This window comes from Thiobacter sp. AK1 (genome assembly GCF_039822265.1).
Lineage (GTDB): Bacteria > Pseudomonadota > Gammaproteobacteria > Burkholderiales > Thiobacteraceae > Thiobacter > Thiobacter aerophilum.
In genome coordinates this window covers 111,242-164,419 of record NZ_JBAJEX010000005.1, presented here as the reverse complement: position 1 = coordinate 164,419, position 53,178 = coordinate 111,242, and the positions used below count along the sequence as shown (strand labels likewise).

The following is a 53,178-nucleotide window of genomic DNA, read 5'->3' as shown; positions in this document are numbered from 1 at the left end:
CGCCCGCGTCGGAGATGAGGTCTGGGTTTCGGGCACCTTGGGCGATGCAGCCTTGGCGCTCGCGGCGCTCAACCGGGCCGTGCCCCTATCGCCGGGGGAGCTGGCGCAACTTTTGCCGCGCCTACATCGCCCCGTGCCGCGCCTGGCTTTGGGGCGTCGGCTGGTGGGGGTTGCCCATGCCGCTATCGACATCTCGGATGGCCTGCTCGCCGATCTGGGCCATGTGCTGGAAGCCTCCGGCGTGGGCGCCGAGATCCAGCTCACCGCCTTGCCGGTGTCACCGGTGCTGGCGGCCTGGCAGACGCACGCGGTGGCCCGGCGCGCCCTGTTGGCAGGGGGGGACGACTACGAGTTGTGTTTCACCGCCCCGCGTTCGGCGCATGAGGCCATTGTCCGGCTCGGCCGCCGCCTGGGCGTGCCGGTCACGGCCATTGGCTGCATCACCCGCGCCCCCGGCCTGGTTGTGCTGGATGGCCAGGGCCGGCCCGTTGACTGCGAGGAAAAAGGCTTTGACCACTTCGCCTGATCTACGCTACGTGCTGGGCCATCCTTTGCGCTTCATTGCCTTCGGCTTTGGCAGCGGTTTGTCCCCCGTTGCGCCCGGGACCGTGGGGACCCTGGTGGGCTTTCCCCTGTTCTGGCTGATTCTGCAGGCAAGCCCCACGCCGCCGGTTTTCTTTGGGCTGCTGGCGAGTTTGTTCCTGCTGGGGGTCGTGGCCTGCGCGCGGGTGGGGCGGGAGGTAGGCGTGGCCGACTACGGCGGCATCGTCTGGGACGAGGTGATCGCTTTTCTCCTCATCCTGTGGTTTACGCCCTTCAGCGTGGCCGGCTGGACCATCGCCTTCTTCGTCTTTCGCGTCTTCGACGTGTGGAAGCCTTTCCCCATTCGCTACTTCGATCAACGGTTCAAGAACGGCTTCGGCGTGATGTTCGACGATCTCTTGGCAGCGATCTACAGTGTGATCACGATCAAGGTGTTGTTCGGGGTGCTTTATGGATGAGCTGGAAACCATGGCCGCCTGCCTGGGGGCGGCGCTCAAGGCGCGCGGTTGGTGGCTGGTGACGGCCGAGTCCTGCACCGGCGGCTGGGTGGGTCAGGTGGTGACCTCGGTGCCGGGCAGCTCCCAGTGGTACGACCGGGGCTTCATCACCTACACCAACGTTTCCAAGCAAGAGATGCTGGGCGTGGCGGCAGAGACCTTGGCGCACCATGGCGCCGTCTCGGAGGCCACGGTGAGGGAAATGGCCGAAGGGGCGCTGGCGCGCAGCCGCGCGGATGTGGGGGTGGCGATCAGCGGCATCGCCGGGCCGGGCGGCGCGACGCCGGGCAAACCTGTGGGTACCGTTTGCATGGCGTGGACCACCCGCTCAGGCGCGTGCGAGGTACGTACCTTCCATTTCGCCGGCGACCGCGCCGCGGTGCGTCGGCAGGCCGTGGCGGCGGCCCTGGAGGGTGTGCTGGCACTTGCCAGCGCTCCCGCGTCTGCCTGATTCCGGCGTGGGCTTTCCCGTGGGCTCAACCCAGCGCCCAGGCGGCGAAGGGTTCCACTTCCTCGCGATTTTCCAGCATGAGCTGATACTGCCGCGGATTGCCCGAGTGATCGCGGCTGGTGTCCACCATCAGGCGTTGCAACAGATAGCCCACCAGGGCGCGCCGCACAGTGAGCTCGATGACGCCATCGCGCGCGCCGTAGTCTAGCGCCAGGGCCTGCCGCCGGGGCTCGTCCAGTCCCTGGTGGGGGGCCAGCCGTAGGGTCAGGGTTTCCACCCAGTCCTCGTCGTGCTCCGGGTCCGACTCCGCTGCTTGGTCGAGACATTCCGCCCAAGCGAAGCGGGAGAGCACGAAATCCCGGAACTCGTAACGGTCTGCGCTATAGGCGCGCACGTGCCAGCGCAGGCCGGTATCCACCAAGGCATGGGGTTCCAGGATGCGCAGGGCGCCGGTGTCGTTGCCTGTGAGTGAGTGATAACGGGCGGCGAGTTTGCGGCGGCTGCGCATGGCGCGGGTGATCTGGGCCAGGACTGCCGCCGACGGCAAACGCCCCGGTAGCGGGAGACGTTCGCTGGTGAGACCGTACAGAGGCTGATCCCCGTAGGGGCCGCCCGCTCCTGCCAGATTGGCCGCCAGCAGGGGCAGCACCGCCGCGGGGGAGAGGTCGGCGAACACGGGCCGGAAACCGGGGGCGGGAACGAAGCCGAACACCGCCTGGGTGTAGATCAGGTTACCCGGCGCCAGCTCGCCGTAGAGTTTGAGATCCTTGGTGGCGGCGGGATCGGAGATGCCGAAAGCCCGGGCCACGTCGCTGCGGGTGACGATACCGGTGTAGTAGGCCATGACTTCGATGAAACGCAGGCGCTGGCGCGTGGACCATTTCAGGTCCAGGGGTAGTTTGTCTTTGTTTGTCATGGGCTTATACACGCGATGGGGAGCAGGCGACAGGGGGCTTGCTCGGGCAACAAGGCAATTATAGCCCGTCTTGGCTCATGGTGATAAAAACGATGAGATCATACAAATAGTCGATATGATAAAAACTATTGACACCGACGGAAGTATGAACTAGAGTGGGGCATGCCGTGATGCTGCGGCGCTATTTCCCGAACCCGAACCGAAAGGAGACCACCATGGCCACCGCACCTGCAGACGACAAGATGAAAGCGCTCGCCGCCGCCCTGAGCCAAATCGAGAAGCAGTTTGGCAAGGGGTCGGTGATGCGTCTCGGCGATCATGTGGAAGCCCAGGACTTGCAGGTGGTGTCCACCGGCTCTCTGGGGCTGGACATTGCCCTGGGCGTGGGGGGGCTGCCCCGGGGGCGTATCATCGAGATCTACGGGCCGGAATCTTCTGGCAAGACCACTCTTACGCTGCAAGTCATCGCGGAGATGCAGAAGTTGGGCGGCACTGCCGCTTTCATCGACGCCGAACATGCCCTCGATCCCACCTATGCCGCCAAGCTGGGGGTGAATGTCAACGATCTTTTGGTCTCCCAACCGGACACCGGCGAGCAGGCGTTGGAAATCGCCGACATGCTGGTGCGCTCGGGTTCGGTGGACGTGGTGGTGATCGACTCGGTCGCGGCTCTCACGCCCAAGGCGGAGATCGAGGGCGAAATGGGCGATGCCCACATGGGGCTGCAGGCGCGCCTGATGAGCCAGGCGCTGCGCAAGCTCACCGCCAACATCAAGCGCTCCAACACACTGGTGATCTTCATCAACCAGATCCGCATGAAGATCGGCGTGATGTTTGGCAATCCAGAAACGACCACCGGCGGCAATGCCCTCAAGTTCTATGCCTCGGTGCGGCTGGACATTCGGCGCGTGGGCTCCATCAAGAAGGGCGAGGAGGTGATCGGCTCCGAGACCAAGGTCAAGGTGGTGAAGAACAAGGTTGCGCCCCCCTTCAAGCAGGCCAGCTTCGACATCCTCTATGGCGAGGGCATTTCCCGCGAGGGCGAAATCATCGAGCTGGGCGTGGCGCATCGCATCATCGACAAATCCGGCGCCTGGTATGCCTACAACGGCGAGAAGATTGGTCAGGGCAAGGACAACGCGCGCGAATACTTGAAGGAGCATCCGGAGGTCGCCCGCGAGATCGAGGCCAAGATCCGCGCTGCCGTGGGTGTGGGCGGCGGTGCGGTGGCCCAGTTCGATCCGGAAGAGGCGCTCGAGGAAGTCTGAGCGAAGCCTTCACGGCGAGGTCTCGCCCATGGCAACCCCACCCAGTTTGCGCGAGCGGGCACTCGCCTGCCTGGCCCGGCGCGAGTACAGTCGCGCGGAACTCGCGCGCAAGCTAGCGCCCCATGCCGCCCACGGCGACGAGCTTGATGCGCTGCTTGATGAGCTCGCACGCCGCGGCTGGTTGTCCGATGCGCGCTTCGCCGAGGTGCTGGTGCATGACCGGCAGACGCGTTTTGGCAGCGTGCGGCTCGCCCACGAGCTGCGGCGGCGGGGCGTGCCCGAGTCGTTGATCCAACAACAGCTGCATTTGCTGCGTGGAACTGAACTGGAACGCGCGCGCCGGGTGTGGCAACAGAAGTTCGGCTGCCCACCCAGTGATGCCCGGGAACGGGCGCGGCAGATGCGCTTCCTCAAGCAGCGGGGATTCCCCTTGGCCGTCATCCAGCGCGTCCTAGAAGAGGAGGCGTGACTGCCAGCGGCGCGAGGTTTCGCGCTACCATTATGCCTTTGCAAAAATTCCGCCGAGATCCCCCATGAAATCCAGCGAAATTCGCCGCCGCTTCCTCGAGTTTTTCGAATCCAAAGGGCACACCATCGTGCCTTCCAGCTCCTTGATTCCGGGCAACGATCCCACCCTGTTGTTCACCAATGCCGGCATGGTGCAGTTCAAGGACGTGTTCCTGGGGCGTGAGACGCGCCCCTACGTGCGCGCGGCTTCCAGCCAGCGTTGCCTGCGCGCGGGCGGCAAGCACAACGACTTGGAAAACGTGGGTTACACCGCCCGCCACCACACCTTTTTCGAGATGCTGGGCAACTTCAGCTTTGGCGACTACTTCAAGCGCAACGCCATCCAATTCGCGTGGGAGTTCCTCACCCAGGAGCTGGGTATTCCCGAAAGCAAGCTGTGGGTCACGGTGTACGAGGAGGACGACGAAGCCGCCGACATCTGGCTCAACGAGATTGGCGTGCCGCCAGAACGCCTGGCGCGCATCGGTGACAAGCCCGGCGCCGGCAAGTATCACTCGGACAATTTCTGGTCCATGGGCGACACGGGCCCTTGTGGTCCCTGCACGGAAATCTTCTACGACCACGGCCCCGATGTGCCCGGAGGGCCGCCCGGCACACGGGACGCCGATGGCGACCGCTACATCGAGATCTGGAATCTGGTCTTCATGCAATTCAATCGGGACGAGCATGGCGTGCTGCATTCCTTGCCCAAGCCCTCGGTGGACACTGGCATGGGCTTAGAGCGCATCAGCGCGGTCATGCAGGGGGTGCATTCCAACTACGACATCGACTTGTTCCGTGACCTCATCGCCGCGGCCGCGCGGGAGACCTCGGCCGCCGATCTCGCCAGCAATTCGCTCAAGGTCATTGCCGACCACATCCGCGCCTGTTCCTTTCTCATCGTGGATGGCGTGATCCCCAGCAACGAAGGACGGGGCTATGTGCTGCGCCGCATCATTCGTCGCGCCATCCGCCATGGTTACAAGCTCGGGCAGAAACAGCCTTTCTTCCACCGGCTGGTGCCGGATCTGGCGCGGGTGATGGGTGAGGCCTACCCGGAACTCGTTGCCGCCCAGGAACGCGTGATGGGGGTGCTACGCCAGGAAGAGGAAAAATTCGCCGAGACCCTGGAACATGGCATGGGCGTGCTGGAGGCGGCCATGCATGGCACCGGCTGCGACCGCATCCTCGACGGCGAGACCGTGTTCCGGCTCTACGACACCTTTGGCTTCCCCCTGGATCTCACTGCCGACATCGCCCGCGAGCGGGGCTTCACCGTGGACTTCGCGGGCTTCGAACACGCCATGGCGCTGCAGCGGGAGCGGGCCCGCGCGGCCTCGCGCTTCCACATGGGACAGGTGGTCAAGTTCGAAGGCCAGCCCACGGAATTCCACGGCTACGAGACCCTCAGCCTGCAGGCGCAGGTCCTCGCCCTGTACAAGGAGGGCACCCAGGTATCCAGCATCCAGGCGGGCGACGAGGCGGTGGTGGTGCTGGATCGCACGCCCTTCTACGCCGAGTCGGGCGGCCAGGTGGGCGATCGCGGCCAGCTGCTCGGCGCCAACGGCACCTTTCTGGTGGAGGACACCCAAAAGATCCAGGCTGAGGTGTTCGGTCACAAGGGTCGGCTCACTCTGGGTACCCTTGCCGTGGGCGACACGGTCGATGCCCAGGTGGATACCGTGGCACGTCAGCGTGCGGCTTGGAACCATTCCGCCACGCATTTGCTCCATGCGGCTCTGCGCAAGGTGCTCGGCAGCCACGTCACCCAGAAGGGCTCGCTTGTGGATGCCCAACGCACGCGCTTCGATTTTTCCCATCCCCGTCCCCTCACCCAGGAGGAGATCCAACGCGTGGAGAACCTGGTCAACGAGGTCATCCGAGCCAACTACCCGGTCCAGGTGCGCCTCATGAAATACGACGAGGCCATCAAGCAAGGCGCCATGGCCTTGTTCGGCGAGAAATACGGTGACGACGTGCGTGTGGTGGGCATGGGCGACTTTTCCACCGAGCTGTGCGGTGGCACCCACGTCAAGCGCTCAGGCGACATCGGGCTGTTCAAGATCGTTGCCGAATCCGGCGTGGCGGCGGGCATACGCCGCATCGAGGCGGTGACTGGCGACGTGGCGCTGGCATATGTGCAGCAGGAAGAGGCGCGCCTCATGGAGGCGGCGTCCACCCTGAAGACCCCGCCCCAGGAAGTGGGGCAGAAGATCGCCCAGATCCTGGACAACGTGAAACACCTGGAGAAGGAACTGGCGCGCCTCAAATCCAAGCTCGCCGCCGCTCAGGGCGATGAGCTCGCGAATAGCGCGGTGGAGGTCAAGGGCGTCAAGGTGCTCGCCGCGGAAATCGAAGGAGCCGACGCCAAGGCGCTGCGCGACACCCTGGACAAGCTCAAGGACAAGCTCAAGTCCGCCGCCATCGTGCTGGCCAGCCGAGCTGGCGGCAAGGTCACGCTGATAGCCGGTGTCACGCCCCAGCTCACCGATCGCCTCAAGGCCGGGGAATTGGTCAACCACGTGGCCACCCAGGTGGGCGGCAAGGGCGGCGGACGTCCCGATATGGCCCAGGCGGGCGGCAGCGAGCCTGAGCATCTGCCCCAGGCGCTTGCCTCGGTGGCGGACTGGGTGGCCGCCAAGCTGTGAGTGGGGCTGCCGCGGGCGGTCGCCGAGGGTGAGCGTCGGCGATGATCGAATGGCGGCATGGCGCACCCTTCTCGCCCCGCTTCGGCGATGTGTATTTCTCCGCCGAGGCCGGTCCAGAAGAGACTGAGCACGTCTTCCTCGCCGGCAATGACCTGGCCAGCCGCTTCGCGCGGCTTGCGCCGGGGCAGACTTTCACCCTGGGTGAGACGGGCTTTGGCACCGGTCTCAATTTCCTTGCCACCTGGCAGCTATTCCAAATCGCTGCGCCGCCCGGGGCCCAGCTTGATTATTTCAGCGTCGAGGGCTATCCCCTGGCGGACGAGGAACTTGCGGCGGTGACGGCGGCTTGGCCTGCGTTCGCGTCGTTTGGGAAGCAGCTCGCGGCACGCTGGCGGCGCCGCGTGCCCGGCTGGAACCGCTGGCACTTCGCGGCGGGCCGGGTGCGCCTCACCTTGGCCTGGGAAGACGTGGCCGCAGCCCTTCCGGGCTTGCCCGATGCCAGCGTGGATGCCTGGTTTCTCGACGGTTTCGCCCCGGCGAAGAACCCAGACATGTGGAATGCCACCGTCTGCCGCGAGCTGGCCCGCGCCACCCGTCCGGGCGGCAGCTTCGCCACCTACACCGCTGCCGGCTGGGTCCGGCGCAATCTCGCCGAGGCCGGCTTCCATGTGGAAAAGCGCCGCGGTTTCGGGCGCAAGCGGGAGATGCTGCGTGGCGTGAAGCCGGGCGTCTGGCAGCCTGTTCCGCCGGCTGCCGGGCGGGTGGTGGTCATCGGTGGCGGGCTGGCCGGCACGGCGGCGGGCTGGGCCCTGGCGCGGCGGGGGCTGTCCGTCCAACTGGTGGAAGCTGCGCCGGTGCTCGCGGTGGGGGCATCGGGCAATCCGGTGGGCGTAATGCACCTGCGCCTCGCGGCGGGCATGGGGCCCCTGCAGCGGCTACTACTCGCCGCTTGGGGACATGCGCTGGCGTATTTGGACGAAGTGCTGCCGGTGGATGGCGAACAGCGTGCCGAGTGTGGCCTCTTGCAGCTGGCGGTCTCGGCCGAGGAGAGGCGCCGCATCGAACGTCTGTCCGCGCTTGCCTGGCCGGCTCATCTGTTGGTGCCGGTAACGGGGCAAGAAGCCGCGGCCCACGCCGGCTTGTCTGTCGGCTTGGCGGGACTTTGGTTTCCCCAGGGCGGTTGGGTCGCACCGGGCGCGCTATGCGGGCAGCTCGCCCAGGGCCTTGGGTTGAATCTTGCGCAACCGGTGACGGCGCTTGCGCCTACGCTAGACGGCTGGCGCGTGGAGACAGGGGTGGACCTCTTAAACGCCAGCCACGTGGTGGTGGCCAGTGGGCACACCGCGCGCCGTTTTTCCCCTCTCGCCCACTTGCCCCTGCAACCGGTGCGCGGCCAGATCACCGAAGTCGCCGCCACTGTCGCAAGCCGTCAGCAGCGCTGCGTGCTGTGCGGCGAGGTGTATCTGACACCGGCGCGCGGGGACCGGCACCTCCTGGGCGCGACCACCCGCTTCGACGATTGCGGCACCGATGTGCGCCTGCCGGAGCAGGAGGAGAATCTTGCCCGTTTCGCGCGCCAGTTTCCCACCGTTTACCAGGCGCTGGGCGGCGCGGCGGCCACCCTCGTCGGCGGACGGGCGGCGGTGCGCTGCTCCGCCCCCGGGGCCATGCCCGTCATCGGCGAGGTCGCGCCCGGCCTTTTCGTGAGCCTGGCCCATGGCACGCGCGGCTTGCTGACCACTGGCTTGGCGGCGGAGTGTATCGCCGCGCGCCTCACCGGTACCTTGCCGCCGCTACCCTCGACTCTTGTCGCGGCGGTGACGCCGCAACGCTTTGCCCGCCTTGACATGCCTCAAGGCGTCCCTGCCGTCCACCCGAGAGAATCGATGCCATGAGTGTGATCCAGATTTCCGCGCCCGGCGCGCGGCCCCATCCCTTCGCTCTCTTCCGTCTGGGCTTTCGGCCCTTCTTCCTGCTGGCAGCGTTGTTTTCACTGCTATCCATCCTGGCGTGGGTGGGCACCCAGGTGTATGGCTGGCCGTTGCCGCCGCGGCTGCCGGTCGCGCCCATGGCCTGGCACGGGCACGAGATGGTGTTTGGCTATGCCATGGCGGTGGTGGCGGGGTTTCTGCTCACCGCCGTGCGCAATTGGACCAACCTGCCCACGCTTCGCGGCGCGCCCCTGGCGGGGTTAGCGGCAATCTGGCTGGCGGCACGGTTGGTGATGGGGTTTTCGCCCCAGGCGCTCGTTCTGGCGGCGTTGTTGGATCTTGGCTTTGGGCTCGCTTTGATCATGGCCATAGCCCATCCCCTCGCGCGCACGGGGCAGTGGCGCCAGTTTGGCATCGTGGCCAAGATCGCCCTGCTCGTCACCGCCAATGCTGCGTTCTATGCCGGCGCCCTTGGCTGGCTGGAGGCGGGCGTGCCCTGGGGACTCTACTCGGGCCTGTATCTCGTCCTCTCGCTCATCTTCGTGATGGCGCGGCGGGTGGTGCCCTTCTTCATCGAACGCGGCGTAGGCTACGCCGTCACTGTGCGCAACCGGACTTGGGTGGATCGATCAAGCCTCGTGCTGATGTTGGCCTTTTGGCTGGCGGACGTGTTCATGGCTGCGCCGGTGCTGGTGGCATGCCTCGCCCTGGCGCTGTTTGGCGTGCACACGGTGCGCCTGGTGGATTGGGCCACACCCGGCATCTGGCGCAAGCCCTTGTTGTGGGTGCTCTACTTAGGCTATGGCGCCGCGGTAATGGGGTTCCCCCTCAAGGCCGCCGCGGTCTGGCTGGGCGTGTCGCCGTACCTTGCCGTGCATGCCTTTGCCGCGGGCGGCATCGGCCTGATGACGGTGGGCATGATGGCGCGGGTGACCCTAGGCCACACCGGGCGCGGCGTGCAGACACCCCCACGCGCGGTGGCTGCGGTGTTCGCCCTGATGGTTGCGGCTTTCCTGGCGCGGGTGGTGGCACCCCTTTTCTGGCCCGCTTCCTACGCTAAGTGGCTGGCGCTCGCGCAGGCGTGCTGGGTGCTGGCTTTCGCCCTGTTCTTGGTGATCTACGCACCGATGTTGGTGCGTCCCCGCATCGACGGCCAGCCGGGCTGAGCGCAGGCTCAGGGCGCGGCTTCGCCCAGGCTCCCCACCCAGCGCGCGGCAGCGAGCTGGGCTTTCACCAGATCGTTGGCATGAAGCGCCGGCATTCCCTGCAGGATCGCCGCTCGGGTAGCGAAATCGGCCTGTTCCAGGGCTTCGCACAGGGCGAGACTGACGTTAACGAAGCCCAGTGCTCTGACCTCCAATAGCGGCCGCAGACCCATCTCGCCCAACAGATGGGTGAGCACCTGGGCGGTCGCCGCCAGATCGTTCACCAACGGGGCTGTTCCGGTGTGGGGCGAAACAGCAGCGCGTGGGTAAATAGGCTCTGCTCGGGATCGATGATGGGTTGGCGCGGGCAAGATTTGATCGCCCATGGCATGTGCTTGGGGTGAGAGCTGGGTCGTGGGCGGTCTGCCTTGCCTCATCGGGAGGGCGGGGGCAGCCCACGGGCGGCGGCCCGGTTGAAGCGGTCGATGCACTCGCGCACCACGGTGTGCACATCGTCATCGCTGGCTAGCAGGCATTCGCCGGTCACCGGTGGCCGGCTCGCAGCGGCAGGTGGGGTGGCTTGGGTCGGCGCGCTTCGGGCAGGGACCTTCGGGTCCGGCACGGCGTGCCCACTGGTGGCTTGGGCGGAGAGGGGACCGGGTGCGAGCTGGGGCGCGGCAATGATTCGTGGCAAGTCGCGTAATGCCTGGTTTTCCCTTTCCAGGGCCGCCTGGCGCGCCTCTAGCTTATTAAGCAGAGCTTGGGTGTGCCGGCTTTCTAGCACCAGGGCCGAGGCCAGCGCCCCGGCGCCGGCCAGAATGATGCCACCGAGGACGAGCCACAGCGCCTTGGCGTAGAGAAGGCTGGCGGGCCTGACACTGGCCTGTGGCGGGCTATCCGCGGGCGGGCGGCCATCCGGTAGGGCCTGCGCAGGTGGAGACGGTTCTTCGGCGGGTGGGCTGTCGGCGGCTGCTTGCTGCGCCTGCGCGGCACCGGCATTGGCCGGCGTTGGCCGGAAAAAACGCGACAGACGCTTACAGAGAGACGCAGCACGTGACATCGACCTGGGATCCCGGTGGCGGGGCCAGCGCCCCTGTTGCACTTATCGACCGGCCGGACCTGGACTTGATGCCAGCAGTGTTATTGAGCATTACGTAAGTAGGTCACACCGTTGTGTCGTCCCCGCGCAAGCGGGGACCCAGGAACATGGCGAGGAATACCCTGGATTCCCGCTTTCGCGGGAATGACGTTTGACTTGCGCAGCCTGTCAACGACTTACGTAACGCTCAATAGGTGCGCGGCTGGGCCGCGGCGAAGTCCAGCATGCGCTGAATGGGCACCACCGCCCGGCGGCGCACGGTCTCGTCGATCACCACTTCGCTGTCGCCTCGGCTGAGCACCCGTTCCAAGGCATCCAGGCTATTCATCGCCATCCACGGGCAATGGGCGCAGCTTGCGCAGGTGGCGCCGACACCGCCGCTGGGGGCCTCGATGAAGACCTTGCCCGGCGCGGCCTCGCGCATCTTGTGGAAGATGCCGTTGTCGGTGGCGACGATGAACTCTGCATGGGGTAACTCGCGGGCAGCGCGGATGAGGGTGGTGGTGGAGCCCACTACATCGGCTAGGCTCACCACGCCCGCCGGCGCTTCCGGATGCACCAACACCGCTGCCGCCGGGTGGCGCTGTTTCATGTCGGCAAGCAGCTCGGCCTTGAAACGCTCGTGTACCACGCAGCTTCCTTGCCACAGCAGCATGTCGGCGCCGGTGACGCGCTGCACGTAACTGCCCAGATGTTTGTCGGGCGCCCAGAGGATTTTCTTGCCTTGTCGATGCAGATGTTCCACCACCTTGACCGCGATGGCGGAGGTTACCACCCAGTCGGCACGCGCCTTGACCGCCGCGCTGGTGTTGGCATAGACCACCACGGTGCGGTCAGGATGGGCGTCGCAGAAGGCGCCGAAGGCTTCCGGCGGGCAAGCGTCGTCCAGGGAGCAGGTGGCGTCCTTTTCCACCAACAGCACCCGCTTTTCCGGGTTGAGGATCTTGGCGGTCTCGCCCATGAAGCGCACGCCGGCGACCACCAGGGTGCGCGCGGGGTGCGCATGGCCGAAGCGCGCCATTTCCAGGGAATCGGCGACATGGCCCCCAGTTTCGTCTGCGAGGGTCTGGAGCGCGCCATCCGTGTAGTAGTGCGCCACCAGCACCGCGTCCTGTTCCACCAGCATGCGCTTGATGCGGTCAATCTGGGCCGTACGATCGGTCAAGGCAGCGAAGGGAAGGGCTGGTTCCATGAACTTTCCTGGCTTGGGTGGGGCACTAGCGGATGATCTCGACGCGGCCCGGGTACTTGGTGCGAAACAGTTTAGCGGGACGATGACTGCCATTGCGACGCTGGGCACCGGTTTCCTCGATCAAGTTGCGGGCGAGGACCCATTTGCGGAAATTGCGCTTGTCGAGGGGTTCCGAGCGGATGATCTCATAGACCTCCTGCAGCTCGCTCAGCGTGAACTGGGCGGGCAGGAACTGGAAGGCGATGGTGGAGTATTCCAGCTTGGCCACCAGGCGCTCATGGGCCTTGTCCACGATTTCGCGATGATCGAAGGCGAGGGGAGGCAGCGCGCCATAGGGAAACCAGGCTGTCTGCTTGGCATCGGAACCTGCCTTGAGGGTGAGGCGGTCGGCGGGGGCGAGGCCATAGTAGGTCACGGAGATGACCCGCCCCCGGGGATCCCGGTCGGGGCGACCGAAGGTGTAGAGCTGCTCCAGATAGACGTCGGTGATGCCCGTCTCCTCGGCCAGCTCACGTAGGGCGCAGGTGATGAGATCCTCCGCGGGATCCAAAAACCCCCCGGGCAGGGCCCACTGGCCGGCAAACGGGGCATTGCGCCGGCGCACGAGCAGCACCTGCAGCGTCTCCTCTCGGATGGTGAACAGCACCACGTCGGTGGTGACCGCGGGATGGGGATGGGAATAGCAGTACGGAGCCACGGCTTCGTTTCGTGTCATCGAGACACCAAGATTAGTGTCTCTATTACACTATGTCAAGGCGCGGGGAAAAGTTTGCGGGCGATGGGCGCGAGCTCAGCGGTACTTGCGTACCAGCCCCACCACCACGCCGTAAATTTCCAGGCTGCCCGCCGGGCGGATGGGGGCATAGGCGGGGTTGGCGGCTCGCAGGAGGAAGCCCTGGCGGTCTTTGTCCAGGTATTTCAGGGTGAACTCGTTATCCACCACCGCCACCACGATGTCGCCCACCTCCGCAGTGGGCTTGCGCTCCACCACGACGATGTCGCCGTCGCGGATACCGGCGTCGATCATGGAATCGCCCTTGACCGGAATCAATACGGTTCGCGACGGCCGCTCGATGAGATATTCGTCCAGGGTGAGGGCCTCGCTACCCCCTTCGCCGGCGGGGTGGGGTCGTCCCGCTCGCACGCCATCCACCCGTGGCCGCTCGAAAAAGCGCGCCGTGGGTTTGAGTCGCCGGTCCGGGGCGGTTTCGAGATACCCCGCCAGCTTGAGTCGGCCCACCAGGGCCGCCACCGAAGACTTGGAGCGCAGGCCGAGGAGCTCACCCATGGTGGAGTAGGCAGGCAGGACCCGATGCCGGGCGTAGAAATCCTGGAGTTTGGCGAGGTAGTCGGCGTCGTCGGCCATGCCGGCATGCTATCGAACGATGGTTCGATGGTCAAGGCGTTGTGTAGTGACTGCAGGGAGCAAAAACCACCCGCGCCCGTCGCATCTAGCGCCAGCCTTGGTTGACACTGAGCCAGATCGATCCCGGCTTCTGGGGCGTGGGTGTCATTCCTGGACACTGGGCCCTGTGGCTTGGTCCGGAATTTGCATAAGCGTTTCTGGTGGGGTGCTCGTGGTCCGAAAGGACTCGCTTGTGCTACGCTAGCGCCTCCCGGCATGGGGCGCGGGATCGTTCTCCAGGAGCGACAAAATCCAATAACAACGAGGAAACGCCAACATGGATGTCGAGATCATCACAGTCATCATGGCTTCGGCCATCATCGTCATGCTGTACTGCCTGTGGCTGGTGTTCAGCCTGAAGTCGCGCGTGCCCGGCGGCGTGGTGGGCAAGCGCTGGCGTGTGTTGTCGGCGATGGTGACGCTGTTCGCCATCGGCTACGCAGCCATGCCCTTCCTGGGTGAGTTGTCGGAGACCACTCTGCGCTACGTGGTGTCGTTGATCTTTTTCTTCGGCGCGATCTACGTGGCCATCACCATCAAGCTCATCTACACGGTGATCGAGGAGCTCTCCGCTTGATGGAGTTCGCCATGGACCCGCGACTGGTATTCGTGCGCACCGCCAAGGGCGAAGAGGAATTCGAGCGGCGTACCCACGGGTTGTCCCAAGCCCTGCGTCGCGTGCTGATTCTGGTGGACGGCAAGTCGCCGGTTGCCCGAATCATGGAACGGGGGCTGGGCCTGCCCGACGTGGAAGGGGCGCTCACCACCTTGGCTCAGGAAGGCTTCATCGCCACCGCGGAGGAGGCGGGGCGACGTGGGCTCGGTGTGGGGGATCCGAAGGCGGAACTCGCCACTTTGGCGCGCTCCCTGCTGGGTCCTCAGAGTGCCAAGGTGGTGAAGAAGATCCAGGAATCCGGCGATACGCCCCAAGAACTGGCAGCCACCATCGATTCCTGCCGCAAGCTGATCAAGCTCTTCATCGACGACGCGAAGGCGGAGGAATTCGCCCGCCGCGCCCACGAGCTATTGTTCTCCAGTACCCAGATGGGGCACTGAGGTTTCAGGCGGCCTTCATCTGCGTGCGGTTGCGTCCGCCCCGTTTAGCTTCCAGCAGGGCCTGGTCGGCGCGCGCCAGAGCGGCATTTTCCGCCTGATCGTGGCGACTGAATTCGGATAAGCCGCCGCTCCAGGACAACGCGTGCATAACGCCCGGCGCCAGCTCCACGGTGGCCGGCATGCTGCGGCGCAGCCGGTCGGCCAACTCCATCGCCCGTTTCAAGGGTGTGTTGGGGAAGATCACACAGAACTCATCGCCGCCTAAGCGGGCCACGAAATCGCTGGAGCGCAGGCGTTCCTTGAGCAGTTTGCCGAACTGGATGATGAGCTGGTCGCCGGCGTCGTGGCCGTAGGTGTCGTTGACGCGCTTGAAGTCGTCGATGTCCAGGATGAGCAGGCTCGCGGGCCAGCCTTCCTTCGCCTGCTGGTAGATTTCGCGCTGTTTGGCATCGAAGCTGCGTCGGTTGTGTACCTGGGAGAGGTGATCCATGCCGGCCGAGTTCACCGCCGCCAGATGCTTGCCCACCATCAGCTTGCCCAGCTGATACATGATGAGGTAGGCCGGCTGCACCTCTTCGAGCTGCACGTTATAGCTCTTGCGCATGCGGTTGTGGGAGATGTCGGAAAACAGTTTGGTGAGGGCCGCAAGGTCATCCTGGAGCGCGCGATTCCCGTAAAAGTAGATGAGGGCTAGGGCCAGGGCCATCAGCAGGATCAGGCCCGCCCACACCAGCACGAAGCTCATGCGCACATCGGCGAGCAGGCCCGTGGGGCCCGGGGCTGACCAGGTGGCGAGCCGCCAGGGCGTGCCCGATATCTCCGTGTAACGTGGTGCTGAGACGCTCTTGAGGCTTTCGTCGCCGCGCTTGAGCAGGGTCTCGAAGCGGTTGCCGTCCTGCTGCTGCAGCTCGGCATAGCCATCCAACAACGGCGTGCCGGCGAACAGCAGCTGGATGTCGCCGAGATCGCGCGCCAGCAGCACAAAGCCCAGCAGACGATTGTCATCAGGGTGACGCACGGGGGCGGAAAAGCGCAGGCTCAAACGCTCCACCGTCATGGCGTCGGTGCTGTCGGGTCGTTCCCGCAAGGCGTCGATCAGCTTGCGCTGGGTGGTGCTCAGGCTGCCGGGAATGGGGCTGCGGCCCGCCGCCTGGTCTTCGCTGAGGATCTGGATTTCGTGGAGTTCTGGGTAGAAGCCGCGCAGGGTGGCGACGAGATTCTGACGCTCCGTGTCCGACCCTTGGGCAAGGGCCTGCACGGTGAGAGGGGAATGGGCGATGGCGCGCGCCTCGCCGCGCAGGCGGATGGGCAGGCTTTGCAGCTGCGCTGAAAGCACCGCCCCGGCGTAGGCGGGCGGTTGGTTGCGCACGAAGTGTTGATGCAGGGCGACCGCCGCGTGCAGCAGAAATCCCGCCGCCGAGGCGGCCAGGGCCAGCACAAAAAAACCCACCAGAAACAGGCGGGCGATGGAGGGTTTCATGTCGCTTCCCGCTCCTTACGCCTCTCCGGTTCATGGACCGGAGTGTGTCATCCCGACGCCCGGGGCTTGACGCCCCCTCTCGCCGGTGTCTCCTTGCGGCCTACGAAGCAGCTTCCATGCCAGCGTGGCGAGGCCGACTCGCTGTGATTTCAGTGCTTACCCGTGCTGCCGAAGCCGCCACTGCCCCGGTGGCTGGCCTCGAAGGCTTCCACGATGTTGAAGCTCACACGTGCCACCGGCACGATGACGAGTTGGGCAATTCGCTCCAGGGGTTGCAGCTCAAATGGCTCGCGTCCCCGATTCCAGCAGGAGACAAAGAGCTGCCCTTGGTAGTCGGAATCGATGAGGCCCACCAGATTGCCCAGGACGATGCCATGCTTGTGGCCGAGGCCCGAGCGGGGCAGGATCATCCCGGCATAACCCGGATCGCCGATGTGGATGGCAAGCCCCGTGGGAATCAGCTCCGTGTCGCCGGGCTTCAGGGTGAGGGGCGCGTCGATGGCGGCGCGCAGATCGAGCCCCGCGGAACCGGGTGTGGCATAGGCAGGCAAAAGATCCCGTACCCGCGGGTCGAGGATCATCAGGTCAATGCAGTCCATGGGGAGGCTATCTTTGCGGTCACCGCGGGCGCGGATGGCGTTTATTATGCCCGCTCGCAGGGACGGGTGGAACGGAGTCGACGCCGCTCAACGCACGGAATGCGTAGCGGCGTACAGGGTGGCGATGTGGCGGATGAGCTGGCGCGCGAGCGTCAGCTTGGGCCCGGGCGCGAGGGCGTGCACGCCATTGTCGTCGAACAGGGTGAGACGGGACTCGTCCCCGCCCACGGCCTCCGTGACCAGGTTGGCCGCGAGCAAGGGCAGATTCTTGCGTCGGCGTTTGAGTTCGGCGAATTCGTACAGATTCTCGCTTTCCGCGGCAAAACCCACGCAGAAGGGAGGATTGGCGCGACTGGTGACATTGGCCAGGATGTCCGGATTGGGCGCAAGCTCCAGGGTCAGGATGTGGGCGTCCTTCTTGATCTTCTGCTCGGAGGGGTTGAGCACGTAATAATCGGCTACCGCCGCCACGCTGATGAAGATGTCCGCTTCGCCCACCTCGGCGTTGACGGCATTGAGCATCTCCTGCGCGCTCACCACCGGGATCACGTGCGCCCCGCGCGGCGGTTTCAGGGCGGTGGGACCGGTGATCAGCGTCACCTTCGCCCCGGCTTCCAGGGCGGCGCGGGCTACCGCATAACCCATCTTGCCGGATGAGCGGTTGGTGATGCCACGCACCGCGTCGACGGCTTCCCAGGTGGGGCCGGCCGTGACCAGCACTCGCTTGCCCGCTAGCAGCTTGGGTTGGAAGAAAGCTTCCAGATCTTCCAACAGCTCTTCCGGCTCCAGCATGCGTCCCATGCCGGATTCTCCGCAGGCCTGTTCGCCTGCCGCCGGCCCCAGCACCACGATGCCGTCTTCCCGGATTCGTTCCAGATTGCGCTGGGTGGCGGGGTTATCCCACATTTGCCGGTTCATCGCCGGCGCCACCAGGAGCGGACATTGCCGTGCCAGACACAGGGTGGAAAGCAAATCGTCGGCCCGCCCTTGCGCCAGCTTGGCCAGGAAATCGGCGCTGGCGGGCGCGATCAGGCAAGCATCGGTAGCGCGGGTGAATTCGATGTGGGCCATGCCGTGGTCGATACGCGCGTCCCACAGGCTGGTGAATACGGGCTTCCCCGATAGGGCCTGCAGCGTCACGGGCGTGATGAACTGGGTGGCGGCCTCGGTCATCACCACCTGCACGTCCATGTGCTGCCGGCGCATGAGCCGGACCAGCTCCGCGGCCTTGTAGGCCGCGATGCCGCCGGTCACCCCCAGCAATATGCGTTTGCCATCGAAATCGGACATAATCCCTTCATTCTACCGGTAAGCGCGAGGATCCTGCCATGGCGATCACGGACTGGCCCGTTTCGGAACGGCCGCGGGAGCGGCTCATCAGGCAGGGCGCACACGCCCTCTCCGATGCGGAACTGCTGGCCATCTTCCTGCGCACTGGCGTGACTGGCAAGAGCGCCGTGGATTTGGCGCGGGAGCTCATTGCCCGGTTTGGTAGCCTCAATCGCCTGTTCGGCGCGAGCTTGGAGGCGTTTTGCAGCGTGCCCGGCATGGGCCCTGCCAAATATGCGCAGATGCAGGCGGTGCTGGAAATGGCGCGCCGGGCGCTGGCCGAATCCGCGCAGCATGACGACGCCCTGTGTTCGCCCCAGGCGGTGCGCGACTACCTGCGGCTGCGCCTGGGGCCGCGGGAACACGAGGTGTTCGCGGTGCTGTTCCTCGATGCGCAAAACCGCGTGATTGCCTTCGAGGAACTGTTTCGTGGCACCCTCAAGGAAACGAGCGTCTATCCGCGCGAGGTGGTCAAGCGGGCGCTCCACCACAACGCCGCGGCCGTGATCTTGGCTCACAACCACCCGTCCGGTGTGGCCGAGCCCAGCCAGGCCGACCAGGCACTCACCCGGGCGCTCAAAGAAGCACTCGCCCTGGTGGACGTGCGCGTGCTGGACCACTTCGTCGTCGCAGCCGGCGGCGGTGTGTCTTTCGCGCAGCGAGGACTGCTCTAGCCCGCGGGGCCTGTTTGCCTGGCGCTGACGTGACGATTTCCCTCGTCGTTCGGGGCCGCGGGCGGTTCTTCCCAGGGCCTCGCGCAAGGGGTTTGCGCCCCGATTCGGGCCGCGAGCCGTTAGCGCACCACTCGGTCGATCACGAGCGTCACATCCTTCGCGCCGGGCTTGACGGGAGCGGTGCTGCCTTCCAGATCGCCCGCCTGGGGGGTGGCACTGCCGCTCTTGCTCACGCGGGCGCCGATGATCACTTGGTCGAATTGGGACAGCTTCATCTGCGGCGCCATGGCGAGCGTGTCGTCCAGGTTGAAGCGCGCGGGCAGGTCCCGCGCCGATAGCCGCAGCACCGCCAGGGGCATGCGTGGGCCCCGGGCGGCACGTGCGAAGACGAAGACGGTGTCCTCGGGCGCGACTTTGCCGCGCAAGGCATCGGCCAGTCGCACCGTACCCGAAATGCTGACCGGGCCGGGCGAGGGCGTTTCCTGCTCGGGCACGCCCAGCTCGGCGAGATTCCGGCGCACCAGGCTCGCATCCTCGGAATCGGCGGGCAGCCGGGCTAGCAGGCGGGTCCAGTGGCGGGCGGCGGTCTTGCGATCGCCTGCCTCCAGGGCGGCGTAGCCGGCCAGGTAGAGGGCCTTGCCGTTGTCGGGGTCCAGGTTCAGGGCGCGGGCGATGAGTTCCGCGGGCTTACCTGCTAGGCGCTGGCCCTGGGCCATGGCCAGGGCATCGGCGTAATCCGCGAGCACCTGGGCATCCTGAGGCAGCAGGCGCGCCGCGTGATCGAGGGCGGCGGCGGCTTCCGGGAAGCGTTCCAGCGCCATGTAAGCCTTGCCCAGCATGCGCCAGCCGGTGGCGTCGTCCGGCTTCTCGGCCAGATGCTTCTCGAGCGCGGGCAGCAGGGTCTCCACTTGTTGCTCAGGCGACAAGCCAGCCAGGCGCGGCGCCGTGATGGCGGCTGGATTGCCCAGCTGCCAGTACAGTACCGCGGCGAGCAGGGGAATGGCCACCGCCACCAGTAGCGCCGGCCAGCGGGCAATAGGTGCCCGAGGCGCGGGCTGCGCGCCGGCCACGTCTTGCAGCAGGCGGCGTTCCAGTTCGTGTTTCGCCGCTTCGAACTGGGACTGGGAGAGGGTGCCGGCATCCAGGTCGGCTTGCAGTTCCGCCAGCTGATCCTGATACACTGCCACGTTGACGCCATCGTGGGGCCGCACCATGGGCCGGCTGCGGCCGCGGGCGAGGGGCAGGACGACGAACAAAACGGCGGCGAGGGTGAGGGTCGCCGCCGCGACGACGAAAGCGCTCATGATCGGGGCTCTTCGGGACGTTGGCCGAGCAGGGCTTCGACGCGTGCCTGTTCCTCCGGCGAGAGGGGCGCATCGGGTAAGCTTTTGCGGCGGCGCGCAAGGAAATAGAGAAAGCCGGCGATGGCCAGGCCAGCGAGCAGAAAGGGGCCAAACCAGAGCAGCCAGGTCGTGGATTTCAGCGGCGGCCGGTAGAGCACGAAATCACCATAACGGTCCGTGAGATAGCGCGTGATTTCCGCGTCGGACTTACCCTGACGCATCATCTCGCGAATCTCCCGGCGCAGGTCCGCGGCGAGATCGGCCTGAGAGTCGGCCAGGCTTTCGTTCTGGCAGACGAGGCAACGCAGCTCCTTGGCGAGCCGGTTGAGTCGCGCCTCGAGTGCGGGATCCTGCGCCACCGGCACGGCTTCCTTGGCGTTTAGGGGTGTCAACAACAGGGCGAGCCAGAGGGAAAGCAACACGCGCTTCATTTGGACAGTTCCGCTACCAGGGGCAAGATCTTGGTGTCAAGCACCTCCGGCGTCACCGGTCCGATGTGCTTCATGCGGATGATGCCCGCGCGGTCGATGACGTAGGTCTCAGGCACGCCATACACGCCATAGTCGATGCCTACGCGTCCGTCGGCATCGGACACCGACAGATGGTAGGGATTGCCGAAGCGCTCAAGCCAGGCAAGGGCGGCGGGGCGCTGATCCTTGTAGTTAAGGCCGATCAAGGGCACGTCGCGGCGCTTCGCCAGCTCCACCAGCACCGGATGCTCCTCCCGGCAGGAGACACACCAGGATGCCCACACATTGAGCAGCCACACCTGGCCGCGCATGTCGCTAGGGGAGAAGATTTTCTCGGGCGCATCCAGGCGCGGCAGATGGAAGGTCGGCGCCGGCTTGCCCACCAGCGGGGAAGGCACTTCGCGGGGATCGCGCGACAGGCCCTTCCAGAGAAAGCCTACCAACACCAAGAAAATGAAAAGCGGAACGAGAAAGCGCGCCCTCACGCCGTGCCCCCCACAAGTGCCGCTCCAGCCGGTTGGGCAAGCGCTCGCCTGGCAAGGCGATAACGCCGGTCGGATAGGGCGAGCAGCCCACCCAGCGCCATGAGCGCGCAGCCGCCCCAGATCCAGCTCACGAAGGGCTTGTAGTAAATGCGGACCGCCCATGCCCCATCTGGCAAGGGCTCACCCAGGGAGACATAGAGATCACGCGTGAAGCCATTGTCGATGGCCGCCTCCGTCATGGGCATGCGCGAGGCATTGTAAACCCGCTTCTCGGGGCGCAGCAGGGCGATGGTGCGCCCTTCGCGGCTCACTTCCACCAGACCCTGATGGGCCTGATAGTTGGGTCCGCTGCGCTCGCGAATGCCATGGAAGGTGAAGGTGTAGCCCGCCACTGTGGTGCGGTCACCGACGCCCATTTTCATGTCGCGCTCGATCTCGAAGCCCTTGACGATGGTGACACCGACGATGAACACACCCACACCCAAATGGGCAAGATGCATGCCCCAGAAGGCGCGCGGCGGCTTGTTCTTCGCGCCACGCAGACGGTGCCATACCGCCAGCACGACGCTGGCGAACACCCAGAACGCGAGCAGGAAGCCCAAGCCAATGAGCGGCGTCCACTTGCCCAGTGCCAGGGGCAGTAGCAGGGTGCTGGCGACGGCGACCGCCAGCGCCCATTTCAGGCGCGTGGCGAGATCCGGCAGCGCCTGTTCCTTCCAGCGGACGATGGGCCCCACGCCCATCAGAAACACGACGGGGGCCATTAGCGGCACGAACACGGCGTCGAAATAGGGTGGGCCCACCGAGATCTTGCCCAAACCCAGGGCGTCGATGAACAGAGGATAGAGGGTGCCCAACAGCACTGCACCAGCGGCGACCAGCAACAGCACGTTGTTGGCCAATAGCAGCGTTTCCCGCGACAGCAGGGCGAATTTTCCGCCCACGCCCACGCGCGGCGCGCGCCAGGCGAACAGTGCAAGCGAGATGCCGATCACCACGGCGAGGAAGACCAGGATGAACACGCCGCGACGCGGATCCGTGGCGAAAGCATGGACCGAGGTGAGCACGCCCGAGCGCACCAGGAAGGTCCCCAGCAGGGAGAGCGAGAAGGTGAGGATGGCCAGCAACACTGTCCAACCTTTGAAGGCGCCGCGCTTTTCCGTCACCGCCAGAGAGTGGATGAGCGCGGTGCCCACCAGCCAAGGCATGAAAGACGCGTTTTCCACGGGATCCCAGAACCACCAGCCGCCCCAACCCAGCTCGTAGTAGGCCCAGCCACTGCCTAGCGCGATGCCCACAGTGAGGAACATCCACGCCGCCGTGGTCCAGGGCCGGGACCAGCGGGCCCAGGCCGCATCCAACCGTCCCGAGAGCAGGGCCGCCAAGGCGAAGGCGAAGGCGATGGAGAAGCCCACATAGCCCATGTAAAGCATGGGTGGGTGAAACACCATGCCCGGGTCCTGCAGCAGGGGATTCAGGTCACGGCCTTCCAGAGGCGCGGGGAGGAGCCGCTCGAAGGGATTGGACACCAAGAGGATGAACAGCAGAAAACCCGCACCGATAAAGCCCATCACGCCCAGCACGCGCGCCACCAGATCATCCGGCAGATGACGGGAGAACGCCGTCACCGCCAGGGCCCACAGGGTGAGCATGAAGCTCCACAGCAGCATGGAACCTTCATGCCCACCCCATACCGCGGCGAAGCGGTAGTGCACAGGTAGCTGGGTGTTGGAATTGGCCGCCACGTACTGCACCGAGAAATCGTTGGTGAGGAAGGCGTAGGCGAGACAGCCGAAGGCGAAGGCGACGAAGACGAATTGCCCCACCGCGGTGGGGCGGGCCAGAGCCATCAGGTTGGGCACGTTGCGCGCGGCGCCGACGAAGGGCAGGGTGGCCTGCACCAGCGCCAGCAACAAGGCGAGGATGAGCGAAAAATGACCGAGTTCGGGAATCATGGGTGGCCTCGGGATGGGAGCCTAGTGGCTCAGGGTTTTGGCGGTTGCGATTTTGTTTTTCATGACGCGTGAGGAAACGCTCGGGAGGGGCGCCTATTGGCTCAGGGTTTTGGCGGCCTGGGCGGCGGCCTTGCGCGCTTCCTCCAGGGAGTGGGCGGCTTCAGGCGGCATGTAGTTTTCGTCGTGCTTGGCCAGCACCTGATCGGCGACGAACCGACCGTCTGCGCCCAGCTTCCCCTGCACCACCGCACCTTTTCCCTCTTTGAACAGGTCGGGGAGAATGCCCTTGTAGCTCACGGGCAAGCGGTTTAGCCGATCGGTGATGACGAAATGCACGGTGAGACCGTCCGCATCGCGCCGCAGACTCCCTTCCTCCACCATGCCGCCGATGCGGAAGGTGCGGTCCACCGGCGCTTCCCTATTGGCCACCTGGGTGGGCGTGAAGAAGAACACAAGATTGCTTTGGAATGCATTGAGCACCAGCGCGGTGGCCAACCCCACTATGGCGAGGCCACCGGCGATCAGGGCCAGTTTCTTATGTCGGGGTTTCATTGCCATCCTGATTGCCGAGTCTGTGCATCTGATTCAGCGTCTTGAGCAAAGTTCTGCGCCGGTGGGCGAGCAGCAAACATTCGCCCACCACGCAGAGCAGGGTGACGGCGTAGCTACCCCACACGTAGAAGGCGTAGCCGCCCATGTGCCAAAAAGCGGACCAGCTTCCCCAGTTCATGGCTTGCGCTCCAGCATTTCCTGAACCCAGGTGGTGTGCTTTTCGCGTTCGAGGATGATGAGGCGGACCCGCGACAGAGCCGCGGCGATGGAGTACATCCAGGCGGCCAGCGCCATGAGCAGCATGCCAAGCAGCATCGTCATGGCCATGCTCGGGGCGCGCGTGAGGCTGACGGAAGCGCCCTGATGCAGCGTGTTCCACCATTGTACCGAAAAATAAATGATGGGCACGTTGACTACGCCCACTAGCGCCAGTATGGCGCCGGCCTTGTCGGCCCGGCGCGGATCGTCGATAGCGGCGGTGAGCGAAAGGTAACCAATATAGAGAAATAGCAGGATGAGCTCCGAAGTAAGCCGTGCATCCCAAACCCACCAGGTGCCCCAGGTCGGCTTGCCCCACAACGCGCCCGTCCACAGGGCGACGAAAGTCAACATGGCACCGGTGGGGGCGAGGGCCTGAGCCATCATCGAGGACAGCCGCGTGTTGAAGGCGAGGCCGATGCCAGCCCAGAACGCCATAACCAGATAAATGAACATGGACATCCACGCGGCGGGCACATGGATGAAGATGATGCGATAGGCCTCGCCCTGGGTGGCATCGGTGGGGGCGACAAAAAAAGACACGTAAAGCCCAGCTACGCAAAAGAGGGCAGCGAGCGTGTAAAAGAGGGGAATGAGTTTGCCGGCCAAGGGATAGAAAGTCGCCGGCGAGGAATACTTGAACCAGTTGATACCCATCATTCCATCGCGATCTTGAGCGCTGAGGCCGCGACGAAGGGCGTGGCCAACAGCGCAAGGAGAAGGAAGGCGCCCAGCAGGGAGAGATGCCCCTGCGGACTCATGCCGATCATGCTGCTTTCCACGGCGCCGGCGCCGAAAATCAAAACTGGAATGTACAGCGGCAGCACCAACAGCGACAACAGTACCCCGCCGCCGCGCAGGCCCAGGGTGAGCGCGGCACCAATGGCCCCGATCAACGAAAGTACCGGCGTACCCAGGACGAGAGAGATCACCAGTATGCCCAAGGCATGGCCCGGGAGATCGAACTGCAGTCCCAGCACCGGCGCCATCAAGGCCAGCGGCAGACCGGACACCATCCAGTGTGCGAGCACCTTCGCCAGTACGATCAGCGCCAATGGCACCGGCGCCAGCGCCATCTGTTCCAGGGTGCCGTCCTGATGATCGGCGGCGAACAGCCGATTGAGGGACAGCATGGCCGCCAGTAGGGCGGCCACCCAGACCACCCCCGGCGCGATCAGCCGTAAGGTGCTCCGTTCCGGTCCCACGCCCAGTGGGAACAGGCTCACCACGATGACGAAGAAGAACAGGCTGGTGAGCACGTCAGCGCGCCGGCGGTAGGCCAGCAGCAAATCGCGGCGCAGCATGGTCCAGAAAATGTTCATGGCGCACAAAGCTCCAGGCGGCGTGGCGTCACGCCGTTGACCTCGATGGGTTGGTGGGTGGTGAGCACCACCAGCCCGCCCGCGGCCAGATGGGCGGCGAGCCGGCCCTGGATTAATTCCACCGCGCGCGCATCCAGTGCAGTGACCGGTTCATCCAGGATCCACAGGGGGGCGCGTGTCACCAACAGTCGCGCCAGGGCCACGCGCCGACGCTGCCCCTGGGAGAGTAGCTTGGCTGGCAAATCCTCGCGTCCGGCAAGCCCCATGTGGGCGAGCGCGGCACGCGCCGCCTCTTCGCCGAGGGCTTGGCCTGCGAGCCGGCTAGTGATGAGGAGGTTCTCGAGGGCGGTGAGGTCATCTTTGACCCCGTTGTGATGCCCGAGATAGAAAAGCTGGCTCAAGAAATCCTCGCCCAGGCTGCGCACCGATTTGCCTTGCCAGCGCACTTCCCCTGTCGCCGGCGGCGTCAGGCCGCACAGGATACGCAACAGGCTGGTCTTGCCCGCTCCATTGGGGCCTGCCACCAGCAGCAACTCACCCGGCCCCAGGGCGAAACTTAGGCCGGAGAACAGCTTGCGGCTGCCGCGTTCGCAGGCGAGATCGAGTGCTTCCAGCATGATCGGGAGGACAAAAGCGACGGACGATACCGGCTCTTGAGGGAATTTGCAAACTTCTGTATAGTTACGACTTTTTCAGCCGAGTAAGGGATTTGTCATGGCGCGCGTATGTAAAGTCACGGGCAAGGGGCCGATGGTCGGGAACAACGTCTCCCATGCCAACAACAAAACCAAGCGGCGCTTCCTGCCCAACCTGCAATACCGCAAATTCTGGGTCGAGAGCGAAAACCGCTGGGTGCGCATGCGAGTGACCAATGCCGCCCTGCGTACCATCGACAAGAAAGGCATCGACATTGTCCTCGCCGAATTGCGTGCGAAGGGCGAGCACATCTAAGGACTGAATCATGGCGAAAGGCGGACGGGAAAAAATCAAGCTGGAGTCCACGGCGGGCACCGGCCATTTCTATACCACCACCAAGAACAAGCGCACCACGCCGGACAAGCTGGAATTCAAGAAATACGATCCGGTGGCGCGCAAACACGTTTTGTACAAGGAAACCAAGCTCAAGTAAGCGGCGACCCCGCAGCACACCAACCCGCCCGGCGCTCCGCCCGGCGGGTTTTTTGTTGCTTAAGCCAAGGCTGGCGCGATCAAGCGCGTACCATGAAAAAAGGCCAACCACCGGTTGGCCTCCTCGGGGCGCGCACGCCTTACGCGTAGGCGCGCAGGCGGCGGGCGAACTGTTGCAGAGCCTCGATGCCACTGGCTTCTGCGCGCTGACACCATTCCTCCAGCCGCTTCAACAACTCTTCCTGGCTGGCGGTGGAACGGGCCCAGATGGCTGCCAGTTCCTTGCGCATGGAGTAGATAGTGGCCAGCACGCGGCTGGAATGGAGCGCCTGCTCCAGGGACGCACGTTCCGGGGCCGGCAGCGCACCCTCGTCCAGATGCAACCATTTGCGGAAGGTTTGCACATCGAGGTGCGGCAGGTGGAGCTTGGCAATCTCCTCGCGCACAATCGCTTTCACGCTCTTGACGTAACGCGCCATCACTTCGTAACGGTGGGTGATCACCGCCTGCAAGGTTGCTGCATCGGGTGTGGTCTTGCTGGGAATGATGCGCGGCTTGCCTGCCACCTTCTTCACCCGCGCCAGCCCCAGCATTTCCAGGATGCGGATGTAGAGCCAGCCGATGTCGAACTCCCACCACTTGGCCGACAGCTTGGCGGAGGTGGGATAGGCGTGGTGATTGTTGTGCAGCTCCTCGCCACCGATGATGATGCCCCAGGGCACGATGTTGGTGGCGGCGTCGTCCGACGAGAAGTTACGATAGCCCCAGTAGTGGCCGATGCCATTGATCACGCCAGCAGCGGTGAAGGGAATCCAGGCCATCTGCACCGCCCACATGGTCAGGCCGATGGGGCCGAACAGTACGAGGTCGATGACCAGCATGATGCCGATACCGAGCACCGTGTGTTTGGAGTAGAGGTTGCGCTCGATCCAGTCATCCGGCGTCCCCTTGCCGTATTTTTCCAGCGTCTCGCGGTTCTTCGCTTCCTTGCGATAGAGTTCGGCGCCTTGCCACAGCACTTTCTTGATGCCGAGGATCTGCGGGCTGTGGGGGTCGTCGACTGTCTCACACATCGCGTGGTGCTTGCGGTGGATGGCAGCCCATTCCTTGGTGACCATGCCGGTGGTCAGCCACAGCCAGAAGCGGAAGAAATGACTGGCGATGGGGTGCAGATCCAGCGCGCGGTGCGCCTGATGGCGATGCAGGAAAATGGTGACGGAAGCGATGGTGATGTGGGTGAGCACCAGAGTGACTACCACATAGCCCCACCAGGGCATTGAAATCAAGCCAGAAAACATAAACGCTGGATCCTTGCAGATGAATGAGGTTTCGATTCTACCCGATCGTTTTCAAAAGACAATAACATCCTGTTACGACGGGTTGAGGATGCGAACATCGCGGTGGGGATAGGGAATTTCAATCCCCTCGGCCTGGAATCTTTTCCAGATCCCTAAATTAAGTTCGGAGCGCAGGTTGAGCTGGCCCTCTTCCGGATCCCCGATCCATACCACCAGTTCGAGGTTGATGCCATTGTCGGCGAATTCTCGCAGGAAGGCCGCCGGTTCCCGGTGCGCGAGCACGCGCGGGTGGGCACGCGCCACCTCGATCATGATGGCCATGGCCTTTTCCACGTCGCTGCCATAGCCCACTTGCACCGGCAGGTTCATGCGCTGTTCCCGGTCGCTGAACGAGTGGTTTACCACCACCGAGGAAACGAGAGTCTCATTGGGGATCAGTGCTTCGGTGCCGTCTCTGGCACGCAGCACCGTGTAACGGGTGCTGATCTGGGTTACCTGACCATAGAGGTTGTTGATGGTGAGCAGGTCGCCGATGCGCACCGACCGGTCGAGCAGGATGATGAAACCGCTTATGTAGTTGGCGGCGATCTTTTGCAGGCCGAAGCCCAGGCCCACGCCGAGGGCGCCGCCGAAGACGGAGAGGAAGGTGATATCGATGCCGGCAAGCGGCAGGGCGATGATGACCGCGAACAAGACCAGCAGCGCCCGTACCAGTTTGGCGAACACGAGACGCAGACTGGGATCCAGGTCCTTGCTGCGCATCAGGCGGTTTGCGAGCAAGCGGCCAATATAGAGGGCGAACAGCAGGGCGACCGCCATCGAGAGCAGGCCCTGCAGCACCAACAGCAGCGATACCCGCTGATGGCCGATGGCAAAACCGATTTCATCCAGCGCCTGCAACACTTCCTGCTGCAGGCCGGTGAGGTGCAGTCCCAGGCCGACAAGCACCGTCCAGGTGACGATATGTTCCACCAGTCTCAGTACGCCGCTGGGCATGAACACGTAGCGTAGGAGCTGGGAAGCCACGCGCAGGACGGTGAGCGCGAGCAGCAACGGAATTGCCAAGTTGATTAGGCTGGGCGCGAACCACGCTTTCAGCACGGCCTTGGCCGGCAGCAGGAGCAGCAGCGCGAGCAAGGGCGGGAAGGCATAGCGCAGCCCGTGCAGCGAGGGTTTGCTGGGATCCGGAAGGGGCATGCGCTGCGTGAGACGTTTGCCCAGCAACCAGGCCAGACCCACGGCAAGCCCAATCACGGCGAGCTGCCAAAGCATGGCGGGCTTATCGAGGTCGGCGGCCGCTTCCAGCAACAGGTTGTGTACGGATTCGGTGCGGATCATGACTCGGTCGAGGCGTAATGGAAGCGAAGCTCAACGCCGATAGGGGCGTGCATGTTGGCGGTGACGCTGCCAGTTGGCAGCGTAGGCATCGGCCAGGGGCGGATTGCCGCGTAGAACGAGCACGTTCTCCGCGTTCTTGAACTGCCCGGCATAGGTGAAATTCATGGAGCCGGTGATCACGGCGGCAGCCTGGGTGCCCGCATCGATCACCATCACCTTGCTATGGGCGGCGCTGTGCTGATCGTCCAGCCATACCGGGATCCCCGCTTCAGCCAGCAAGGGGATGCGGCTGTTTTCCAGCTTGGTCGTCTGCTCTGCATCGGCCACGACTTGCACGTCCACGCCGCGCCGCTTTGCCTCGATCAGAGCGAAAGCGATCTCGTTGCTGGTGAAGCTAAAGGCCTGGACGCGAATGGTGCGCCGCGCGGCGCGAATGGCTTCGACCATGAGATGGATGGCGTTGTCCTCCGGGGTGAAGGCCAGCTCGATCACGCCTCTGGCAGGAAATTGCTGCGCGCCGTCGCTGGCGGAGGCGAAGGCGATCGTCGCCAAAAGCAAAAGGGCGAAGAAGAAGCGGTGCGCGCGCGGCCTCATGGCGTGCGCTCCAGCACGGCGGCGAAGAAACCGTCGGTCGCATGGAGCGCCGGCGATAATTCGAGATAGGCCCCGGTGTCGAGCGCGATGTGCTGGCGCGCCAGCACTTGGTTGGCGGGTATGAGCTGGAACTCGGGATGTTGTGCAAGAAAGTTTTCCACGATGGATTCGTTTTCCTCCGGCAGGATACTGCAGGTGGCATAGACCAGCCGCCCAGCCGGCTTGAGCAGGCGGCTGGCGGCGGCGAGGATGCGCGCCTGCTTGGCAGTGAGCTCGGCGACACTGTCCGGTGTCTGGCGCCATTTCAGATCCGGGTTGCGACGCAGCGTGCCAAGACCGCTGCAGGGCGCATCCACCAGGACACGATCGAACTTGCCCGTGAGGCGCTTGAGGCGTGCGTCTCGTTCATCGGTAATGAGTTGGGGATACACATTGGACAGGCCCGAGCGCGCCAGCCGCGGTCTGAGTTTGGCAAGTCGCGCCGCCGACACATCGAAGGCATACAGTCGGCCCTGAGAGTGCATTAGTGCGCCCAGCAAAAGCGTCTTGCCGCCCGCGCCCGCGCAGAAATCGGCTACCCGCTCGTGGCGCGTGGGCGCCAGCAGAAAACCGGTGAGCTGGCTGCCTTCGTCCTGTACCTCGATCACGCCCGCCGTGAACAGGGGGTGATGCTGGATCGCCGGTTTGCCGACTAGACGCAGGCCGACGGGGGAGAATGGTGTGGGCGTGACGGCCAAGCCCTGCGCGGCCAGCCGTGCCCGCACGTCCTCCCGGCTGGCCTTGAGGGTGTTGACGCGCAAATCCAACGGCGCGGGCTGCTGCATGGCGCGCCCCAAGGCCAGGATCGTGGCCTCGTCCAGCACGGTGCGCAGGCGTTCTACCACCCAGTCCGGCAGGTCCGCACGCACCGCAAGCGGCGCCTGCTCGCTAGATCCGGCCCGCATGGCGGCCACCTGCTCGGCTTCCCCTGCGTTGAGCAAGGGTGCCAGACCCCGCAGGCTCATGCCCTGGATGCGGTGAAAATAGGCCAGCAAAAGCGGCCGCGGCGCGCGCGACCCAGACATGTACTCCAGAAAGCGCAGATGGCGCAGGATGCCGAACACCGTTTCGGCGATGACGTGGCGATCGCGTGCACCCAGGCCGGGATGGGTGCGAAAGTAGCGGGAGAGCAGTACATCCGCCGGCTGGGTGAAGGCCAGGACCTCGGCGAGCAGCATCGCCACGTGTGCGAGCTGGCCCGGTGTCGGCCGCTTGGCTTCGTCGGATGCGACCTCCCGCGCATGGGGCGCGCCGCGACGGGAAGAGGCTCGACGTAGAGTCACGCTGCCTCCGCCGTGGTCCCGCTGCTCCATTCCCTGAGCAGGCTAAAGCTCACCGCGAGTAGCGTGGGACCGAGGAACACACCGAGGAATCCGAAGGCAGCGATGCCGCCCAGCACCCCGAACAGCACCAGGATGAAAGGCATGTCCGCACCTTGGCTGATGAGATAGGGTTTGAGGAAATTGTCGATGCTGGAGACCACCAGCGCGCCCCATAAGGCGAGGAACACTGCCATGCCTGTTTCCCCCTGCACGTAGAGCCAAATGGCGGCGGGAATCCATACCAGCGGCGGCCCCATGGGCACGATCGACAAGAAAAAAGTCAGCAATCCCAACAGCAATGCCCCCGGCACGCCGGCGATGAGAAAGCCCAGGCCCGCGAGAATCCCCTGGGCCAAGGCCGTGCCCAGGATGCCATAGACCACGCCCTTGATGGTGCTGCCCGCAAGGCGCAGCAGAAGTAGCCCCTTGTCTCCCGCCACGCGGTGCACGGCGGTGGCGAGCCGGGTGGCGAGGCTGACGCCATCGCGGTAGATGAAGAAGGCCACGATAAGGGCTAGCACCAGCATGATCACGCCGTGCATCAACGTGAATCCTTGTTGCAACACCCAGCGGGATACGCTGGGCAGGCTTGCGCGCGCCTGCTGGATCAGGGAATCCGGCTGGTCCACCGCGCGTTGCCAGAATTCAGCCATGCTGCCGCCTAGCACGGGAAAATTGGCCAGCCACGCAGGCGGGCTGGCGGGCAGATGGGTGAGGCTGTCCTGCAGGGTGCTAGAAAGACGGCTGACATTGTCGGCGAGGCTTGCCCCTACCACGAAAAAGGGGAGGACCAGCAACACAGCCACCGCCAGACACATGAGCGTGGCGGCCAGATTGCGCCGCTGTCCCAGCAGCACGCTTGTACGTTCGAACACGGGCCAAGTGGCATAGCACAGGATGGAGGCCCACAGGAGCGCGGAAAGGAAGGGTAGCAGCACCAGAGAAGTGCCCAGGGCGAGCAGCACGACGGCGGCGGCGAGAACCAGGCGCTCGACGGGCAGGCGTGGGGAGGCGGGAGCAGACATGGCAATGGGTCTAGGCGAAAACAGGCTATTGTAACGGCGAACGGTGGCACGCGCAGGTCATGGCGCGGCTGATAGCCGGGCTGCCGGCGGCGTGCTACCCTTGCCGCCGCTTTGGGTAGAGGAGGGGACGCATGGATGCGACCGGCAAGCGAGTGATGCGTGTGCTGACGGCTGGCTTGGTTTTGACCGCCCTGCTGTTCGCGGCCTATACCTGGGTGGTGCTAAACTGGAGCTATTCCACCGGCGAGCGCGTGGGGTATGTGCAGAAGTTCTCGCGCAAGGGTTGGCTGTGCAAGACCTGGGAAGGCGAAATGGCTCTGGTGTCCATGCCGGGCACGGTGGCAGAAAAGTTCTACTTCACCGTGCGCGACGCGGCGGTGGTCGCGCGCATCAACGCCACCGCCGGCAAGCGTGTCGCGCTGGCATATGAACAGCACGTGGGCATTCCCAGTCGCTGTTTCGGCGACACACAGTATTTCATCACCAGCGTGCGGGTGCTGGAAGCGCCCACTTTGCCAGGGGTGGTGCCTGCGCCGCGCTAGCGGCTCACTCGGCGCGGATTTCTTCCACGAGTTGCTCTGCCACCTCACCCTTGCGGTCGATGAAGCGCAGCTTCACCGGCAGCCAGCGGTAGTCCTTGGCCAACCACAGCTCCAGGCCATCCTCGCCCGGGGCCTGGATGCGTTCCAACCGTTCGGTGGCGAGCACGCCCAGCGGTGTTTCCAGCGTCTCTTCTCCTGCCACGCGATAGCGGTAGTGATCGAACTTGCGGCCATTGGTGACCGCCAGCTCCAGCACACCCGTGTGGGGCGCCGTGTAGGCAAGCTGGTAGAGGATGGAGAGCACGTCCTGGGTGCCTGACGGGAGCGATACCGTCTTCTCCTCCCCGGGAGGACCGAAACGCAGGGTGCCAGCGCCCCAGTCGAAGCTGGCGGACTCGGTGCGCTTTTCAGACTGGCCGCGCTGGATCCAGAATGAAAGAGGCTTGAGGCCTTGCGGCGTGAGCTCGCCCCGACTCACCTGGATCAGTGTGCCCGGCACGAACAGGGAGAATAATCCCGTAGCCTGCGCCAGGCTGGTGACGGTGTACTGGCCATCGCGCGCTTCCCAGTCGTGGGTCATGCGCCCCACCACGAGGCCCTGCGTCCCCTTGATGAGGCGGTAGGCGATGCGGATGCGACCCGGCAGGGGTGGAGGCGGCGACTCGGCATTATCCTGCGGCTGGGGTTCCTTGGCCGCGGCCGCCTGCGCCGGCGCCGCATCCGGCGCGGGGGCGGCATCCGGCGCGGGGGCGAGTTCGGGCGGGGGCGCGATGGTATCCGGCGCCGTTTCGGCCGCTTCTTGCGGCAGCGCTTCGGGCGCGCTGCGTGGGGTGGCTGCGGCAGGCTTGCGGCGCGGCTTTGGATGGGGCGCGGCAGGCGGAGAAACCGGTTGCAGCCGCGCCACGAGAGGCGGTGGCGGGGCAAATGTCGGGACGGGGGGCGGCGGCGCGAACAGCACAGCCAGATGCAGCAGCAGGGAAAGACCCAGCGCCCAGAGCAGTCGGCGCACGTGCCCCATCACTCCGACGTCAGGCTGGTCAGTATCTGAGTCACGCGCGCGCCGTGGGCTTCTTCGAACACCACCTTCACCGGCAGCTGCAAGCCGTCCAGGGCGAGCCACACGTCCGTGCCGTCCTCGTCCGCTGTGCCCACGCGGCTAAAGCGCACGGTGCGGAAGGTGCCAGCGGGCGTGCTGAGCGTTTCCTCCCCCACGCGCCGGTACTGGTAGCGGCTGATGCTGCGCCCGTTGCTCATCTGGAACAGGAGCTCGGATGCATCCAGTTTGAGGTACATGAACTGGTACATGAGGCTTAACCGGTCCTGCAGACCGGCAGGAATCGGCAAGCTGTGGATCTCGCCATCGTGCTGGAAACGTGCCGTGCGCGTCTTCCAGTCGAAATCGGCGATGATCCGGCGCGCTTCGCGGCTGCCGCGGTGATGTTCGAAATGCAGGGGCTTGAGTCCCATGGAGGTCACCTGGCCCGTCGAGAGGAAACGGATGCTGTCCTGGCTTAACAGGCGGAAGACTCCGACCGCCCGGGTGACGCTCTCGATCGAATAACGTCCTTTGGCTTGGCTAAAAGTCTCCACCACCTCGGCCACTTCCTGGCCGTTGCGGCTTAGGCTGTAGTGGAGGGTAAGACGCGCGGGGGCGGCGTGAGCAACGGCACACAAAAACAACAGCGCGCCGAGCCAGCGGACCATGTCAGCTCCAGGGCACCAAGAGGGCCGCATCGGGGGCATCCACGCCGTGGACTTCTACCCGGCCTTCGGGGGTGAGATGGATGCGTCCTTCCAAAAACCAACGGATTACCTGCGGGTAGAGGCGATGTTCCTGCTCCAGCACACGGGCGGCTAAAACCTCCGGCGTGTCGTCTTCCCGCACCGGCACCGCGGCCTGAGCGATGATGGGGCCATGGTCCACCGTGGGTGTCACGAAGTGCACGGTGCAGCCGTGGATGCGCACGCCGGCGGCGAGCGCGCGGCGATGGGTGTCCAGACCCGGGAAAAGCGGCAGCAGGGACGGATGGATGTTGATCAGGCGGCCCTGGTAGTGGGTGACGAAAGCGGGAGTTAGCACCCGCATGAAACCAGCGAGCACCACCAGGTCGGGCGCGTATTCGTCGATGGTAGCTTGCAGCGCGCCGTCGAAATCCTCCCGTCGGGCATGTCCCCGGTGATCCACGACGCGGGTGACGATGTTCCGTTCGCGGGCGAACGCGAATCCGGCGGCACCCGGATTGTTGCTGATGACGGCGGCGATGCGCGCTGGCAGTCCCGCGTCGAGAATGGCGCGTAGATTGCTGCCGCGCCCGGAGATGAGGACGACCAGGGATTTCACCGCGCAGCGTTCACTGGATCACGGTCTGGGGCTCGCCCGGCTTGCGTGCGGCGATCCGGCCCAGCTCGAACACCGTCTCGCCAGCCTCTTCCAGGACGCGGCGTGCCGCTGGCGCGTCCTGGGGCGCCACCACCAGCACCATGCCGATGCCGCAATTGAAGGTGCGGTACATTTCCCGTTGTTCGACGTTGCCTGCTGCTTGCAGCCATTGGAAGATGGGCGGCATGCGCCAAGCATCGCGGTCGAGCACTGCCGTGAGGGAGCTGGCCAGGATGCGCGGGATGTTCTCCAGCAGGCCACCACCGGTGATGTGTGCCATCCCCTTCACCGGCACGCGGTCAAGTAAAGCGAGCACCGGCTTGACGTAGATGCGCGTGGGTGCAAGCAGGGTGTCGCCCAGGCTGCGTCCGTGGAAGTCCGCTGCAAGGTCGGCTCCCGTGGTTTGTAACAGCTTGCGAATCAGGGCATAGCCATTGGAGTGCGGACCGCTGGACGCCAGGCCGAGCACCGTGTCGCCCACCGCGATGTCACGCCCGGTGATGATGCGACTCTTTTCCACCGCGCCCACCGCGAAGCCCGCGAGATCATACTCGCCCGGCGGGTACATGCCTGGCATTTCCGCCGTCTCGCCGCCGATCAGGGCGCAACCGGCCAACTCGCAACCGCGGGCGATACCCTTGACCACCTCGGTGGCGGTGGCCACGTCCAGCTTGCCGCAGGCGAAATAGTCGAGGAAGAACAGGGGCTCCGCCCCTTGCACCAGGATGTCGTTGACACTCATGGCCACCAAGTCGATGCCCACCGTGTCGTGACGGTTCATCTGGAAGGCGAGTTTGAGCTTGGTGCCCACCCCGTCGGTGCCGGAGACCAGCACCGGCTCCCGGTACTTGCCCGTCAGTTCGAACAAGGCACCAAACCCACCGATGCCGGCCAATACCTCGGGACGCAGAGTCCGGCGTGCCAGTGGCTTGATGTTTTCCACCAGGGCATCACCGGCGTCGATGTCCACCCCGGCGTCGCGATAGCTCAAGGAACGGCTGGAATCGGAGGTGTTCAAGGTTGAGTTCCCGCGGACCGGTCGCTAAAGTGTAGCGTTTGCATGAAAGCCGGCATTCTACCGCAAAAGCCCTTCTTGCCATGAAACAGCTCGTACTCAAGCTGGCACCCCCGCCACCACCCACCCTGGAAAACTTCGTCGTGGGCGCCAACGCAGAGACCTTGGCAGGGGTGCGTGCGCTGCTTCAGGGCCGCGCCGGTGAACGTTTTCTCTATCTCTGGGGCGGGCGGGGTTGCGGCAAGAGTCACCTGGCGACGGGTTTCGTCCACGGGGCACGGGCGCTGGGCCTAAGCACCGCCTGGCTTACGCCAGGTCGTGATGCCCTCGATGTCCCAGCCTTGGCCGCCCACGATGCCGTGGTGGTGGAAGACGTGGAACGCTTCGATGATGCCGCCCAGGTGGCCCTGTTCGATCTCGTCAATCGCCTGCGCGAGGGGACGGGGCTCATGCTGGTGACCGGTTGCATGCCCCCCAGGCAGCTTAGCCTGCGTCCCGAGCTGGCGACGCGCCTGGGCCAAGGGCTCGTCTATCAGGTGCACGGCTTGTCGGATGCGGACAAGGAACAGGCGCTCATGGCGCACGCCCGCGCGCGTGGCTTCATTCTGGCACCGGAGGTGGCGGCCTATCTGCTGCGGAGCTGGCGCCGTGATCTGCCTTCCCTGATGGCCTTGCTGGATGCCCTGGACCGCCATTCCCTGGTGGTGAAGCGGCCCATTACTCTGCCCCTGGTGCGTGAGGTGCTCGGCGCCCTGACGAACGGAAAGAAGCCTTAAGGCGCAACTTCAGGCCTTGCCGGCGGCTGCCTGTTCGGCGGCGATTTCCGCGCGCACCTTGTCCATGTCCAAGGCCTTGGCCCCCTGCACCACTTGCTCCAGTGCCTGGGCAGGCAGCGCGCCTGCCTGGGAAAAGAGAATGATCTGCTCCCGGAACACCATCAGGGTCGGGATGGAGCGGATCTGGAAGTAACCCGCGAGCGCCTGCTCCTGCTCCGTGTTCACCTTGGCAAACACCACGTCCGGATATTTTTCCGAGACGGCTTCATAGACCGGGGCGAAGGATTTGCACGGCCCACACCAGGGTGCCCAGAAATCCACGATTACCAGATCGTTGTTGAGGACGGTTTGCTCGAAATTGTCTTTGGTCAGTTCCACGGTGGCCATGCTATGTGCTCCGGCGAAAAGGTTGAAAGGCTGCACGGTAGGACAGGAAAGCAGGCTTCCGGGCCGACCGGGTGCAATGGGGAATCTAAAGCGACTCCGAGCGCTGATTATCCCGCAAATTGGGGACCACGCCAAAGCATGGCTGGCGCGGACTCAAACGACGGCGGCTGCGGGCTTTAGGCCGTCTATGTCTTCCTGCTGTTGCAGCGCCCACATGTGGGCGTAGAGCCCATCGCGCTCCAGGAGTTCCCGATGGGTGCCGGATTCGACGATACGGCCATGATCCATCACCAGGATGCGGTCCGCATCCACCACGGTGGACAGTCGGTGGGCGATCACCAAGGTGGTGCGGTTCTCGGCAATGCGCTTGAGTTCGGCCTGGATGGCCTTTTCGGACTTGGAATCCAGCGCCGAGGTGGCTTCGTCGAAGATGAGGATCTTCGGGTTTTTCAGGACGGCGCGAGCGATGGCCACGCGCTGCTTCTCGCCGCCCGACAGCTTGAGTCCCCGCTCGCCGACCAGGGTGTCGTATTTGTCCGGCAGGCTCTCGATGAAGTCGTGGATGTGAGCCGCCCGCGCCGCGGCGATGACTTCCTCGCGGCTCGCATCGGGCCGGCCATAGGCGATGTTGTAGTAGATGGTGTCGTTGAACAGGACCGTGTCTTGGGGCACGATGCCAATGGCGGCACGCAGGCTTTTCTGAGTCACCTCTCGGATGTCTTGTCCATCGATCAGGATGCGCCCGCCGGTCACGTCGTAGAAGCGGAACAGCAGGCGTGACAGCGTGGACTTGCCCGCGCCACTGTGTCCAACCACGGCCATTGTCCTGCCGGGCGGCACCACGAAACTTACGTCGAACAGGATCTGGCGGCGGGGCTCGTAGGCGAAGTCCACGTGCTCGAAGCGGATCTCGCCGGCGTTGACCCGCAGGTCCGGTGCGCCCGGCTTGTCCTTGACTTCTGCGTTCACTTCCAGCAGGCCGAACATTTTTTCCATGTCGGCCAGCGAGTGCTTGATCTCGCGATAGACGAAGCCGAGGAAGTGCAGGGGCAGGTAAATCTGGATCATGTAGGCGTTGATGAGCACCAGATCGCCCAGGGTCATGGTTCCCGCGATCACGCTGCGGGCGGCGAGGAACATCAGGATGGTCACGCCGACCGCGATGATGAAGCTCTGGCCAGCATTGAGAGCGGCCAGCGACGTTTGGTTGCGCACCGCCGCCTTCTCCCACACCTGCAGGCTTTCGTCATAACGGCGCGTCTCGAACTGCTCGTTGCTGAAGTACTTTACCGTCTCGTAGTTAAGCAGGCTGTCGATGGCGCGAGTGTTGGCCTTGGAGTCCATGTCATTCATGGTGCGTCGGAACACCATGCGCCATTCGGTCACGAACAGGGTGAAGGCCACGTACACCACCAGAGTGGCGAACACCACCAGCGCGAAACGGATGTCGTAGTTGACGATGAGAATGGCAGCCACCAGCCCGATTTCCACCAGGGTGGGGAGGATGTTGAACAGCATGAAGTTGAGCAGAAAGCCGATGCCCCGCGTCCCCCGCTCGATGTCTCGCGACACGCCGCCGGTCTGGCGTTCCAAATGGAAGCGCAGCGACAGGGCGTGCAAGTGGCTGAATACCTTGAGCGCCACGCGCCGGATGGCGCGTTGCGTGACTTTGGCAAACACCGCATCACGCAGCTCGCCGAACAAGGTGCTGGCGAAACGCAGCGCGCCATAGGCGAAAACAAAGCCCAGCGGCAGCACGATCTCGGGCCGTGGCTTGTCCAGGGCATCGACGATGTGCTTGAGAGCCAGCGGCACCGCCACGTTGGCCACCTTGGCCAGCAAAAGCAGGACGAGCGCCAACGCCACCCGCCAGCGGAATTCCCACAGATAGGGAAGCAGGGTGCGGATCGTCTTCCAGTCGTTGCGGTTTTTCGGCGCAGGGCCGTAGTGTTGGACACGCATGTCGAAAATTACGTCAGCTTGTGCCGTTACGCGTCGGTGGGCAAGGGGCGGCCAACATAGCACGGCGGCGTTTTCCGAGTCCAGGAGCGGGTTTTCGGGCAGGTCTCCCAAGCGCAATGAGGATGGCACGATTCTTGCGAAACATGCTTCCCTAAAGTCGGGAGAGCACGCGTCGATAATTTCGGGCAGCGCCGGTGCGAGTGGCTAGCGCGGTGGGCAGCCGGGCGGTTTTTTTCTACAATCCGGCAAGCGTCCCGCGTCAGCTTCCCACACAACAAAAGAGTACAGGCAGATCTATGGCTTTTCTGGACGAACTCAAGAAACAGGCTGAACTAAAGCGGCAGCAGGAACAAACCCAGACTCAGTCCAAATTGGTCGCCGTCAGCCAGAACTTCCTGGCGGTTCAGACCAAGTACAAGGAGATGCAGCGGTATCTTGAGGAGCTTGTCAACCAGCTCAACGTGCTCAACCCGGATCTCCGGCGCAGTTATTACATTGATGGCTTTGGCCTGATCGACGATTTTCGCCCGCGGGATTACGCCCTCAGTATCGACTCCATCCGCATCGGCCAGAAGGATTTCATCAATACCCTTTTGCTGCGTTTCAAGTGCGTGACCGACAAACAAATCAAGTTCGAGCGCGACACCCCGCAGCAGATCGACAACCAGAAGGACTATTTTTGGCAGAACAACCTCAAATACCAGTGCACCGAGTTCCGCAATGAGCGCGGGCTGGTCACACGCGCGGTGTTCACGGTGGCAAGCGAGATTCCGGTGACGGCCCGCTTCTCCGCTGACTTCGAGAATGCGCGCATTACCCTGCAGGTGCGCAACCTAAACGGCTTCACCATCAACGAGTTCGTCTATGAGGTGAATGAGGTCACCCAGGAACTGCTCGACGAGTTCGCCAAGTTCATCCTAGACAAACCCAATCGCCTGCGCGAAATCGGTGTGCATCAACAGGCCCGCCGCACGTTGGTGCGTCCCGCGGCACAGGCGGCCAAGGACCCACCAGGCGCGGCTGCGCAGGAAAAGGATGCAAACGACGATGGCGACGACGGTCGCGGCAAGGGCCTGCTAAGTAAACTGAAGTCCCTGTTTTCCTGATCGCCCACCTGCCATGGACCTTACCCAGTTCTTCCGCCTAATGGCGGAACGACGCGCCTCCGACCTGTTCTTTTCCGCAGGCGCTCCGGTTTACATCAAGATCGAAGGCGAGATTCGCCCGGTCAACCAGCAGGTCTTCGATGCCGCCCTGGTCAAGCGCGTGGCCTACGCGCTGATGACCGAGGAGCAGATCAAGACCTTCGAATCCACCTGGGAGATGAATTTTGGCGTGTCGGTGCCCAATTGCGGGCGCTTTCGGGTGAACGTGTTCCGCCAGCGGGGGTCGGTGGCCATGGTGATCCGCTATATCACCGACCAGGTGCCGTCCGTGGACAGTCTGGGCCTGCCACCGGTGCTCAAGGATCTGGTGATGCACAAACGAGGGCTGATCTTGGTGGTGGGCGCGACCGGCTCCGGCAAGTCCACCACGCTGGCGGCCATGATCGACCACCGCAATACCCATTCCACCAGCCACATCCTGTCCATCGAGGATCCCATTGAGTTCGTCCATCGCCACAAGCGCTCCATCGTCAATCAGCGTGAGGTGGGCATCGACACCAGCTCCTATGCCAGCGCCCTGGTCAATGCCCTGCGCGAGGCGCCGGACGTGCTGTTGATCGGCGAGATTCGCGACCAGGAGACCATGCGCCAGGCCTTGATCTACACCCAGACCGGCCATTTGTGCCTGGCGACGCTCCACGCCAACAACGCCTACCATGCCTTGAACCGCATCATCAGCCTATTCCCTGCCGAAGCGCAGGAGGGGCTGCTGTTGGATTTGGCCATGAGCCTGAAGGCGGTGATCTCGCAGCGGCTGGTGAAGGGGGTGGATGGCAGGCGGGTGGCGGCGATTGAGATCCTGATCAATAACCTGCATATCGCCGAACTGATCCAGCGTCGGGAGATCGACAAGATCAAGGAGGCCATCGAGCAGAGCCTGGTGGAGGGTGCCCAGACCTTCGAGGAATCGCTGCTGGAACTCCACCTGGCGGGGCGCATCAGCAAGGAAGAAGCCCTCGCCAATGCCGACTCCCGCACCAACATGGAATGGCTCATCGCCAATTCCAGCAAATACCGGGAACTGCGTGCCCAGCGCGCCCGCGGCGTGATGATCGACGAGGACAAGGTGCGCGAAGACCGAGAAGAAAATCTACCGGGCCTCCTGAGCGTCGAGGATCTGGACAAACTGGGCGTGGCTGGGCTTTCCTCCCACAAGTGAGCCGCAAACAAAAACGCACCAGACTCGCGTCCGGTGCGTCACGTCCTGCCAGGGTGCCGTGCAGCACCTTGTTGTGGTTGTGAATCAGCGCGCTGCCAGGTACTGCTGGAATTCCTCGGCGTTCATCTCCCGCACCTTCATCCCCGCGCGCGCGGTAAAGGGATAGTAGAAGGTGTAGTGGTCGTTGATTCTCACTTTGATGATGACCGTGTCCGGATTGGCTTTGCTGCGGTTGCGAAGGAGTCGGTTGGCGAGCCATTTGATCATGATGTGTCTCCTGAAGCAGCTTTCACGGGATCTGCCCCAGGGGAAAGCAACGCTCATGCCAACCTGACGGGATCGTTTAGGCTTGCTTGTGCATGGGCGCGTAGCGGCGAAAATCATGGGCTTAGCGCACGAAGCGGGATTCGGTCCCGCAGCGTCGGCACCGGTAGACCTTGCCTGCCTCGGGGTGGGCGTGGAGAAAATGCCAGCGGTGGCCGAGAATCCGACACACCAGGCGGGCGAGCAAGACGCCAAGACGGGTCGCTGTGGGCGATGCTTCGTGATCCATGGCCGCCGCTTGAGCAAAATCGGGGCCAGACGCGCAAGCCTATGAATTGGAAAAGGCTTTGCTGGGGTTCACGGTGCCGGCTGTAAAGTTCGCCGACATCACGCGGCGGCAAAGGGCGTGCCCCAGCGTCCCTGGAAGGCGATCTCGCCGAGGGACAGCCGGGTGCGCGGCGCCATCTCCCGCTCGCGCAGTTCGCCTGAAAGCCGGGCGGGGTCGCCCTGGTAGCCCACTGCGATCATGGCCATGGGCATCACCTCGGCGGGGACGCCGAACGTCGTTTTCAGCCGCTGGGCGTCAAAGCCCCCCATCTGGTGGGCGGCCAGGCCCAGCGCCACCGCTTGGAGAGCCAGACTCATGGCTGCGGCGCCGGTGTCGTACTGGGCCCAGCGATTGGGTTGGCCATTGTGGCGAAAGGTGGGCAGCGCGAGCGCCGCCAGCAGCACCGGCACGTCCTTTACCCAGACCTGGTTGCCCTCGGCCAGGCAGTCGAAGGCGGCCTGCCAGCCCTGGGGATCGTCGCTGCGGTTCCACACCAGGAAGCGCCAGGGCTGGTCACCATAACAGGAGGGCGCCCAGCGCGCCGCTTCCAGCAGGGCCGCGACCGCGGCCGGACTCACTGGCCGGGTCGGATCGAAGGCGCGTGGGCTAAAGCGGCGGGCGAGCAGTTCATGGATGGGCACGGACGTGATGGCTTGTTTATCGAGCATGGTGGCGGTCCTCCTGTCGCGAGTGCGCATTCTAACCCCTGCCGCGACGGGAAATACTGGCGACGTAGGTGGGATAATGCGGGCTTTGCTGTTTGGCCACCATGTCCGACCTGCGTGATTGCTCTAAGCGCTATCGGGGACGGTTCGCGCCCTCGCCCTCGGGACCGCTGCACTTCGGCTCCCTGATTACTGCCGTGGGCAGCTATCTGGACGCCCGCAGCCGTGGCGGCGAGTGGTGCCTGCGCATCGACGATCTCGATCCGCCGCGCGTAATACCGGGCGCGACCGATGCCATCCTGCGCACCCTGGAGGCTTATGGCTTCCAGTGGGACGGCCCGGTGGTCTTTCAGAGCGCACGCACGGAGGCCTATGCCGCAGCCTTCGCGACCCTGCAACGCCTCGGCGTCATCTATGCTTGCGGCTGCAGCCGGCGCGAAATCGCCGATTCCATCGTCGGCCTGCCCGGCGCCAGCATCTATCCCGGCACCTGCCGCGGCGGGCTTGGGCCTGGCAAGACGGCACGTGCCTTCCGCGTCAGGACCGAAGGCGCCCGCATTGCTTTCGAGGATCGCCTTCAGGGCTTGATCGCCGTCGACCTCGCGCGTGAGACCGGGGATTTCATCGTACTGCGCGCCGATGGACCTTTCGCCTATCAGCTGGCCGTGGTAGTGGATGACGCGGAGCTGGGTATCACCGACGTGGTGCGCGGCGCGGACTTGCTGGATTCCACACCCCGCCAGATCCATCTGCAGCGCCTGCTGGGGCTTGCTACGCCCCGTTACCTGCACCTGCCGGTGGTGGTAAACGCCTTGGGAGAAAAGCTTTCCAAGCAAACGCTGGCGCCACCCCTCGATCTGGCTCGCCCCGCACCCGTCCTGGTGGCGGCGCTTGCCTTTCTCGGCCAGGTAGCGCCGGCGGAGCTCGCTTACGCCGACGTTGCGGAAGTCTGGCGCTGGGCCCTCGCCTACTGGGATCCCGCGCGTCTGCCGCGGTTGCGCGCCGCGCCGCTGCCGGCGACACCCGAATGACAAAGGCTTCGTGCGCTCGCGTCTGGCCGCCGTCCGACGGGAACGGATGGCTGTGCTAGAGTTCGGCCATTGCGAGCATCGACGCGATGAACGATAACGACACCTTGCAACGCTTCCTGTTCGAGGCGGCCGCCGTGCGGGGCGAGCTGGTTCGTCTTGATGCCACCTGGCGCGCGGTGCTGGCGCGTCACGATTATCCGCCTGGCGTGGCGCGTGTACTGGGCGAGATGATGGCGGCCTGTGCGCTGCTCGCGGCCACTCTCAAGTTCCGTGGGGCGGTGGTGATGCAGATCCAAGGGGGCGGCCCGCTGCGTCTGGCGGTGGTGGAATGTACCGCGGGCCTCGCCTTGCGCGCCACTGCCAAGTGGGAAGGCGAAGCGACGGGAAATTTCGCTGAGCTAGTGGGCACTGGGCGGTTTGCCATCACGCTTGATCCCAGGGACGGCGGGGCAAGCTATCAGGGCATCGTCGCCGTGGAAGGCGGCAGTGTCGGCGAGGCGCTGGAGCACTACATGGCGCGCTCGGAGCAGCTTCCCACGCGGCTTATTCTCACCGCCGACGGCGAGCGCTGCGGCGGCTTGCTGCTGCAGAAGCTGCCAGGGCGTTTAAGCCAAGATGCCGATGCCTGGAACCGGCTCACCCAGCTTGCCGACACCCTCAGCCCACGCGAGCTTCTCGGGCTGCCTTTCCACGACATCCTCCACCGGCTGTTCCACGAGGAGGACGTGCGCGTCTTCGAGAACGAGCCGGTGCACTTCGCCTGCTCCTGTTCCCGGGCCAGGGTGGCGGACATGCTGCGCCTGTTGGGACCTGGCGAGGTGCGGGCCATTATCGAAGAACAGGGGCAGGTGGAGGTGACCTGCGAGTTTTGCAACCAGCGCTACGTGTTCGATGCAGTGGATGCCGAGCAGCTCTTCAGCGCTGTGCTGCTTGCCTCGCCTGGTCCCACACGCCACTAGGTCTCAGCGGTTGTGCAGATAGCGCTGGTCGTCGAAAGTGGTGACCCAGGCTGGCCGGTAGACCGCCATTAGGGTGACGGCCATGCCGGTGAGGATGGCCTCGGACCAGCCCATGAGCACGAAATAGGGCAGGTAGTGGCTTAAGAGATAATCCAGCGTGTAAGTGCCGGAGACGGCCATCACCGCCGTCGCCGCCAGGCCGGTGGCGGCCATCGACAGGGCGGCCCCGAAGAAGCCACACAGGAACACGTAGATCATGAAGTGGTTGGGCAGATGCCGGTCCACCAAGCGGTAGAGGACATGGCTTACGCCCACCGGCACCCCGCCCATCACCAGGAAATTGAGGGACAGGGCCTGCCAGGCGATGGTCTCCCCCGCGAGCGTGGTGCCCAGCACCACCAGCGCCAGGGCGAGCAGGGCGAGCGGCCAACCGAACATGAGGGTGAGGGCTGTCGCCCCCAGCACGTGGAAGTTGAGCCCAGGCTTGACGCCGGTCTTGATGCTCCACAGCACCATCAGCACTACGATGGCACCTAGCCAGAGATTGAGCCGCCAGGGTGTCTTGAGTCCTGCCAGCGGTGCCCGTTTTAGCGCGAACAGGATCAATGCGATGGCCAGTAAATGACCGATCCAGTACCAGGCGGAAGGCAAGAGGTGGTCCGGGATGTTCATGGCGAGAGCTCGGGTCAAGCGTCATTCTACGCTATACTGGCCCGCCTTTTCTGCGACCAAGTGACTCGTTTCTGCCCGTGACCATGCGCCTGGCCTTGTTCGATTTGGACAACACCCTCTTGAGCGGCGACAGCGATTTCGAATGGGCCCAGTTCTTGATTGGCAAGGGCGTGCTGGACCGTGAGGTGTACGAGGCGAAGAACCTCGCGTTCTACGAGCAGTACAAGGCCGGCACCCTGGACATCCACGCCTTTCTGGACTTCCAGCTCAGGCCCTTGTCACGGCACCCGCGCCGCGAGCTCGACGCCTGGCACCGGGAATTCATGGCCAGCCGCATCCTGCCCATGATCACGGACAAGGCGCGCCGACTGGTGGCGCGACACCGTGATGCCGGCGACACCTGCGTGATCATCACCGCCACCAACCGGTTCGTCACCGCTCCCATTGCCGAGGAATTTGGCGTGGCGCATCTCATCGCCACCGAGCCGGAAGAGATCGACGGCGAATTCACGGGCCGTGTGGTCGGCATTCCCAGCTTCCGCGAGGGAAAGGTGGCGCGCCTCAAGGCCTGGCTCGCCGCGCGCGGCGCACGCCTTGATGAGGCCGAACACAGCTATTTTTATAGCGACAGCCACAACGACCTGTTCCTCCTGGAACAGGTCACCCACCCGGTAGCGGTCGATCCGGACGACGAGTTGGCGCGCATCGCCCGCGCACGTGGCTGGCCCATCATGAGCCTGCGTTGAGGGCTTCGCCCGTGGTGCCCGAGGCATTCCGGACCCGACGGCTGCGTATCCTGCTCGCGCTCGCCATCTTGGCGCCTGTGGTCGCGCTGGTAGGTCTGTTTGCGGGCAGTGTCAGCCTGTCGCCGGCGCAGATCCTGGCCGCCCTGTTGCAGCCTGAGCGGGACGTGGCGGCGCACATCCTCTGGGAGCTGCGCGCGCCGCGGGTGGCGGCGGCCTTCGCCTGTGGTGCACTGCTATCCGTGGCGGGCCTGCTGCTCCAAGTCCTGGTGCGCAACCCCCTGGCCGAACCCTACGTTCTCGGCATTGCCGGCGGGGCTGCGCTTGGCGCCCTCACCGCCGTGTTTTTCGGTGCCGCCATAACGGGGGTGCAGACGGCAGCCTTTGCCGGTGCCCTCGTTGCCACTGCTGCCGTGTTCCTCCTCAGTGGCGCGCTGACCTGGAATCCCTTCCGGCTGTTGCTCACGGGCGTGGTGCTCTCCGCGGGTTTCGGCGCCGGGGTGAGTCTGCTGCTCGCCTTGGCGCCTGCTGCCGACGGTCGCGGCATGTTGTTCTGGCTGATGGGCGATCTGGGCTATGCCACCGCGCCGGTCGGGCTATGGCTCATCCTCGTCGCCCTGTTGGGGGTGACGTTTCTCCTGGCGCGGGGCCTGGACGTGCTGGCCGTGGGCGAGCTGCAGGCGCAAGCCCTGGGGGTGGCGGTGCGACCCTTGCAGGTCGTCCTCTTTCTCGCCGCTTCCTTGGCCACGGCGGTTGTGGTGGCGCAGGCGGGCCCCGTGGGTTTCGTGGGGCTGATCGTGCCCCACGCGCTCAGGCTCGCCGGGCTGTCGGGGCACCGCTGGCTACTGCCAGCGGCGGCGCTGGCGGGGGGCAGTTTTCTCACCCTGGCCGATCTCGCCGCGCGCACCGTGGCTGCCCCCCAGCAGTTGCCGGTGGGCGTGTTCACGGCGCTGATCGGCGTTCCCGTGCTTCTCTGGCTGTTGGCGTCCCGGTGATGCTGGAAGTGCGCGATCTCGCTCTGGCAGTGCCGGGGCGCCTACTGTGTGCGGACTTGAACGTCCGGTTCCAGGCGGGCGAGGTGTGGGGCATCCTGGGGGCCAACGGCGCCGGCAAGACCACTCTCCTCCATGCGCTTGCCGGCTTGCGCGCGCCCGACGGTGGCGAGGTGCGCTGGGCGGGTCAGCCCCTTGCCGCCATTCCCCGTCGCCGCCTGGCGCAGGAACGGGCGGTGCTGTTGCAGGACGAGACCGAGCTGTTCTGGGGCACGGCGCTCGACTGGGTGTGCCTGGGCCGCTATCCCCATGGCGGAACCTTCGGCGATCCCCACGAAATGCATCACGCCCGCGCGGCCCTGGCCCAGGTGGGGGCGGCGCAACTGGCCGGTCGCAACATGGCCACGCTCTCCGGAGGGGAGCGTCAGCGGGTGCGACTGGCCATGGTGTTGGCGCAGCAGGCGCGGGCCTTGCTGCTAGACGAGCCGCTCAAACACCTGGACCTGGCGGCGCAGTTCACTCTGCTCGAACGGCTGAGCAGCTTGGCGCGCCGCGACTTGCGTCTACTCGTCATGGTGCTGCACGACGTGTACTGGGTGTCCCGCTACTGCGACAAGGTCCTGCTGGTGTTCGGAGATGGGCGGGTGTTGCACGGGGACTGCTTGGCGGTGTTGACCCAAGAGAACATGGAAAGCGTCTATGGCTGTGCACTTCAGCCCGTGGAGGCGGCAGCAGGCCGCTTGTTCTTGCCCACGGCAGGTGCCCCTAGCCGCCATCGGGGATGACGCCTCAACGGTCATTCCGGGTACCAGAGCCGACCCCGAATCCAGCAGCCGGCGCTTGCCATGGGGATGGGATTCTGGTTTGCCGCTTGCGCGGCAAGGACGGGTTTGCACGCTTGCCCTTTGGCATGGCCTCGGCGACAATTCCGGCCTTTCCTATGATCCAGAAACTCATCCGGCGACTCCTCCGCCCGCGCCGGGCGGGTGAGCCCGTCATCGTTCCCTTAAAGAAGCACGGCATCACGCCCGACCGCATCAGTCCCTGTGCGCTCGCTGTCTGCGCGACCTTGCAGCGCGCTGGTTACCAGGCTTTCGTCGTGGGCGGAGCCGTGCGCGACCTGCTGATGGGCAAGATGCCCAAGGATTTCGACGTGGCCACTGACGCGCGTCCCGAGCAAGTCCGGCAGCTCTTCCGCCGCTCCCGCATCATCGGCCGGCGTTTCCGCATCGTGCATGTGATGTGTGGCCGGGAGACGGTGGAGGTCACCACCTTTCGCGGCCAGCACGCACCGCCGCCCGAGGAACGCAGCGAATACGAAGAGGAAGAGGCTTGCGAGATGGAACGCGTGGTGAGCGAGAACGGCCGGCTGTTGCGCGACAATGTGTTCGGCACCCAGACGGACGACGCTTTTAGGCGTGACTTCACCATCAATGCGCTCTACTACGATCCCACGCGGGCCGAGATCTGGGATTATCAGCATGGCGTGGCCGATCTCAAGCGCGGGGTGCTACGCATCATCGGCGATCCCGACACCCGCTACCGCGAGGATCCGGTGCGCATGCTGCGTGCGGTGCGGCTGGCTGCCAAGCTGGGATTCCGGCTCGATCCCGCCACGCGCAAGCCCATCCGTACGCTCGCCCCACTCCTTAAGGACGTGCCCAAGGCGCGCATCTTCGACGAGATGCTCAAGCTTTTCCTCTCCGGCCATGCTCTGGAGAGCGCCAAGCGACTGCGCGAGGAAGGTTTGCATCACGGGGTACTGCCACTGCTCGACGTGGTGCTGGAACAGCCCTTGGGCGAACGCTTTGTCACCCTCGCCTTGCAAAACACGGACGAGCGCATCGCGGCGGACAAGCCGGTCTCGCCCGCTTTCCTATTCGCCACCCTGCTTTGGCACGACGTGCTGAGCCGCTGGGAGAGGCGCGAAGCGGAAGGTCAGCCACCCATGGCTGCCCTACAGCAGGCCATCGACGAGGTGATCGAGCGCCAGGTGGAAACGCTGGCCATTCCCCGTCGCTATACCGCGGTGATGCGCGAGATCTGGAGCATGCAACCGCGTTTCCTCAACCGTTCCGGCCAGCGGCCGTTGCGGCTTCTGGAACAGCCACGCTTCCGCGCCGCCTATGATTTCCTGCTGCTACGTTGTAGCAGCGGCGAACTGGACCCTGCGCTGGGACAGTGGTGGGAAGCCTTCCAGCACGCCACACCCGAGGAACGCGCGCGCATGCTGGTGAAAGGGGAGGGGGCTGGGCGCAGCCGCCGCCGGCGCCGCCGGCGCAAGCCCGGCAGTCAGGCTGCGCCACTGGCCAGCCAGGACGATAAGGCATGAGTCGGACCACGGCCCTTTGCTCCGCCGCGAGGTGTGGCGGGACGCTGGCCTTCATCGCGCTGGGCAGCAACCTCGCCGAGCCTGCTAACCAGGTGACGCGCGCGTTGGTGGAGCTGGCGCGCCTGCCTCATACCCGGCTCATCGCACGTTCTTCCCTGTACCGTACTGCCCCCGTGGGCTATCTGGATCAGCCCGATTTCATCAACGCGGTGGCTTCGGTGGAAACGATGTTGCCCCCGCGGGCGCTACTCGATGCCTTGCTCGGGCTGGAGCACGCTTTCGGCCGCGAACGCGAGTTCCGCAACGCGCCGCGCATCCTCGACCTGGATCTCTTGCTCTATGGCGATCTCGTCCTCCACGAGGAGGGGCTCACCCTGCCCCACCCCCGCATGCATGAGCGCGCCTTCGTGCTGGCACCACTGTTGGAGATCGCGCCAGAGTGCGTGATTCCGGGACGCGGCCCGGCAGAAACCTTCCTTGCCCGCTGTCTCAATCAGAGCGTGGAACGCATCGCGGCGTGAACATGGCGGGCCTGCTGGAGATAGGCTACATCGTCGTGGAAGGCCCCATCGGGGCGGGCAAGACTAGCCTCGCGCGGCGTCTTGCAGAGCGGCTGGATGCCACGCTGCTTCTGGAGGGCGCCGAGGCCAATCCTTTCCTGCCGCGCTATTACCAGGACCCGCCACGCTTCGCCTTGGCCACTCAACTGTTTTTCCTGTTCCAGCGCGTGGAGCAGGTGCGCCAACTGACCCAGCGCGAGCTGTTCGCGCGCCCCGTGGTGGCGGATTTCGTGTTGGACAAGGATCCCCTGTTTGCCCGGCTCACTCTGTCCGATGACGAGTTCCGTCTCTACCAGCAGGTTTACGCTGAGCTTGCGCCGCAAGCCCCGAGTCCCGATCTGGTAATCTATTTGCAGGCGCCAGTGGACGTGCTGCTGGAGCGGGTGCGCAGCCGGGGCATCGAGTACGAGCGCGCCATCGACCGCGATTACCTCACCCGCCTGTCCGAAGCCTACGCGCAGTATTTCTACCACTACGAGGCCTCACCCCTCATGATCGTCAACAGCGCGCACCTGAATTTCGTGGCAGAGCCGGCCGACCTGGATCTCCTGCTGGCGCGCCTGCCCAAGGTGCGCGGCCGAGCGTTCCTCAACCGCGGCGACTGAAGATGGCCCGCCTCACCCTCACCACTTTGCAGAAAATGGCCCGCGCAGGTGAGCGCATCGTCAGCCTCACCTGCTATGACGCGAGCTTCGCGCGCCTGCTGGAGACCGCCGGCGTGGAGGTGCTGCTGGTGGGCGATTCCCTGGGGATGGTGCTGCAAGGGCGGGAGAGCACCCTCGCCGTGAGTCTCGAGGAGATGGAGTACCACACGCGTTGTGTGGCCCAGGGGTCGAGCCGCGCCTTCATCGTTGCGGATCTCCCCTTCGGCAGCTATCAGGCTTCGCCGCGCGAGGCGTTTGCCAGCGCCGCGCGCCTGATGCGCGCCGGCGCCCACATGGTGAAGCTGGAAGGGGGGCGCGTGATGGAAGAAACCGTGCGCTTCCTGGTGGAGCGGGGCATACCGGTGTGCGGGCACCTGGGCTTGCTGCCCCAGTCCGTGCACCAGGTGGGCGGCTACCGTGTGCAGGGAAGGGAGGAAAGCGAGGCAGCGCGCCTGCTGGCCGATGCGCGCATTCTCGATCAGGCGGGCATTGGGCTGCTGGTGCTGGAAATGACCACCCGTTTGCTGGCCCGCCAGATCAGCGCCGCTGTGGCTGCGCCCACCATCGGCATCGGAGCCGGCCCGGACTGTCACGGCCAAGTGCTGGTCCTCTACGACATGCTAGGCATCTATGGGGGTAAGGTGCCACGCTTCGCCCGTAATTTCCTAGAGGGCGCGCACAGCATCGAAGCGGCCGTGGCTGCTTATGTGCGGGCCGTCAAGGATGGCAGCTTTCCCGGGCCGGAACACGGATTCGACTGAGCATGGAAGTGATCGCGACCATACGCGCGCTGGACGAACGCCTGAGTGAGGCTGGCCGCGTGGCCTTCGTGCCTACTATGGGTAACCTGCATGAAGGCCACCTGGCCTTGGTGCGCCTGGCGCGCGCTCACGGTGACACGGTGGTGGTGAGCATCTTCGTCAATCCATTGCAGTTTGGCCCCAACGAGGACTACCACAAATACCCGCGCACCCTGGCCGAGGACTGCGCGAAACTGGAAAGCGTGGGATGCGACGTGGTGTTCGCGCCCACCGTTACGGAAATGTACCCCACCCCGCAGCAGACCGAGATCCTGCCGCCGCCAGTGGCGGACGAATTGTGCGGTGCTTTCCGGCCCGGGCATTTCCGGGGTGTCGCCACGGTGGTGGCCAAGTTGTTCAACATCGTGCAGCCCAGCGTGGCGGTGTTCGGCAAAAAGGATTACCAGCAGCTCTTCATCGTGCGCAGCATGGTGCGCGAGCTCAATTTCCCCATTCAGATCCTGGCGGGGGAGACGGTGCGCGCCGACGACGGCCTGGCCCTTTCCTCCCGCAATGCTTACCTGTCTGGCGCCCAGCGCGCCGAGGCGCCACGTCTGTACCGCAGCCTCGGCGCCGTGGCCGCAGCGATCGCCCAGGGGGAGCGAGACTATCCCGCGCTGGAGGCGAGCGCACGTCGGGAACTGGAGTCCCATGGCTGGCGGGTGGACTACGTGTCGGTGCGGGACGCGGCCACGCTGGCCCTGCCGCAAGGAAACCCGCCGCAACTGGTGGTGCTGGGCGCGGCCTGGCTGGGCGAGACGCGTCTGATCGACAACGTCGAGGTGACGCCTTCCGGCACCCCGTCGGTAGCGGTATAATCCGCCTCCCTTTCAAGACTGCGAAACAGGGGCCGACCATGCAACGGACCATGCTCAAATCGAAGCTGCACCGGGTGCGCGTGACGCACGCCGAACTGCACTACGAGGGTTCCTGCGCCATCGACGAAGCGCTCCTGGAAGCGGCCGACATCCGCGAATACCAGCAGATCGAGATCTACAACGTCAGTAACGGCGAGCGTTTCACCACCTATGCCATCCGTGCCGAGCGGGACTCGGGCATCATTTCGGTGAATGGTGCCGCGGCCCACAAGGCCAAGCCCGGTGACATCGTCATCGTTGCTGCCTATGCCCAATACAACGAGCTGGAGCTGCAAAAATACGCCCCGCAGCTCGTCTACGTGGACGAACACAACCGGATCGTGGAACAGCGCGACAGGATTCCGGTGCAGATGGCGTGAACGCCAGCGAGTGCAACAAAAAAAGGCGACCTCTGGTCGCCTTTTTCGTTTGGTGCCGGGAGAGGGACTCGAACCCTCATGGTATCGCTACCGGCGGATTTTGAGTCCGCTGCGTCTACCGATTCCGCCATCCCGGCGTTTGCAAGCCTGTGCCGCGGATCATCGCTTCCCGCACGGGAAGAGCCTTAAGCGGGAGCGGCTTTAGCGTGCGGTCGGGCAGTGAGTGCCGGTCTTCCCGCAAAAACCCCGATCACTCGGCAGAGGGGCGGATTATCCCGGGAAAGTCGGGACGCGGCAAGCCGCACAGGGCTTCGGTATAATGCCGGGCGCCGCGCACAGCCCCTCGCCCATGCACATTTCCGAATTTGATTTTTTTCTGCCTGCCGAGCTCATTGCCCAGTTTCCGCCCGAGCGCCGGCGCGAAAGTCGGTTGCTCCACATAAACGGTGCGACCGGCACCTTGGCCGATCGCATGTTCACCGATTTTCCCGAGCTAGTACGCGCGGGGGATGTGCTGGTGCTCAACGACACGCGGGTGATCAAGGCGCGGCTCTTTGCCACCAAGGACACCGGCGGCAAAGTGGAGGTGTTAATCGAGCGGGTCTTGGACAGCCATCACGCGCTGGCCTTGCTGCGCGCGAGTCATGCGCCCAAGGCGGGCAGTTTTCTGCGCGTGGACGACGACACGGGGCTGC

Annotated in this window: 62 protein-coding genes and 1 tRNA gene (2 of these 63 only partly in view); 29 read left to right on the top strand and 34 right to left on the bottom strand. The window is 64.7% G+C overall.

Features of this window, described 5'->3' with window-relative positions:
• The 3 genes in view from thiL to V6E02_RS08175 are tightly spaced (each overlapping or abutting the next) and all read left to right on the top strand, a layout consistent with a single transcriptional unit that may run on beyond the window.
• Nucleotides 1–526 carry the 3' portion of a thiamine-phosphate kinase gene (gene thiL / locus V6E02_RS08185; protein WP_347308298.1) on the top strand. It extends 431 nt beyond the left edge of the window, so the window shows 526 of its 957 coding nt (coding positions 432–957); its start codon lies beyond the left edge, outside the window; its stop codon occupies nt 524–526.
• Nucleotides 510–1,001, top strand: a complete 492-nt coding sequence (locus tag V6E02_RS08180) for a phosphatidylglycerophosphatase A family protein (protein WP_347308297.1) — start codon at nt 510–512, stop codon at nt 999–1,001. Before thiL ends, V6E02_RS08180 begins: the two co-directional genes overlap by 17 nt.
• Nucleotides 994–1,491 (top strand): CinA family protein, encoded by a 498-nt coding sequence (locus tag V6E02_RS08175; protein WP_347308296.1) that lies wholly within the window; start codon nt 994–996, stop codon nt 1,489–1,491. Before V6E02_RS08180 ends, V6E02_RS08175 begins: the two co-directional genes overlap by 8 nt.
• Before the next feature lie 25 nt (nt 1,492–1,516).
• Here V6E02_RS08175 and V6E02_RS08170 read toward each other — a convergent pair whose 3' ends face one another.
• Nucleotides 1,517–2,407: a helix-turn-helix transcriptional regulator gene (locus V6E02_RS08170; RefSeq protein ID WP_347308295.1), complete on the bottom strand. Its 891-nt coding sequence runs from the start codon at nt 2,405–2,407 to the stop codon at nt 1,517–1,519.
• A 215-nt stretch (nt 2,408–2,622) separates the two neighbouring features.
• Here V6E02_RS08170 and recA point away from each other — a divergent pair, with 215 nt between their 5' ends.
• From recA to V6E02_RS08145, 5 genes are all read left to right on the top strand, one after another.
• Nucleotides 2,623–3,675, top strand: a complete 1,053-nt coding sequence (gene recA / locus V6E02_RS08165) for a recombinase RecA (RefSeq protein WP_347308294.1) — start codon at nt 2,623–2,625, stop codon at nt 3,673–3,675.
• Between the two features lie 28 nt (nt 3,676–3,703).
• A complete protein-coding gene (recX, locus tag V6E02_RS08160) occupies nt 3,704–4,144 on the top strand; it encodes a recombination regulator RecX (protein WP_347308293.1) in 441 nt (146 codons plus the stop codon).
• A 64-nt stretch (nt 4,145–4,208) separates the two neighbouring features.
• Entirely contained in the window at nt 4,209–6,830 is a 2,622-nt protein-coding gene (gene alaS / locus V6E02_RS08155) for an alanine--tRNA ligase (protein WP_347308292.1), read from the top strand.
• Between the two features lie 41 nt (nt 6,831–6,871).
• Nucleotides 6,872–8,725, top strand: coding sequence for a bifunctional tRNA (5-methylaminomethyl-2-thiouridine)(34)-methyltransferase MnmC2/FAD-dependent 5-carboxymethylaminomethyl-2-thiouridine(34) oxidoreductase MnmC1 (gene mnmC / locus V6E02_RS08150; protein WP_347308291.1), 1,854 nt, complete (start codon nt 6,872–6,874; stop codon nt 8,723–8,725).
• Nucleotides 8,722–9,927, top strand: coding sequence for an NnrS family protein (locus V6E02_RS08145; RefSeq protein WP_347308290.1), 1,206 nt, complete (start codon nt 8,722–8,724; stop codon nt 9,925–9,927). The genes mnmC and V6E02_RS08145 overlap by 4 nt, the downstream gene beginning before the upstream one ends.
• An 8-nt stretch (nt 9,928–9,935) precedes the next feature.
• On the opposite strand, the gene V6E02_RS08140 is transcribed toward V6E02_RS08145, so the two are convergent.
• The 5 genes from V6E02_RS08140 to V6E02_RS08120 form a co-directional block, all read right to left on the bottom strand.
• Complete coding sequence (locus V6E02_RS08140; RefSeq protein WP_347308289.1) at nt 9,936–10,190, bottom strand: hypothetical protein; 255 nt, start codon at nt 10,188–10,190, stop codon at nt 9,936–9,938.
• Nucleotides 10,191–10,339: 149 nt separating this feature from the next.
• Nucleotides 10,340–10,966, bottom strand: a complete 627-nt coding sequence (locus V6E02_RS08135) for a hypothetical protein (RefSeq protein WP_347308288.1) — start codon at nt 10,964–10,966, stop codon at nt 10,340–10,342.
• A 226-nt stretch (nt 10,967–11,192) separates the two neighbouring features.
• Entirely contained in the window at nt 11,193–12,290 is a 1,098-nt protein-coding gene (nadA, locus tag V6E02_RS08130) for a quinolinate synthase NadA (RefSeq protein ID WP_430626788.1), read from the bottom strand.
• Nucleotides 12,223–12,912, bottom strand: a complete 690-nt coding sequence (locus V6E02_RS08125; protein WP_347308287.1) for an NUDIX hydrolase — start codon at nt 12,910–12,912, stop codon at nt 12,223–12,225. Before V6E02_RS08125 ends, nadA begins: the two co-directional genes overlap by 68 nt.
• A gap of 75 nt (nt 12,913–12,987) precedes the next feature.
• Nucleotides 12,988–13,563: a LexA family protein gene (locus V6E02_RS08120; RefSeq protein WP_347308286.1), complete on the bottom strand. Its 576-nt coding sequence runs from the start codon at nt 13,561–13,563 to the stop codon at nt 12,988–12,990.
• A 316-nt stretch (nt 13,564–13,879) separates the two neighbouring features.
• On the opposite strand from V6E02_RS08120, the gene V6E02_RS08115 reads away from it, so the two are divergent.
• Nucleotides 13,880–14,179 carry a hypothetical protein gene (locus tag V6E02_RS08115; protein ID WP_347308285.1) on the top strand — a complete coding sequence of 100 codons (300 nt, stop codon included), beginning with the start codon at nt 13,880–13,882 and terminating at the stop codon, nt 14,177–14,179.
• Nucleotides 14,180–14,190: 11 nt separating this feature from the next.
• Nucleotides 14,191–14,658, top strand: a complete 468-nt coding sequence (locus V6E02_RS08110) for a hypothetical protein (RefSeq protein WP_347308284.1) — start codon at nt 14,191–14,193, stop codon at nt 14,656–14,658.
• Nucleotides 14,659–14,662: 4 nt separating this feature from the next.
• On the opposite strand, the gene V6E02_RS08105 is transcribed toward V6E02_RS08110, so the two are convergent.
• The 3 genes from V6E02_RS08105 to coaBC form a co-directional block, all read right to left on the bottom strand.
• Nucleotides 14,663–16,138, bottom strand: coding sequence for a GGDEF domain-containing protein (locus V6E02_RS08105; RefSeq protein WP_347308283.1), 1,476 nt, complete (start codon nt 16,136–16,138; stop codon nt 14,663–14,665).
• 149 nt (nt 16,139–16,287) lie between these two features.
• Complete coding sequence (gene dut, locus V6E02_RS08100) at nt 16,288–16,737, bottom strand: dUTP diphosphatase (protein ID WP_347308282.1); 450 nt, start codon at nt 16,735–16,737, stop codon at nt 16,288–16,290.
• Nucleotides 16,738–16,824: 87 nt separating this feature from the next.
• Nucleotides 16,825–18,027, bottom strand: coding sequence for a bifunctional phosphopantothenoylcysteine decarboxylase/phosphopantothenate--cysteine ligase CoaBC (gene coaBC, locus V6E02_RS08095; RefSeq protein WP_347308281.1), 1,203 nt, complete (start codon nt 18,025–18,027; stop codon nt 16,825–16,827).
• A 38-nt stretch (nt 18,028–18,065) separates the two neighbouring features.
• Here coaBC and radC point away from each other — a divergent pair, with 38 nt between their 5' ends.
• A complete protein-coding gene (gene radC, locus V6E02_RS08090; protein ID WP_347308280.1) occupies nt 18,066–18,740 on the top strand; it encodes a RadC family protein in 675 nt (224 codons plus the stop codon).
• 119 nt (nt 18,741–18,859) lie between these two features.
• Here the strand turns inward: radC and ccmI are convergent, their stop codons facing one another.
• The 9 genes from ccmI to ccmA all read right to left on the bottom strand — a co-directional run bounded on the left by ccmI (nt 18,860) and on the right by ccmA (nt 25,742).
• Entirely contained in the window at nt 18,860–20,044 is a 1,185-nt protein-coding gene (gene ccmI, locus V6E02_RS08085) for a c-type cytochrome biogenesis protein CcmI (protein ID WP_347308279.1), read from the bottom strand.
• Nucleotides 20,041–20,514, bottom strand: coding sequence for a cytochrome c-type biogenesis protein (locus V6E02_RS08080; RefSeq protein ID WP_347308278.1), 474 nt, complete (start codon nt 20,512–20,514; stop codon nt 20,041–20,043). Before V6E02_RS08080 ends, ccmI begins: the two co-directional genes overlap by 4 nt.
• Nucleotides 20,511–21,038 (bottom strand): DsbE family thiol:disulfide interchange protein, encoded by a 528-nt coding sequence (locus tag V6E02_RS08075; protein WP_347308277.1) that lies wholly within the window; start codon nt 21,036–21,038, stop codon nt 20,511–20,513. The genes V6E02_RS08080 and V6E02_RS08075 overlap by 4 nt, the downstream gene beginning before the upstream one ends.
• Nucleotides 21,035–22,993, bottom strand: coding sequence for a heme lyase CcmF/NrfE family subunit (locus V6E02_RS08070; protein WP_347308276.1), 1,959 nt, complete (start codon nt 22,991–22,993; stop codon nt 21,035–21,037). Before V6E02_RS08070 ends, V6E02_RS08075 begins: the two co-directional genes overlap by 4 nt.
• A 93-nt stretch (nt 22,994–23,086) precedes the next feature.
• Nucleotides 23,087–23,545, bottom strand: coding sequence for a cytochrome c maturation protein CcmE (gene ccmE, locus V6E02_RS08065; protein ID WP_347308275.1), 459 nt, complete (start codon nt 23,543–23,545; stop codon nt 23,087–23,089).
• Nucleotides 23,529–23,723: a heme exporter protein CcmD gene (gene ccmD, locus V6E02_RS08060; protein ID WP_347308274.1), complete on the bottom strand. Its 195-nt coding sequence runs from the start codon at nt 23,721–23,723 to the stop codon at nt 23,529–23,531. The genes ccmE and ccmD overlap by 17 nt, the downstream gene beginning before the upstream one ends.
• Nucleotides 23,720–24,463, bottom strand: coding sequence for a heme ABC transporter permease CcmC (ccmC, locus tag V6E02_RS08055; RefSeq protein ID WP_347308273.1), 744 nt, complete (start codon nt 24,461–24,463; stop codon nt 23,720–23,722). Before ccmC ends, ccmD begins: the two co-directional genes overlap by 4 nt.
• Complete coding sequence (ccmB, locus tag V6E02_RS08050) at nt 24,460–25,125, bottom strand: heme exporter protein CcmB (protein ID WP_347308272.1); 666 nt, start codon at nt 25,123–25,125, stop codon at nt 24,460–24,462. The genes ccmC and ccmB overlap by 4 nt, the downstream gene beginning before the upstream one ends.
• Complete coding sequence (gene ccmA / locus V6E02_RS08045) at nt 25,122–25,742, bottom strand: cytochrome c biogenesis heme-transporting ATPase CcmA (protein WP_347308271.1); 621 nt, start codon at nt 25,740–25,742, stop codon at nt 25,122–25,124. Before ccmA ends, ccmB begins: the two co-directional genes overlap by 4 nt.
• 97 nt (nt 25,743–25,839) lie before the next feature.
• On the opposite strand from ccmA, the gene rpmB reads away from it, so the two are divergent.
• Together rpmB and rpmG are read left to right on the top strand one after the other, a co-directional pair.
• Nucleotides 25,840–26,076: a 50S ribosomal protein L28 gene (gene rpmB, locus V6E02_RS08040; RefSeq protein WP_347308270.1), complete on the top strand. Its 237-nt coding sequence runs from the start codon at nt 25,840–25,842 to the stop codon at nt 26,074–26,076.
• 10 nt (nt 26,077–26,086) lie between these two features.
• Nucleotides 26,087–26,254, top strand: coding sequence for a 50S ribosomal protein L33 (gene rpmG, locus V6E02_RS08035; protein ID WP_347308269.1), 168 nt, complete (start codon nt 26,087–26,089; stop codon nt 26,252–26,254).
• Between the two features lie 139 nt (nt 26,255–26,393).
• On the opposite strand, the gene V6E02_RS08030 is transcribed toward rpmG, so the two are convergent.
• The 5 genes from V6E02_RS08030 to V6E02_RS08010 all read right to left on the bottom strand — a co-directional run bounded on the left by V6E02_RS08030 (nt 26,394) and on the right by V6E02_RS08010 (nt 31,869).
• Nucleotides 26,394–27,530: a DesA family fatty acid desaturase gene (locus V6E02_RS08030; RefSeq protein ID WP_347308268.1), complete on the bottom strand. Its 1,137-nt coding sequence runs from the start codon at nt 27,528–27,530 to the stop codon at nt 26,394–26,396.
• A gap of 93 nt (nt 27,531–27,623) precedes the next feature.
• Nucleotides 27,624–28,889, bottom strand: coding sequence for a mechanosensitive ion channel family protein (locus tag V6E02_RS08025; RefSeq protein ID WP_347308267.1), 1,266 nt, complete (start codon nt 28,887–28,889; stop codon nt 27,624–27,626).
• Nucleotides 28,890–28,919: 30 nt separating this feature from the next.
• The gene (locus tag V6E02_RS08020) at nt 28,920–29,483 is read right to left on the bottom strand and encodes a phospholipase D family nuclease (RefSeq protein WP_347308265.1); all 564 of its coding nucleotides are present in this window, start codon (nt 29,481–29,483) and stop codon (nt 28,920–28,922) included.
• Nucleotides 29,480–30,835 carry an RsmB/NOP family class I SAM-dependent RNA methyltransferase gene (locus V6E02_RS08015; RefSeq protein ID WP_430626787.1) on the bottom strand — a complete coding sequence of 452 codons (1,356 nt, stop codon included), beginning with the start codon at nt 30,833–30,835 and terminating at the stop codon, nt 29,480–29,482. The genes V6E02_RS08020 and V6E02_RS08015 overlap by 4 nt, the downstream gene beginning before the upstream one ends.
• The gene (locus tag V6E02_RS08010; RefSeq protein WP_347308263.1) at nt 30,802–31,869 is read right to left on the bottom strand and encodes an AI-2E family transporter; all 1,068 of its coding nucleotides are present in this window, start codon (nt 31,867–31,869) and stop codon (nt 30,802–30,804) included. Before V6E02_RS08010 ends, V6E02_RS08015 begins: the two co-directional genes overlap by 34 nt.
• 131 nt (nt 31,870–32,000) lie before the next feature.
• On the opposite strand from V6E02_RS08010, the gene V6E02_RS08005 reads away from it, so the two are divergent.
• Nucleotides 32,001–32,411 (top strand): hypothetical protein, encoded by a 411-nt coding sequence (locus V6E02_RS08005; RefSeq protein WP_347308262.1) that lies wholly within the window; start codon nt 32,001–32,003, stop codon nt 32,409–32,411.
• 4 nt (nt 32,412–32,415) lie between these two features.
• On the opposite strand, the gene V6E02_RS08000 is transcribed toward V6E02_RS08005, so the two are convergent.
• The 4 genes from V6E02_RS08000 to purM are packed head-to-tail and all read right to left on the bottom strand — an operon-like array spanning nt 32,416 to nt 35,809.
• Nucleotides 32,416–33,420 carry a DUF3108 domain-containing protein gene (locus V6E02_RS08000; RefSeq protein WP_347308261.1) on the bottom strand — a complete coding sequence of 335 codons (1,005 nt, stop codon included), beginning with the start codon at nt 33,418–33,420 and terminating at the stop codon, nt 32,416–32,418.
• Nucleotides 33,421–33,428: 8 nt separating this feature from the next.
• Nucleotides 33,429–34,115 carry a DUF3108 domain-containing protein gene (locus V6E02_RS07995; RefSeq protein WP_347308260.1) on the bottom strand — a complete coding sequence of 229 codons (687 nt, stop codon included), beginning with the start codon at nt 34,113–34,115 and terminating at the stop codon, nt 33,429–33,431.
• Between the two features lies 1 nt (nt 34,116).
• A complete protein-coding gene (purN, locus tag V6E02_RS07990; protein ID WP_347308259.1) occupies nt 34,117–34,752 on the bottom strand; it encodes a phosphoribosylglycinamide formyltransferase in 636 nt (211 codons plus the stop codon).
• A 10-nt stretch (nt 34,753–34,762) separates the two neighbouring features.
• Nucleotides 34,763–35,809, bottom strand: coding sequence for a phosphoribosylformylglycinamidine cyclo-ligase (gene purM / locus V6E02_RS07985; RefSeq protein ID WP_347308257.1), 1,047 nt, complete (start codon nt 35,807–35,809; stop codon nt 34,763–34,765).
• Between the two features lie 80 nt (nt 35,810–35,889).
• Between purM and hda the strand changes: the two genes are divergently transcribed.
• On the top strand, nt 35,890–36,582 hold the full coding sequence (gene hda / locus V6E02_RS07980; protein ID WP_347308256.1) for a DnaA regulatory inactivator Hda: 693 nt from the start codon (nt 35,890–35,892) through the stop codon (nt 36,580–36,582).
• A gap of 9 nt (nt 36,583–36,591) precedes the next feature.
• Here the strand turns inward: hda and trxA are convergent, their stop codons facing one another.
• Together trxA and V6E02_RS07970 are read right to left on the bottom strand one after the other, a co-directional pair.
• Complete coding sequence (trxA, locus tag V6E02_RS07975) at nt 36,592–36,969, bottom strand: thioredoxin (RefSeq protein WP_347308255.1); 378 nt, start codon at nt 36,967–36,969, stop codon at nt 36,592–36,594.
• A 153-nt stretch (nt 36,970–37,122) separates the two neighbouring features.
• Nucleotides 37,123–38,931 (bottom strand): ABCB family ABC transporter ATP-binding protein/permease, encoded by a 1,809-nt coding sequence (locus V6E02_RS07970; RefSeq protein ID WP_347308254.1) that lies wholly within the window; start codon nt 38,929–38,931, stop codon nt 37,123–37,125.
• Between the two features lie 296 nt (nt 38,932–39,227).
• Here V6E02_RS07970 and V6E02_RS07965 point away from each other — a divergent pair, with 296 nt between their 5' ends.
• Nucleotides 39,228–40,037: a hypothetical protein gene (locus V6E02_RS07965; protein WP_347308253.1), complete on the top strand. Its 810-nt coding sequence runs from the start codon at nt 39,228–39,230 to the stop codon at nt 40,035–40,037.
• A gap of 13 nt (nt 40,038–40,050) precedes the next feature.
• A complete protein-coding gene (locus V6E02_RS07960; protein WP_347308252.1) occupies nt 40,051–41,256 on the top strand; it encodes a PilT/PilU family type 4a pilus ATPase in 1,206 nt (401 codons plus the stop codon).
• 84 nt (nt 41,257–41,340) lie between these two features.
• Here the strand turns inward: V6E02_RS07960 and V6E02_RS07955 are convergent, their stop codons facing one another.
• The 3 genes from V6E02_RS07955 to V6E02_RS07945 all read right to left on the bottom strand — a co-directional run bounded on the left by V6E02_RS07955 (nt 41,341) and on the right by V6E02_RS07945 (nt 42,516).
• Entirely contained in the window at nt 41,341–41,523 is a 183-nt protein-coding gene (locus V6E02_RS07955; protein WP_347308251.1) for a hypothetical protein, read from the bottom strand.
• A gap of 121 nt (nt 41,524–41,644) precedes the next feature.
• Nucleotides 41,645–41,809, bottom strand: coding sequence for a hypothetical protein (locus V6E02_RS07950; protein WP_347308250.1), 165 nt, complete (start codon nt 41,807–41,809; stop codon nt 41,645–41,647).
• Between the two features lie 98 nt (nt 41,810–41,907).
• The gene (locus V6E02_RS07945; RefSeq protein ID WP_347308249.1) at nt 41,908–42,516 is read right to left on the bottom strand and encodes a nitroreductase family protein; all 609 of its coding nucleotides are present in this window, start codon (nt 42,514–42,516) and stop codon (nt 41,908–41,910) included.
• Nucleotides 42,517–42,617: 101 nt separating this feature from the next.
• On the opposite strand from V6E02_RS07945, the gene gluQRS reads away from it, so the two are divergent.
• Both gluQRS and hslO read left to right on the top strand, forming a co-directional pair.
• Complete coding sequence (gene gluQRS / locus V6E02_RS07940; RefSeq protein ID WP_347308248.1) at nt 42,618–43,544, top strand: tRNA glutamyl-Q(34) synthetase GluQRS; 927 nt, start codon at nt 42,618–42,620, stop codon at nt 43,542–43,544.
• Nucleotides 43,545–43,630: 86 nt separating this feature from the next.
• On the top strand, nt 43,631–44,503 hold the full coding sequence (gene hslO / locus V6E02_RS07935; protein WP_347308247.1) for an Hsp33 family molecular chaperone HslO: 873 nt from the start codon (nt 43,631–43,633) through the stop codon (nt 44,501–44,503).
• 3 nt (nt 44,504–44,506) lie between these two features.
• Here hslO and V6E02_RS07930 read toward each other — a convergent pair whose 3' ends face one another.
• Nucleotides 44,507–45,193: an energy-coupling factor ABC transporter permease gene (locus V6E02_RS07930; protein WP_347308246.1), complete on the bottom strand. Its 687-nt coding sequence runs from the start codon at nt 45,191–45,193 to the stop codon at nt 44,507–44,509.
• Between the two features lie 65 nt (nt 45,194–45,258).
• Between V6E02_RS07930 and V6E02_RS07925 the strand changes: the two genes are divergently transcribed.
• From V6E02_RS07925 to panD, 9 genes are all read left to right on the top strand, one after another.
• The gene (locus V6E02_RS07925) at nt 45,259–45,921 is read left to right on the top strand and encodes a histidinol-phosphatase (protein ID WP_347308321.1); all 663 of its coding nucleotides are present in this window, start codon (nt 45,259–45,261) and stop codon (nt 45,919–45,921) included.
• Nucleotides 45,918–46,913 carry a FecCD family ABC transporter permease gene (locus tag V6E02_RS07920; protein WP_347308245.1) on the top strand — a complete coding sequence of 332 codons (996 nt, stop codon included), beginning with the start codon at nt 45,918–45,920 and terminating at the stop codon, nt 46,911–46,913. Before V6E02_RS07925 ends, V6E02_RS07920 begins: the two co-directional genes overlap by 4 nt.
• Nucleotides 46,913–47,695, top strand: coding sequence for an ABC transporter ATP-binding protein (locus V6E02_RS07915; RefSeq protein ID WP_347308244.1), 783 nt, complete (start codon nt 46,913–46,915; stop codon nt 47,693–47,695). The genes V6E02_RS07920 and V6E02_RS07915 overlap by 1 nt, the downstream gene beginning before the upstream one ends.
• Nucleotides 47,696–47,820: 125 nt before the next feature.
• Entirely contained in the window at nt 47,821–49,242 is a 1,422-nt protein-coding gene (gene pcnB / locus V6E02_RS07910; RefSeq protein WP_430626786.1) for a polynucleotide adenylyltransferase PcnB, read from the top strand.
• Complete coding sequence (folK, locus tag V6E02_RS07905) at nt 49,239–49,763, top strand: 2-amino-4-hydroxy-6-hydroxymethyldihydropteridine diphosphokinase (protein ID WP_347308242.1); 525 nt, start codon at nt 49,239–49,241, stop codon at nt 49,761–49,763. Before pcnB ends, folK begins: the two co-directional genes overlap by 4 nt.
• Before the next feature lie 2 nt (nt 49,764–49,765).
• Nucleotides 49,766–50,407 (top strand): deoxynucleoside kinase, encoded by a 642-nt coding sequence (locus tag V6E02_RS07900; protein WP_347308241.1) that lies wholly within the window; start codon nt 49,766–49,768, stop codon nt 50,405–50,407.
• 2 nt (nt 50,408–50,409) lie between these two features.
• Complete coding sequence (gene panB, locus V6E02_RS07895) at nt 50,410–51,207, top strand: 3-methyl-2-oxobutanoate hydroxymethyltransferase (RefSeq protein ID WP_347308240.1); 798 nt, start codon at nt 50,410–50,412, stop codon at nt 51,205–51,207.
• 2 nt (nt 51,208–51,209) lie between these two features.
• A complete protein-coding gene (gene panC / locus V6E02_RS07890) occupies nt 51,210–52,064 on the top strand; it encodes a pantoate--beta-alanine ligase (protein WP_347308239.1) in 855 nt (284 codons plus the stop codon).
• A 38-nt stretch (nt 52,065–52,102) separates the two neighbouring features.
• Nucleotides 52,103–52,483 carry an aspartate 1-decarboxylase gene (panD, locus tag V6E02_RS07885; protein WP_347308238.1) on the top strand — a complete coding sequence of 127 codons (381 nt, stop codon included), beginning with the start codon at nt 52,103–52,105 and terminating at the stop codon, nt 52,481–52,483.
• Between the two features lie 50 nt (nt 52,484–52,533).
• Here panD and V6E02_RS07880 read toward each other — a convergent pair.
• Nucleotides 52,534–52,620: transfer RNA gene (locus tag V6E02_RS07880), tRNA-Leu, on the bottom strand.
• Between the two features lie 182 nt (nt 52,621–52,802).
• On the opposite strand from V6E02_RS07880, the gene queA reads away from it, so the two are divergent.
• Nucleotides 52,803–53,178, top strand: the 5' portion of a protein-coding gene (queA, locus tag V6E02_RS07875) for a tRNA preQ1(34) S-adenosylmethionine ribosyltransferase-isomerase QueA (RefSeq protein ID WP_430626785.1). 686 nt of this gene lie beyond the right edge of the window; the window shows 376 of its 1,062 coding nt (coding positions 1–376); its start codon is at nt 52,803–52,805; its stop codon lies off the right edge, out of view.

What these genes read in the sequence shown, in the direction of transcription:
- panB (WP_347308240.1), top strand. Translation starts at nt 50,410, where the DNA reads ATGGCCCGCCTCACCCTCACCACTTTGCAGAAAATGGCCCGCGCAGGT.
- gluQRS (WP_347308248.1), top strand. Translation starts at nt 42,618, where the DNA reads ATGTCCGACCTGCGTGATTGCTCTAAGCGCTATCGGGGACGGTTCGCG.
- mnmC (WP_347308291.1), top strand. Translation starts at nt 6,872, where the DNA reads ATGATCGAATGGCGGCATGGCGCACCCTTCTCGCCCCGCTTCGGCGAT.
- V6E02_RS08005 (WP_347308262.1), top strand. Translation starts at nt 32,001, where the DNA reads ATGGATGCGACCGGCAAGCGAGTGATGCGTGTGCTGACGGCTGGCTTG.
- dut (WP_347308282.1), bottom strand. Translation starts at nt 16,737, where the DNA reads ATGGACTGCATTGACCTGATGATCCTCGACCCGCGGGTACGGGATCTT.
- alaS (WP_347308292.1), top strand. Translation starts at nt 4,209, where the DNA reads ATGAAATCCAGCGAAATTCGCCGCCGCTTCCTCGAGTTTTTCGAATCC.
- V6E02_RS07960 (WP_347308252.1), top strand. Translation starts at nt 40,051, where the DNA reads ATGGACCTTACCCAGTTCTTCCGCCTAATGGCGGAACGACGCGCCTCC.
- V6E02_RS08025 (WP_347308267.1), bottom strand. Translation starts at nt 28,889, where the DNA reads ATGATCCGCACCGAATCCGTACACAACCTGTTGCTGGAAGCGGCCGCC.
- V6E02_RS08120 (WP_347308286.1), bottom strand. Translation starts at nt 13,563, where the DNA reads ATGGCCGACGACGCCGACTACCTCGCCAAACTCCAGGATTTCTACGCC.
- V6E02_RS07915 (WP_347308244.1), top strand. Translation starts at nt 46,913, where the DNA reads ATGCTGGAAGTGCGCGATCTCGCTCTGGCAGTGCCGGGGCGCCTACTG.
- rpmG (WP_347308269.1), top strand. Translation starts at nt 26,087, where the DNA reads ATGGCGAAAGGCGGACGGGAAAAAATCAAGCTGGAGTCCACGGCGGGC.
- V6E02_RS08135 (WP_347308288.1), bottom strand. Translation starts at nt 10,966, where the DNA reads ATGTCACGTGCTGCGTCTCTCTGTAAGCGTCTGTCGCGTTTTTTCCGG.
- recX (WP_347308293.1), top strand. Translation starts at nt 3,704, where the DNA reads ATGGCAACCCCACCCAGTTTGCGCGAGCGGGCACTCGCCTGCCTGGCC.
- V6E02_RS08170 (WP_347308295.1), bottom strand. Translation starts at nt 2,407, where the DNA reads ATGACAAACAAAGACAAACTACCCCTGGACCTGAAATGGTCCACGCGC.
- coaBC (WP_347308281.1), bottom strand. Translation starts at nt 18,027, where the DNA reads ATGTCCGATTTCGATGGCAAACGCATATTGCTGGGGGTGACCGGCGGC.
- ccmE (WP_347308275.1), bottom strand. Translation starts at nt 23,545, where the DNA reads ATGAAACCCCGACATAAGAAACTGGCCCTGATCGCCGGTGGCCTCGCC.
- V6E02_RS08115 (WP_347308285.1), top strand. Translation starts at nt 13,880, where the DNA reads ATGGATGTCGAGATCATCACAGTCATCATGGCTTCGGCCATCATCGTC.
- V6E02_RS08110 (WP_347308284.1), top strand. Translation starts at nt 14,191, where the DNA reads ATGGACCCGCGACTGGTATTCGTGCGCACCGCCAAGGGCGAAGAGGAA.
- V6E02_RS08020 (WP_347308265.1), bottom strand. Translation starts at nt 29,483, where the DNA reads ATGAGGCCGCGCGCGCACCGCTTCTTCTTCGCCCTTTTGCTTTTGGCG.
- ccmB (WP_347308272.1), bottom strand. Translation starts at nt 25,125, where the DNA reads ATGAACATTTTCTGGACCATGCTGCGCCGCGATTTGCTGCTGGCCTAC.
- panC (WP_347308239.1), top strand. Translation starts at nt 51,210, where the DNA reads ATGGAAGTGATCGCGACCATACGCGCGCTGGACGAACGCCTGAGTGAG.
- ccmD (WP_347308274.1), bottom strand. Translation starts at nt 23,723, where the DNA reads ATGAACTGGGGAAGCTGGTCCGCTTTTTGGCACATGGGCGGCTACGCC.
- ccmI (WP_347308279.1), bottom strand. Translation starts at nt 20,044, where the DNA reads ATGAGCGCTTTCGTCGTCGCGGCGGCGACCCTCACCCTCGCCGCCGTT.
- V6E02_RS07945 (WP_347308249.1), bottom strand. Translation starts at nt 42,516, where the DNA reads ATGCTCGATAAACAAGCCATCACGTCCGTGCCCATCCATGAACTGCTC.
- recA (WP_347308294.1), top strand. Translation starts at nt 2,623, where the DNA reads ATGGCCACCGCACCTGCAGACGACAAGATGAAAGCGCTCGCCGCCGCC.
- V6E02_RS08105 (WP_347308283.1), bottom strand. Translation starts at nt 16,138, where the DNA reads ATGAAACCCTCCATCGCCCGCCTGTTTCTGGTGGGTTTTTTTGTGCTG.
- V6E02_RS08030 (WP_347308268.1), bottom strand. Translation starts at nt 27,530, where the DNA reads ATGCCCTGGTGGGGCTATGTGGTAGTCACTCTGGTGCTCACCCACATC.
- folK (WP_347308242.1), top strand. Translation starts at nt 49,239, where the DNA reads ATGAGTCGGACCACGGCCCTTTGCTCCGCCGCGAGGTGTGGCGGGACG.
- V6E02_RS08070 (WP_347308276.1), bottom strand. Translation starts at nt 22,993, where the DNA reads ATGATTCCCGAACTCGGTCATTTTTCGCTCATCCTCGCCTTGTTGCTG.
- ccmA (WP_347308271.1), bottom strand. Translation starts at nt 25,742, where the DNA reads ATGCTGGAAGCACTCGATCTCGCCTGCGAACGCGGCAGCCGCAAGCTG.
- V6E02_RS07950 (WP_347308250.1), bottom strand. Translation starts at nt 41,809, where the DNA reads ATGGATCACGAAGCATCGCCCACAGCGACCCGTCTTGGCGTCTTGCTC.
- V6E02_RS08145 (WP_347308290.1), top strand. Translation starts at nt 8,722, where the DNA reads ATGAGTGTGATCCAGATTTCCGCGCCCGGCGCGCGGCCCCATCCCTTC.
- trxA (WP_347308255.1), bottom strand. Translation starts at nt 36,969, where the DNA reads ATGGCCACCGTGGAACTGACCAAAGACAATTTCGAGCAAACCGTCCTC.
- pcnB (WP_430626786.1), top strand. Translation starts at nt 47,821, where the DNA reads ATGGCCTCGGCGACAATTCCGGCCTTTCCTATGATCCAGAAACTCATC.
- V6E02_RS08010 (WP_347308263.1), bottom strand. Translation starts at nt 31,869, where the DNA reads ATGTCTGCTCCCGCCTCCCCACGCCTGCCCGTCGAGCGCCTGGTTCTC.
- hda (WP_347308256.1), top strand. Translation starts at nt 35,890, where the DNA reads ATGAAACAGCTCGTACTCAAGCTGGCACCCCCGCCACCACCCACCCTG.
- radC (WP_347308280.1), top strand. Translation starts at nt 18,066, where the DNA reads ATGGCGATCACGGACTGGCCCGTTTCGGAACGGCCGCGGGAGCGGCTC.
- ccmC (WP_347308273.1), bottom strand. Translation starts at nt 24,463, where the DNA reads ATGATGGGTATCAACTGGTTCAAGTATTCCTCGCCGGCGACTTTCTAT.
- V6E02_RS07965 (WP_347308253.1), top strand. Translation starts at nt 39,228, where the DNA reads ATGGCTTTTCTGGACGAACTCAAGAAACAGGCTGAACTAAAGCGGCAG.
- nadA (WP_430626788.1), bottom strand. Translation starts at nt 12,290, where the DNA reads ATGGCAGTCATCGTCCCGCTAAACTGTTTCGCACCAAGTACCCGGGCC.
- V6E02_RS08080 (WP_347308278.1), bottom strand. Translation starts at nt 20,514, where the DNA reads ATGAAGCGCGTGTTGCTTTCCCTCTGGCTCGCCCTGTTGTTGACACCC.
- V6E02_RS07900 (WP_347308241.1), top strand. Translation starts at nt 49,766, where the DNA reads ATGGCGGGCCTGCTGGAGATAGGCTACATCGTCGTGGAAGGCCCCATC.
- V6E02_RS07925 (WP_347308321.1), top strand. Translation starts at nt 45,259, where the DNA reads ATGCGCCTGGCCTTGTTCGATTTGGACAACACCCTCTTGAGCGGCGAC.
- V6E02_RS08125 (WP_347308287.1), bottom strand. Translation starts at nt 12,912, where the DNA reads ATGACACGAAACGAAGCCGTGGCTCCGTACTGCTATTCCCATCCCCAT.
- V6E02_RS07995 (WP_347308260.1), bottom strand. Translation starts at nt 34,115, where the DNA reads ATGGTCCGCTGGCTCGGCGCGCTGTTGTTTTTGTGTGCCGTTGCTCAC.
- hslO (WP_347308247.1), top strand. Translation starts at nt 43,631, where the DNA reads ATGAACGATAACGACACCTTGCAACGCTTCCTGTTCGAGGCGGCCGCC.
- V6E02_RS07970 (WP_347308254.1), bottom strand. Translation starts at nt 38,931, where the DNA reads ATGCGTGTCCAACACTACGGCCCTGCGCCGAAAAACCGCAACGACTGG.
- panD (WP_347308238.1), top strand. Translation starts at nt 52,103, where the DNA reads ATGCAACGGACCATGCTCAAATCGAAGCTGCACCGGGTGCGCGTGACG.
- rpmB (WP_347308270.1), top strand. Translation starts at nt 25,840, where the DNA reads ATGGCGCGCGTATGTAAAGTCACGGGCAAGGGGCCGATGGTCGGGAAC.
- V6E02_RS08015 (WP_430626787.1), bottom strand. Translation starts at nt 30,835, where the DNA reads ATGGAGCAGCGGGACCACGGCGGAGGCAGCGTGACTCTACGTCGAGCC.
- V6E02_RS08175 (WP_347308296.1), top strand. Translation starts at nt 994, where the DNA reads ATGGATGAGCTGGAAACCATGGCCGCCTGCCTGGGGGCGGCGCTCAAG.
- V6E02_RS07955 (WP_347308251.1), bottom strand. Translation starts at nt 41,523, where the DNA reads ATGATCAAATGGCTCGCCAACCGACTCCTTCGCAACCGCAGCAAAGCC.